Origin of the sequence: Flavobacterium sp. HJSW_4 (assembly GCF_042436695.1) — a bacterium.
Taxonomy (GTDB): domain Bacteria; phylum Bacteroidota; class Bacteroidia; order Flavobacteriales; family Flavobacteriaceae; genus Flavobacterium.
Genome location: NZ_JBHNPP010000001.1, coordinates 230,687 through 288,357 on the forward strand (window position 1 = coordinate 230,687; position 57,671 = coordinate 288,357).

Here is a 57,671-nt window from a genome sequence, read left to right on the forward strand (position 1 = left end):
GCAGGGAAAACTTGTAAATTCGAATAAAGGAGTTACAGACGGACCTTTTGTTGAAATTAAAGAATCTATTGGCGGATTGATCATCATTAAAGCCAAAGATTATGACGAAGCTGCCGAAATTGCACAAGGATGTCCAGTTTTAAATTTTGGCGGAAATGTCGAAATAAGAATGGCCGTTTAGATTTTGAACTAACTTAAATAAAAATGCCTTTGTATCTTTACTAAGGCATTTTTCTATTCAAACATGGAGCAAAAAGAACTTTTACCGAATTTATTCAGAACCGAATATCAAAAAATAGTTTCAGTTCTTTGCAGCTTATTCGGAATTCAGCATATCGAAATTGCAGAAGATATTGTAAGTGATACTTTTTTGACTGCTTCAGAAACTTGGGCAATTAAAGGAATTCCAGAAAACCCTACTGCTTGGCTCTACACTGCGGCCAAAAACAAAACAAAAAACTATTTAAAAAGAAACAACATTTTCGAAACCAAAATAGTTGCCGAAATAAAACACAACACACCATTAAACAATCCCGAAATCGACATTGATTTATCGGATCAAAATATTGCCGACAGTCAGCTTGCTATGATCTTTACGGTTTGCAATCCATGTAATTCTGAAGAAGCTCAAATTGCACTTGCTTTAAATTTATTGTGCGGTTTTGGAATTAATGAAATTTCAGATGCTTTTTTATCTAATAAAGAAGTGATCTATAAAAGAATAAATCGCGCTAAAGAAAAACTCAAGGAAGAGAATATCAAAATTCAAAATCCAAGCAATTCTGAAATAAAAGACAGAATACAAACCGTCCTTAAAACGATTTATCTGCTTTATTCTGAAGGCTACTACTCCATTTCGCAAAATACCACTTTACGAAAAGATTTTTGTACCGAAGCCATGCGTCTAACTTATTTATTAATTCAAAATGAAAGCACTAATCTTCCGCAGACCAATGCTTTGATGGCTTTAATGTGTTTTCATTCTTCAAGATTTGATGCGCGAACGGGTTTAAACGGCGAAATTATTTTATACGAAGATCAAGATCAATCACTTTGGAATCAAGAATTAATAGACAAAGGAACTTATTTTTTAAGTCAATCCTCAACCGGAAATACACTTTCAAAATACCATCTTGAAGCCGGGATTGCTTATTGGCACACAATCAAAAAAGAAACCGTTGAGAAATGGGACAACATTTTAGAACTTTACAACAATCTGATTATTCTAGAATATTCTCCAATTGTGGCTTTAAACAGAACTTATGCTTTGTCTAAAGTAAAAGGCAAACAAGAAGCGATCAAAGAAGCCGAAAAACTGAATTTAACCGACAACCATTTTTACTATTCTTTACTCGGAAATCTATATACCGAAATTGATTCGAAAAAAGCATTACAGCATTTTGAAACAGCGCTTGGTCTAGCCAAAAACACTTCTGATAAAAATGTAATCAGTAGAAATATAGAACAACTTCAATAAAAAAGGGAAATGAATAATCATTTCCCTTTTTTGGCTTTTAAACAATCTAAGATTATTGTTTTGCTACTTTTTTAAATCTCATCATTGGAACATCGCCTTGAATTAGATTTAGTTTTCCATCTTTATCGATGCTGTAGCTTGTAATTTTTTTCATTTGCTGTAAAAACTGCTGCTCTCCTCCTCCTTCGCAAAACATTAAAGTTGCAGGACCTGGCTCACCAAAAGTCAATTTGTTTCCGTTTAGAGTATATGGTGCGCTATAACCGTTGCATCCGTTATTTCCATAAACTCTTGTTTCTTTTTGGTCAAAAGTAATTTGTGGTTTTTTATTCGGATATAATCCTTCAAAAGCAATTCTTGGTCCAGAAATATATTCTAATTCCCAAGTCGTGCCAAATACATCGCCCGAACTTGTAGCTGATTTCGATGCCGTACATGAAGCAAATAATACGGTCAAAATTGAAAGGACTGCAAATGTGTATTTTTTCATAAAAGTTTATTTTAAAGATTTGTAATTTGTTTTTTGAAGATTAAAATAATTCTATCAAAGATTCTTTTCTCAATATTCGTGCCCAGTTAGAAGGTCAATCAAAATTTAAATGTTGCAATACGTCATAATTTTCTGTCTCTAAGTTACAGTATTTTCTTTAAATTTTTACAAATCAAGCTTTTAAATACAATTCTATGATTCCATTTTTTTTGTAATTTGCGTCAATCAAAAAACCGAAAATCATCAATAAAAAACCTAAGAAATGAAGCAATTCCTATTTTTGTTTGTATTTGCATTGGCAGCGCCGTTTGTCCATTCGCAAGAAAACCTTCCAACAGATTATCTCACAAAAGAATTCCATAAAGGGCGCCGCGAAGCTTTTAGAGCTTTAATGCCTGCAAATTCTGTGGCAGTTGTTTTTTCTTATCCCGAGAAAGTTTTCTCTAAAGACATTAATTACAATTATCACGCAAATCCTGATATGTACTATTTGACTGGATACAAAGAACCAGATGCTATTTTAGTGCTTTTTAAGGAACCCCAAGGAACAGAAAAATACAATGAAATTCTTTTTGTTAGAGAAAGAAATCCTTCTCGCGAAACATGGACTGGCAGACGTTTAGGAATTGAAGGAGCTAAATCTAAATTAGGCTTTACAACTGTTTACAACGGAAAAGATTTTAATGCATTTGCAATTGATTTCGCAAAATTTGATAAAGTCATTTATGACGAAATTCCAACTGATGTAGCGGAAAACAATAATCCAGACAATTTATATTCTCTTTTAAAATCTTTTAAATCTAAAGCTGGAATTACAAAAGCAAATGAAGCTTCAGTAGAATTATTTGACAAAATCACTAATTCTCTACGCGAAATAAAAACTCCAGAAGAACTTGTTTTAATGCGTAAAACGGTAAAACTTTCTTGCATTGCACACAACGAAGTGATGAAAGCGGTAGGTTCGGATATGAGTGAAAATGAAGCTGACGGAATTCACGCTTACGTTCACAGACACTACGGTGCGGAAGGCGAAGGATACCCTCCAATTGTGGGTGCTGGAGCAAACGGATGTATTTTACATTATAATGACAACAATGCCACAAAAATGGACAATCAATTATTGTTAATGGATGTTGGTTCTGAATATCATGGTTATTCTGCAGACGTTACAAGAACAGTTCCCGCAAACGGAAAATTTACTGAAGAACAGAAAGCAATTTATCAAATCGTGTACGATGCACAGGAAGAAGTTTTTAAAATCTGTAAAGAAGGAACTCCAATTCAAGATTTGAACAAAAAAGCAAAAGAAGTTATCACTGCCGGATTGCTTAAATTAGGAATTATCACAGATCCTAAAGATTCTCGAATTTATTATCCGCATGGCTGCTCGCACTTTCTTGGATTAGACGTTCATGACAAAGGAAACTTCATGGGAAATCTAAAAGAAAACATGATTCTTACTGTTGAACCTGGAATCTACATTCCGCCAAACAGTAAATGTGATAAAAAATGGTGGAACATCGGTGTTCGTATCGAAGATGATATTTTAATGCTAAAAGATTCTTATGAAAACCTTTCTGCTGATTCTCCTAGAAAATGGCAAGACATCGAAGCTTTAGCGAAGCAAAAAAGCACTTTTAATGAAATGAAATTCCCTAAAATATAGTTTTTTCTTTTGCCACAGATTAAAAAAATTAACACAGATTTTATTCGCCACAAATTACACGAATCTCCACGAATTATTTACATCTATTTAAATTTGTGGAAATTCGTGTAATTCGTGGCAAAAACAAAAAATCCTTTAAATCAGGGTAATCTGTGGCGATAAAAACATTTTCAAAAAGCCTCTATTAAAATTTAATAGAGGCTTTTAATTTTTCCCGAACTTTACATTCTTAAATAAATTAAAAATGAAAGCACTTACCTTTTCTTCTTTTGGAGAATCAGATGTTTTAGAATATATAGAAATCCCAAATCCTCAATTAAAAAGTGATGAGGTTTTAATCGAAATGAAAGCCATTGGATTAAATTTTGCCGATGTTTATCGCCGTAAAGGAAATTATCATTTAAAAGGAAATCCGCCTTTTATTGCAGGTTATGAAGGTGCAGGAATTGTGGTCGACGCCAACAATCATTCAGAATTTAAAGTTGGTGATCGTGTAGCTTTTGCCGATGCACCATTTGCAAATGCAGAATTGGTTGCTGTAAATGTAAATCACATTATTCCGTTGTCTGAAGGCATTTCTTTTGAAACCGCAGCTTCTGTTTTATTGCAAGGTTTAACGGCGCATTATCTGGCTACAGACAGTCATAAAACTGCAAAAGGAGAAACGGTTTTAATACATGCAGTTGCAGGCGGAGTTGGACAAATACTAACTCAAATCAGTAAACTTTTAGGCGCTACAGTTATCGGATTAACTTCATCATCAGAAAAAGCAAAAATCGGATTTGAACAAGGTACTGATCATGTTTTTCTTTATAATGACGATTGGAAATCACAAGTTTTTAAAGTTGCTTCTAAAGGTGTTGATGTTGTTTATGATAGTATAGGAAGCACTTTAAAAGACAGTTTTGAAGTCACTAAAGAATGCGGTCAAGTTGTTTTCTTCGGAATGGCGGGCGGTGACCCAGAACCTGTAGATCCAAGAATGCTGATGGACGGCTCTAAAACTTTAACTGGTGGAGATTTGTGGAGCTATTTAAATTCTAAAGAAGAAAGAATTAAAAGAGCGACTCAATTATTTGGTTGGATTACCGAAGGAAAAATCAAACTTTCAGAACCTACTTCTTTCAAATTATCAGAAGGAAAATTAGCGCATGATTTCTTAGAAAGCAGAAAAAGCACAGGAAAAATTATATTGATTCCGTAAAAGTTTCTGCCACGAATTCACAAATTATATTTTTAAAATCTACACGCAAAGTTTTTAAATAAATTCGTGAATTCGTGGCAAATATTACAGCTTAACGACTTCCAATTTTGTCAATTCAGACAATTCCAGAATTCTATTCACTTCATTTTTATTCGCTAGAAAAAACAAATAACTATCGCCATACGTTTCACACGTCATTAGTTCTAAATTCCTTTTTTCTAATTCTGATTGTATGTACGGAAACAAATCATGACTATACGTTTCTTCTGGATATTCGAAAGTAAAATCTTCTTCTCCAAGCATTTCTCCAATAAAATATTCAGCATCTTCGGGATCAAATTTCCAGTCGCTATGCCATGAATTTATACCTTCAAAAAAGTCGAAATTATAATCAAATTCGTCATCATTTTGCTCTCTCTTCTCAAAAAGTTCTTGCGATTGGCTTTCTAATAATTCTCCTTCAATTTCTCCTCGAGAAACTAATTGCAGATATTCTTTAAACATTTCTAAAGTCACTTCTTCAGTTCCAACTAGATTTTCTTGAGACGGAAGCTCAACAGTTTCAGGAATTTCAATATTTAAATATTGGCAGATTCCTTGCAAAACCAATTTAAAATCTCTAATTCCGATTGCTTCACTTTCATTCTTCGGATCGTTAATATCCAAAAGTTCACTTTCCAACAATCCTTTTGTATAATCGAAGAAATGTCTTCCTGAATACAATATTTTAAAATCGTTTATTTCTAAACTATTCGTACAGCAGAAAAAGATCACGAAGTTTTTTATGGAACGTTTAAAGAACTTTTTCTCTTCTGGAGTCGGCTCCGAATAAAACTGAATATGTATAAAATCGTATTCTAAACCTTCTTGAATCTGTTCTTCAGAAAGAGTGCCAATATTCATTTTTTTATAAAGTTCATTCAAAACTTCATAAGCATTATTGAAACTTGCTTTTTTAATTTCTTCAATTCCTTCTTCATGATCAAATGAACCTGGAACGAAAAATAAATTCACCATAACATCTTCCTGAATTCCTTTTACTTTAAATTCAAGACTTGATTGTTGATTATATAGATAGGAATAAATAGGATCAATAACATCAAAAGAAATGATCGATTTTGGATCGTTATTGCGTCCAAATATGTTGGAGAAAAAGCTCATTACAACTAATCGTTAGAATATTTAAAACTTTGATTCATTTTATCAAAAGGAATCACTTCATTTACAATCGATTCTAATTCGAAATCTGTCAATAATCCTCTAGCCGATTCTACAATTTTTGGAGAAACATGTATTTCATAATCAATAATCTCTCGTTTTAAAATTCCCTCAAGAATTGAATTTTGGCGATCGGTTAAGTATTTTTTATGCGATTTAAATACCGATTCAATATCGTCTCTGAATTCTTCATCGCTTAGTTCGTTGTAAGTATCTTGCTTTGACATATCGATCAATAAAACTTTGAAGATAAAATCTTGTAGATTTTTTGCCAGATAATTCACTTCATTCATGTCGTGCCAAACGTATACAATTGGCACATCTCCATTATTTTCTTCATTTAAGAAAAAACAATAATGATCGCCGCTGCCGCTTTTGGCAAACGGAATAAACTTAAATTCCGGATTAATATTACGATAATCTTCTGGGTCTTGAAGTTCTTCGATTTCTTCGGCAACAGATTTTAAATTCAGCGATTCAAAATCATACGAATGCAAAAGTAAAGGCGGATTATCTTTTAAAGTAGGATAGACATCCGTATACCAATTTGGACCATATTCTCCAACATCGAGCATGCCATCGGCATCTAACTGCTTGTATAAGAGAGGGTATTCAAATCCGTATTTTTTTTCGATTTCTTGTATTGTCATCTTTGGGGGAATATTCTATTAAAATCAGAATACTAAGATAACAATCTTTACTGGACCAAAAAACCCGAAGCCAATTATTTCAAGGATTCCGCGATCATTAAGGCACATTTTTCGCCATCAATTGCCGCAGAAATAATTCCGCCTGCATAACCCGCTCCTTCTCCACAAGGATATAAACCTTTGATCTGCAAATGTTCTAAAGTCATAGCATCTCTCGGAATTCTAACTGGCGAAGAAGTTCTACTTTCTGGCGCATGCAAAATGGCTTCATTCGTTAAATAACCGCGCATTGATTTTCCGAAATCCTGAAATCCTTGACGCATAATCTGAGTTAAAAAACCTGGAAAAACCTGTCCCAATTCAACCGAAGTTGTTCCAGGAACATAAGAAGTTTTAGGAATATCTGATGAAACTTTGCTTTTTGTAAAATCAATCATTCGCTGTGCAGGAACTTTTTGAGTTTCTCCAGCCAAATGCCAAGCTTTTTGTTCGATGCTTTTTTGAAATTCCATTCCAGCTAAAGCTCCGAATTTTGCAAAAGGTTTAAAATCTTCCAATTTTAATTCGACTACAATTCCAGAATTTGCTGTTGATTGATCACGTTTAGATGGTGACCAACCGTTTGTAACCACTTCGCCTGGACTTGTTGCACATGGCGCAATTACACCTCCTGGACACATACAGAACGAATACATTCCACGGCCGTTAACTTGTTTTACAATTGAATATGGTGCCGGCGGTAAATGTTCTCCACGGAAATCACAACTGTATTGAATACTGTCAATTAATTCCTGAGCATGTTCTGCACGAACTCCTAAAGCAAAAGGTTTTGCTTCTATTAAAATTTTCTTTTTGTCTAATAATTCAAAAATATCACGCGCCGAATGTCCTGTTGCCAAGATCAGTTTATTGGCATGAATTTTATCTCCATTCTGCGTTACGATTCCTTCAACTTCATTATTCTTTACTAAAATATCGTCTACGCGAGTTTCGAATAAAACTTGACCGCCAAATTCTCTGATTTTATTTCTAATATCTTCAATAATTTTTGGCAATTTATTAGTTCCAATATGTGGATGCGCTTCGACCAAAATATCTTCAGAAGCTCCAAAAGCTACTAGAAGTTCAAGAATTCTAGTTACATCGCCACGTTTTTTAGAACGCGTATATAGTTTTCCATCAGAATACGTTCCTGCTCCTCCTTCGCCAAAACAATAATTCGAATCTTCGTTTACAATATGTTCACGATTAATTGCCTTTAAGTCACGACGGCGACCACGAACATCTTTTCCTCGTTCTAGAACAATTGGTTTTAAACCTAATTCAATTAATTGCAAAGCAGCAAAAAGTCCGGCTGGACCTGCGCCAACTACAATCACTTCTTGTGCATTTGAAACATCCTTATATATAGGAAGCTCCAATTTCGTTTCCTGAAAAGGTTCGCCTTTCAAATAAATAACAACTTTCAAATTGATTTTAATTGCTTTCTGACGTGCGTCGATAGAGCGTTTTAAAATCGAAACATGCTGAATTTCTTGAACCGAAACTTTAATCTGCTTAGACAAATGGTCTTTTAGCAATGATTCGTTTGCAGCAATTTCTGGTGTAACTTGAAGTAAAAGTTCTTTAGGCATTTTTGTGTATTTATTCTATTAGCTTTTCTTTCTATGAAAAGAACATGCAAAAGTACTATTTTGAAATGATATTTTGCAATTACATCTTCTAAACACGTTTTGTCACATTGAGCGAAGTCCAAATGCGCGCTGGTTCTCGACTCCGCTCGAACTGACAGTCTAATAAAGACAAAGAAAAAACTTAGAACCTTAGTATCTCAGAATCTTAGAACCTTAAAAAAAGACTTTGTACCTTTGTCCCTCAGAACCTTTGCACCTTTAAAAAAAATGTCTAGAAAAATAAAATTGATTTGGGATTTCCGTGGACCAGCTTCAGCTAAAACGGCTGAACATCACGAAATCCATTTGAAAGAATATATCGCAATCGAAAAACTACCTTTAAATATTACAGGATTTAAAATCATAGACGAAATGTACGCCATAGCTTTTATGGTGGTAACCGACGAAAATATGATTCAAGTAAGAGATGCTTTGAAACCGCATCGTGGGGAATTGTATGAAGGGTAAATAGTCGCAGTTTTCGGTCACAGTTTACAGCCTCTTACTAACTGAGACTGTAAGCCGAGACTGTAAACTTTTAATATACTGAATAAGTTAAAATTACAGTTTTCGGTCACAGTTTACAGTCCCACAACTGAGACTGTAAACCGAGACTGTAAACTTTTTAGTTCGCTACTTCGCTAATAAACTTAATACGCATTAAACGCAATTCGTCTATATCATAGTCGCCGTCAAATTCTTTTAGCGCATCTTCTATTTTATCTGATTCAGATTCCATGAAGTAATCGTGAATTTCTTCCTGCTGATCGTCATCTAAAATATCATCTAGCCAATATTTGATATTCAGCTTAGTTCCAGAATATACGATTTGTTCCATTTCTTTGATTAAAGCATCCATCGAAAGTCCTTTCGCGGAAGCGATATCATTTAATGAAAGCTTTCTATCAATATTCTGAATAATGTATAATTTATTGGCAGAGTTTACTCCTGTAGATTTTACTACTAAATCGTCTGGGCGAATAATATCGTTGTCTTCAACATAACGACTGATTAAAGCAACAAATTCGCTTCCGTATTTTTTAGCTTTTCCTTCACCAACACCATGAATATTGTATAATTCTTGTATCGTTATCGGATATTTCAAAGCCATATCCTCAATCGAAGGATCTTGGAAAACTACGAATGGAGGCACTCCCAATTTTTTAGCCACTTTTTTACGAAGTTCACGAAGCATTCCTGTTAAAACTTCATCTGCAGTTCCTGATGATTTTCCACCTGTTACAATAGTTTCATCATCTGCTTCAGTGTATTCATGATCTTCAGACATCATGAATGAAACTGGACTTTTAATAAAATCTAAACCTTCTTGCGTGATTTTAATAACACCATAGGTTTCAATATCTTTAGACAAATATCCTGTAACTAGAACTTGTCTCAATAAAGCCATCCAGTATTTTTCGTCGTGGTCTGAACCAGCACCAAAATAAGGTTGTGTATCTGTTTTGTGCGCTTTAATTACGGCATTAATACGTCCTATTAAAGTAAACACAATTTCTTTTGATTTGTAAATATGTTTGGTGTCGCGAACAATTTCAAGAAGTTTAACCACTTGTTCTTTCGCCTCCACTTTATGTTTTGGATTGCGAACATTGTCGTCCATATCGGCACCTTCACCATTTTCGCTGTCAAATTCTTCTCCGAAATAATGAAGAAGGAATTTTCTACGCGACATCGAGGTTTCAGCGTAAGCCACAACTTCTTGTAAAAGTGCAAAACCAATTTCTTGTTCGGCAACTGGTTTTCCAGACATAAATTTCTCCAGCTTTTCTACATCCTTATAAGAGTAGTAAGCCAAGCAATGCCCTTCTCCGCCGTCACGTCCTGCACGACCCGTTTCTTGGTAATAACTTTCAAGTGATTTTGGAATATCGTGGTGAATTACAAAACGAACGTCTGGTTTATCAATTCCCATTCCGAATGCAATTGTTGCTACCACCACATCTACATCTTCCATCAAGAACATGTCTTGATGTTTCGCCCGGGTTTTAGCATCTAAACCTGCGTGGTAAGGAACGGCGCTGATTCCGTTTACTTGCAAAACTTCAGCAATAGATTCTACCTTTTTACGGCTTAAGCAGTAAATAATTCCAGACTTGCCTTTATGCTGTTTGATAAATCGAATAATATCCGACTCAATGTTTTTCGTTTTTGTACGAACTTCATAATACAAGTTCGGCCTGTTGAATGATGCCTTAAAAGTATTAGCATCAGACATATCAAGGTTTTTCAGGATATCTTCCTGAACCTTTGGGGTTGCGGTTGCGGTAAGACCAATAATTGGCACTTTACCTAGCTGCTTAATTATATTTCTCAGATTTCTGTACTCCGGCCTAAAATCATGTCCCCATTCTGAGATACAGTGTGCTTCATCAATAGCAACAAAAGAAATTGGGACACTTTGTAAAAAAGCCACATATTCTTCTTTTGTTAATGATTCGGGGGCGACATACAAAAGTTTGGTCAATCCAGAAGTAATATCTTTCTTAACCTGAGCAATTTCTGTTTTAGTTAGAGAGGAGTTTAATACATGTGCAATTCCATTTTCAGACGAAAGACTTCGAATTGCGTCAACCTGATTTTTCATCAAAGCAATTAAAGGGGAAACAACTATTGCTGTTCCTTCTTGAATTAAAGCCGGTAATTGATAACACAGAGATTTTCCACCACCGGTCGGCATTATTACGAATGTATTCTTTTCGTCTAGAATACTCGTAATGACTTGCTCCTGCAAGCCTTTAAATTGGCTAAAGCCGAAATACTTCTTTAATTCTTTATGTATTTCAATTTCATTTGAATTCATTCTCTATATTAACTGTATTTTGTATAAATTTGCAACACATAAAGATACAACTTTCTTTTATACATACAAATTTTAAATATTCTGTTTTGATCACAAAAGAAAATATATTGGCGATTGCCAAGAAAACAATACTCTCTGAAAGTGAAGCAATTACAAAACTAATTGATTTTTTGGACGAAAATTTTTACGAAGCAGTCCAACGCATATACGAAACCAAAGGTCGTTTGATCGTAACAGGAATTGGAAAAAGTGCCATCATTGCACAAAAAATGGTAGCTACTTTTAACTCTACTGGAACTCCTTCTATGTTTTTGCATGCCGCAGAAGCAATTCACGGTGATTTAGGAATGATTCAAAATGATGACATCATTATTTGCATTTCTAAAAGCGGAAATAGTCCAGAAATTAAAGTGCTTGTACCTTTATTAAAAAGATTCGGAAACACTTTAATTGGAATAACAGGAAACATCACTTCTTTCCTAGCAAAAGGTTCTGACTATGTTTTGAATACGACAGTTGATGTTGAAGCTTGTCCAATTAATCTCGCTCCAACAAACAGCACAACGGCACAACTTGTTATGGGAGATGCCCTTGCAGTTTGCTTAATGGAAATGCGTGATTTTAAACCAGAAGATTTTGCAGTTTATCATCCAGGCGGTGCATTAGGAAAAAAACTATTGCTTCGCGTGAAAGATATGATCGAAAACTCACTAAAACCTACCGTAACTCCTGAAACTTCTGTCAAAAAAGTGATTTTTGAAATCTCTGAAAAAAGACTAGGTGTTACAGCAGTTGTGGAAAATGATAAAATAATCGGAATTATTACCGATGGAGATATTAGACGAATGTTAAACGATAGAGATTCTATTGCAGACTTAACAGCCAGAGACATTATGACGAAAAACCCAAAAATGGTTTCGTCTGAGACAATGGCAGTTGATGCTTTAAATATTTTAGAAGATTACTCTATTACTCAGTTAATTGTTTCTGACGAAGGAACATACAAAGGCGTTTTACATTTACATGACATTTTAAAAGAAGGAATCGTATAATGGCAAAAAAAAATCTTGGCGAAATGTCATTTTTGGATCATCTAGAAGAACTAAGATGGTTATTGGTTAGAAGTACACTTGCAACATGCATCATGGCATTTGTTACTTATTTTATTAGTGATTATTTATTTGATCAAATTATTTTAGGTCCGATTAGACCAACGTTCTTTACCTATGTTTGGTTTTGCGACTTATCACATTCATTGGGATTTGCAGACAGCATTTGTATTACAGAACTGAATTTTATTATTCAGAATACCGAAATGGAAGGTCAGGTTAACATCTTTGTTTGGATGTGTATTTTGGCCGGATTTATTTTAAGTTTCCCTTATATTTTATGGGAAATCTGGAAATTCATCAGTCCAGCACTTTATGAGAAAGAAAGAAAAAATGCAAAATTATTCATTTTCGTTTCTTCTTTACTTTTCTTTTTAGGAGTATTGTTTGGGTATTTTGTGGTAATCCCGATGTCGGTAAACTTCGTTGCTACATTTTCTATCAGTGATGTAGTAAAAAACCAATTCACACTGGAATCTTACATGGGAATGGTTAAAACAAGTATTCTAGGAAGTGCACTCTTTTTTGAATTGCCAATAGCTATTTATTTCTTAACGAAATTAGGATTAGTAACTCCTGAATTCTTGAGAAAATACTGGAAATATGCTGTAGTAATTATTTTAATCATCGCTGCGATTGTAACTCCGCCAGACGTTGTAAGTCAGACTATTGTTGCAATTCCGATGTTAATTATCTACGAAGTCAGCATTCTTATTTCAAAGATTGTTTATAAAAATAAATTAAAAGAAAATGTCTGATATCATACAAGAATTTAACGACTACCGTTCTAAAATGAACGAAAAACTGCTTGCTGACAATAACAAAATTGTAAAGCGAATTTTCAATCTTGACACCAACGCTTACGCGGAAGGCGCTCTCGATGTAAAAACAAAAGAACTTTTAGGTCTAGTTGCATCAACTGTTTTAAGATGTGACGACTGCGTAAAATACCATTTAGAAACAAGCTATAAAGAAGGTGTTTCTAAAGAAGAAATGATGGAAGCAATGGGAATCGCAACTCTTGTTGGAGGAACAATTGTAATTCCTCATTTAAGAAGAGCTTACGAATTCTGGGAAGCTCTTGAAGAAGCGGGAAAATAATTAGAAAATATGTCAATTAGATAATTAGATAATTGCCTTAAAACAGTAAATATCTGATTTTGAAAATGCAATAATTTGTTAATTCATTTATCTGATTGATTATTTTACTTTTAATTTGCCTCTTCAAATAAATTTTAAAATTGAATTTGAGTTAGTATAATTATCTCATTTTCAAATTATCTAATTATCTAATTGAACAAATGAAGCTAAGAGCCGATAATTTAATCAAAACTTATAAAGGACGTAGTGTTGTAAAAGGGATTTCTGTTGAAGTAAATCAAGGAGAAATCGTGGGACTTTTGGGACCAAATGGAGCTGGAAAAACAACATCTTTTTACATGATTGTAGGATTGGTAAAACCAAATCAAGGGAACATTTTTCTTGACGATTTGAACATTACCGATTATCCGATGTACAAGCGTGCACAGCAAGGAATTGGTTATTTGGCACAAGAAGCTTCTGTATTTAGAAAGTTAAGTATTGAAGATAACATTCTGAGTGTACTGCAATTGACTAAACTTTCTAAAGAAGAGCAAATTGCTAAAATGGAAAGCTTAATTGAAGAGTTCAGTTTGGAGCACATTCGTACCAACCGAGGAGATTTACTTTCTGGAGGTGAGCGTCGTCGTACAGAGATTGCACGTGCATTGGCAACCGATCCAAAATTTATTTTATTGGATGAGCCTTTCGCGGGAGTTGACCCTGTTGCGGTTGAAGATATTCAGCGAATTGTAGCACAATTAAAAAATAAAAATATCGGAATCTTAATTACTGACCACAACGTTCAGGAGACATTAGCTATTACCGATAAAACATACTTAATGTTCGAAGGAGGAATTCTTAAAGCAGGTGTTCCAGAAGAATTGGTAGAAGACGAAATGGTTCGTCGCGTTTACCTTGGACAAAACTTCGAACTTCGTAAGAAGAAATTGGAATTTTAATTTTAAGTATTCAGTCGCAGTTTTCAGTCTCAGTGAATGCTGAAAAACTGCAACTGCGACTGTAAACTATTAAAAAATGAATTCAGAAAAACCAACTCAGGAAGATTACGACAATTGGCATAAAGATCCAAAGAACTGGTATTTTTTTAATTCGTTTTACTACAATCCGAAAGACAAAAGACTTCTTCCTCCAAAAAAAATCAAATGGATGGGCTATACTATAAATTTTGCCAACCCATATTCTGTAGCGCTTTTGTTGCCTTTTATAATAATTGTTATTTTAGTTCTGTCAAAATAGTTTCAGAAAACTGTAAACTGAGACTGCGACTGAAAACTTACTCAACCGTAATAAAATGCAATTGTTCTAAATCGCCATTGTAAATATTAACATCAACACGATGTTTAATTCCTGGCAGAGAAGCTTTTTCTGTAAACTGCCAAAATAGCCAATCATCTTCAATTTTTTCTCTGTAGAAATTATAATTGGCAATCCAGAAAAGATATTCGCTAAATTCTTCTTTCAAAAAATCTGAATAATATCTTTCTCCAGAATAAATTATTGGGCGAACTTGATAATGTTTTTCTACTTTATTCAACCAACGTTTCAAACCTTTTTTCAAGCTATCCAAAGGCTGATTTTTAGGTAATTTTTCGATATCTAAAACTGGCGGAAGATCTCCTTTTTGCAATTTTACTGTTTTGATAAAAAGATCAGCTTGTTCTATAGAATTTTCGTTGGGACGATAATAATGATAAGCACCGCGCATGAATTTATTCTCTTTTGCGCCTTCCCAGTTTCTTTTAAATTGCCTGTCTACACGATCGTTTCCTGCTGTTGCACGAATGAAAACAAACTGAACTGGATATTTTTCATCTAAGATTTCAACTTCTTCCCAATCTACTTTTCCTTGAAATTCAGATACGTCGATTCCAACAACTTTTCCTTTATGATTTTCGAGAACACGAATATTTCGAACATCAGAAAGATGTTTATCTACCTCATCTTCATCTAAAACTTTTTCTGTTTTAAAACCTAAATAATAAGCAAGCCCTTTGCGATAATGATAAATTATCCCAATAAATAAAAGTCCGAAGAAAATCAATAAAATTGAACGAAAAAGCCTGCTCAGAAATGATCTTCCAGCGGGCTTTCTTGAATATGTTTTACGATAAGTCGTTTTTCTTGCCATTAAACAGAATTACTTTTTCAGAAACAGATTATTGATAATAGACAACAATACATAAAAAGCAATAATCAATGGAATTGCCATGTATTGAAGCAAGACAACCATTAATACAGAAATAATTAAAAACACAATTTGAAGTGCATTTTCTTTAAAGCTGAATTTTTTAATTTTTAAAGAGAACAACGGAATTTCAGCATTCAAAATATAAGCACTGCATAATGTTATTACCAACAAAACCCATTGATTGGTTAAAATCTCTAAAACCATCAAAGAATCTGAAAACAAAATAACCAAAGGAAGGCTTAAAATAAATAACGAATTTGCTGGTGTTGGCAATCCGATAAAAGAATCTGTCTGACGAGTATCGATATTAAAATTAGCCAAACGATAGCAAGATCCTAAAGTAATGATAAATCCTAAAAATGCAATTGCAGGATTTGTCCCTAATTCGTGGCCACTGTTCAAAAACATGCTATACATCACATATCCTGGAGCAACTCCACTGGTTACCATATCTGCAAGAGAATCTAATTGCAATCCAAGCGGACTTGAAACTTTAAATAATCTGGCAAAAAAGCCATCGAAGAAATCAAAAAAGATTCCCAGACAAACCATATAAAAAGCCATTAGATAATTATTTTCGGAAACAAAGACAATTGCGACACAACCGCAAAAAAGATTAATTAATGTGATTAGATTTGGGATGTGTTTTTTAATATTCATAGCTTAAATTTTTGATAATGGCAGAGAACAAATTTAGTATAATAACTCGATGCAAAACGAGTTTTTTAGAGAGTTTTTTATTTCAAAGTCCGACTTTCGGAATATTTAACTAAAGGAACTTATTAGATGCATAAAATATTATATTTTTGATAAAAATTTAAAACAGGCCTCGATCTGCAAAAACATATACGTTGAAGAAATATTTAGTGTTTTTATTATTTTGGAGTTATACTTTTCAGTATGCGCAAACCGCTCGAAAATATTCGAATGAATTTATGAATATTGGGGTTGATGCCGCGGCTCTTGGAATGGCAAGCGCCGTAACTGCTTCTACAAATGATGTAACTGCAGGTTACTGGAACCCAGCAGGTTTAACGCATCTTGAAGATCATCAAATTGCTTTGATGCACGCCAGCTACTTTGCCAATATCGCACAATACGATTACATAGGCTACGCAAGCCCGATTGACGACAGAAGTGCTTGGGGAATTTCGATGATTCGTTTTGGAGTAGATGACATCATGGACACCACACAGTTAATCGATAATCAAGGAAATATAGATTATAACAGAATTAGCCTGTTCTCTACTGCAGATTATGGCTTTACTTTTTCTTACGCAAGAAAATTGCCTGTTGAAGGATTTCAATATGGTGTAAATGCAAAAGTAATTCGAAGAATAATCGGAAAATTTGCCAACTCTTGGGGATTTGGATTTGATGTGGGACTTCAGTTTGAAAGAAACGACTGGAAATTTGGCTTAATGCTTCGCGACATTACCACAACTTACAATGTTTGGAATATTGATGAAGAAGAATACGCTAAAATCGCCAATGCAATTCCGGGAGAAAATAATACATTGCCAGAAAGCACAGAAATAACATTGCCAAAAGCACAATTGGGAGTTTCAAAAAGATTTGACTTTCATAACGAATGCAGTCTTGTCACTTCAGCAAATTTAAACATGCGATTTGAACAAACCAACGATATCATTTCATCAAAAGCTATAAGTATAGACCCAGCTCTAGGGTTTGAATTTGGTTATACTGATTTGGTTTTCGTACGCGCTGGTGCAGGAAACTTTCAGAATGTAATGCAGTTGGACAATACCGAAAAAGTAAATTTTCAGCCTAATATCGGTTTAGGATTTAGATATAAAGGCATACAAATTGATTACGCTCTAACCGATTTAGGAAATCAAAGCACTGCTTTGTATTCTAATATTTTTTCGTTGAAAGTAGATTTAGGTATCTTTAGATAATTAGAAACCATAAAACATTTAAAATTTTAAATCATGAAAACTGTCATGTTCAAAAAAGCACTTTTTCTTTTATTATTCTTATCAAGTTTTATTGGTTTCAGTCAAAGTTTGGCTTTAACGAAAGATGCAAAAATAAGCATTCTAACTTGTGGACTAGGAAATGAGACGTATTCTTATTTTGGACATACTGGAATTCGAGTTTCAGATCCTGGAAACAATTTTGACGTTGTCTACAATTATGGAACTTTCGATTTTAGAACTCCAAATTTTGTTTTAAAGTTTGCTAAAGGAGATTTGCAATATTTTGCAACAGTTCATTCTTATCCAGAATTTTTTGAAGAATATACGTATGAGAAAAGAAGCATTTACGAACAGGAATTACTAATTTCTCAAGATTTAAAACAAAAACTTTTTGACCAATTAAATGCTGTTTTAGCTTCTGAAGAGCGTTATTATACTTATAAATTCATTGATAAAAACTGCACTTCGATGGTTGTTGATGTCGTGAATAAAACTTTAGGCGGAAATGTAATTGCTAAAACAGAAGACACGGACAAAACCTACCGTTCTATTCTGTTTCCTTATTTTGATGGTCATTTCTACGATCAATTGGGAACGAGCATTATTTTTGGAACGAAAGTCGATCAAATGGGAACAAGAATTTTTCTTCCTTTTGAATTGAAAAATAGTTTAGATAAAACTACTTTCCAAAACAAACCTTTAGCTGCAAAAAGCAAAACACTATTAGAATTCACAAAAGAAACACCAGCTTCTTTGTGGAATAACATCTATACTTATCTCTTTATTTTACTTTTTGTAATCTTTGCCAGAAACAAAACGGTTGACAAAATCTATTTTCTGATTTTATCTCTTATTGGAACATTCTTCGTCGTTATGGGATTTTATTCTTTTCACCAAGAACTGGCTATGAATTATAATGTGCTATTATTTAGCCCACTTTTATTGGTTTTAATTTTGTTTTCGATTTTTAAAAACAAATTATGGACTTATAGATTTTCGCTAATCAACTTTGTGCTTTTAGTAATTTACTTTTTGTTTTTGATCAATAAAGCGCATTTCTTTATCACTTTACCGTTGATTATTACAAGCGGAGTGGTTTTAGTGCGAACAGCAATTCGCAACAAAAAACCAATTCCGATTATAATTTAAAATATTATTGACCTCTGTAAAATAAAACCGTAGTAATGGTTTTGAAAGTGATACTTAAGTCTAGAAAAACACTTCTGTGCTTGATGTAGTATAAATCATATTGAAGTTTAATCAAACTTTCATCAATAGATTCTCCGTACGAATAATTTACTTGTGCCCAACCCGTAAGTCCAGGTTTAATTACATGGCGCGTTTCATAAAAAGGCATTACAGCGGCGATTTCTTCAACGAAAAAAGGACGTTCAGGTCTTGGTCCAATCACGCTCATATCTCCTTTTAAAACATTAATAAATTGAGGTAATTCGTCAATTCTTGATTTTCGCATAAACTTACCAAACGGAGTAACTCTTTTATCATTATGAGTAGCGAAAACAGCACCATTGGTTTCTGAATTCTCTGTCATGGTTCTAAATTTATAAATCTTGAAAACAACTCCGTTTTTCCCTACTCTTTCTTGAGTATAAAAAAGACTTCCTTTGTTAGCAAAAAGATTTCCTATTGAAATTATCGGAATAAAAATAGCGCAGAATAAAAGTCCAATAAACGAAAAGAAAAATTCCATCAATCTAATTAAAGACAAATACAATTTATTACTATTGCTTCTGCTAAATGGAAAGAATCTATAAAAATCTCTTCCGATGTAATGCACAGGAATACGCTGTGTTTTACTTTCGTAAACCTGAGTATATTCTCTAATAATATGTCCCTTTTCTAATAAATGAAGTAATTGCTGGTACAAATCGGCGGTAATACCATCTGTTTTTTGTGATGCAATAATGATTTCTGAAACACTATGAGTAGATACAAAATGTTCTAAATCATCCTTTTTTATTTCTTTCACATAATGAAAATCTAAATTTTCATCTGCGATCGAATCGGAGTTTACAAAACCAATAATTTTAAAATGCGGATCAACATTTTCTAATCCTAAAACTAAGTCTTCGACCTCACTTTGGTCACAAATTAAAACTACGTTTTGAGAAAATCGATGAGATGCTAAAAATAAACAATAAAAAAACCTCCAAAGCAACAAAGAAAACAGGACAGCAAAATAAAGAATAATGATGACTAGCCTTTGTTTAGGAAGTTCGGGGGACAAAATTGGCGTAAACAGATAGACTGTTATCGCTGCAGTTGAAGTTAAAATAACACTTCGTAAAATCTGAAATTGATTACTGGAAGTTTGTAAATTATACATTTCGAAAATCGTTCCGAAGGCATAAACATATCCGACTAGCAAAAATGTTTTAAGGTATTTTCCATCTTCTAAAACAAAATATTGATAGTCGAAAAGCAAGCTCAATAAAAATAGAGCGACAAATATAAATGCTGCGTCAAAAAAAGAAAGAAGAACTTTTCTTTCCGAAATTTCGAAATGCATTTTCTTTTTTGAAAACATTACTTGTAGGTTTTAATTTGGTTATAGGGCGAAGCAAATGTATCGCAAAAAAATATAACTAACCTATTAATTTTCTGTTTCTTCAGGAATTTTAATTTGAACAAACAAAAGCGATAATGCATAAACAAATGCCGGCGCAGCCGTTCTCATTGCGGCATGATTGATGGTTAAAAGCCAAAAAATTAGAAATGAAAAAAAATAGAAATGCTGTTTATTGTTTATATAAACTACAAATGGAGTGATTAATAATGTCAAAAAAGCTAGAATACCAAGTACACCATGTTCGGCAAGCAAACGTGTTATTTCATTGTGTGCGGCAACTTGAATCCCTATTTTATCAAGTCTTTTAGATTTACCCATTCCAGCGCCTACGCCTAAAAAAGGACTATCTGCAAAAATAGAAAAATCTGCATCCATGATCTCTTCTCTTCCTCCTAGACGATCTTTTTTATCTCTACCTCTAGCATCTTCATTAGCATATCTCTTATCAATCAAACCTTTTGTTTTTAATGAACTGTACATCCATATTCCGGCTCCTAATAAAGCTGTAAAAATAAAAACCATAGTTAGCTTCTTTTTACCTTTCATATTAGAGTAGTAATATACGATAGCTAAAAGAAAAACTATCATTATCACAGCTGTAATAATCCCTCCTCTCGAAAATGTTACAATGCCTCTAAAACTTATAAAAGCTAACAATCCCCCATTAATCATAATTTCTAATTTAGATTTTGAGAAAAAAACTAATTGAGTAAAAAAAACAAACATTCCCAGCCCTAATACAGTTGAAACCTGATTAGGTCCAAATCCTCCTGATGTTTCAAAATTAGATTGAGTACCTGTCACAACATCCTGAATACTTGGAGTATACAAAAACAAATAAACTGTTATTGCTATAATTGGATATCCCATCATCAACATTATCCTTTGAAGTTGTTCAAATAAAATAGGCCTTTTAAACATATATATTGCACATATACCTAAACAGACGGGACCAGATAAATTAATCATCAGGGCTTTTTTAACATCTATATTAAAATCTGCCTCACTTATAGTAACAAAGATTCCCGGAATTAGCAACATTAAAAACAAGAGGTAGATTAAACCATTTTTAGAAAAGTTATTATAAACCATTCCAAACAGCATGAAAAACACCACCGAAAATTTAACATATTCATTATTTAAATTTCCTCCTGTCATACGCAAGAAAACCTCAGCCCCAACTAAATATGAACTAACATAGAGGACTTCGTTGTTTCTATTTTTGTTTTGATAAACATAATAAATCCCAACTATTAGAATTAACAATGCATAAATTTTTGATAAAAAAGGAATTACAAAAACTACTAATGCAATAAAAGCATGTAGTAAAACTAACAATAGGTAAATACTTTTTGTATTCTTCATTTTTCTATCTTACTATATTCTAGGATTATTTTTTCAACAACTTGAGCTGCTTGATAATTACTTACAACAGATTTCTTTAAATTAACGGATAAGTTGGTTCGTAAAGTTTCACTTTCAGTTATTATTTTAAGTTGAGCTAAAAGTTCTTGTTTATTCAAAGGATTAAACAGCAGTCCAGTTTCTTTATTTTTAATAATTTCTGAACAAAAACCAACATTTGTACTAATTACACCAAGCTCAGCATCACCATATTCTATTAATGTGACAGGAAAACCCTCAAACGTAGAAGCCAATATTCCTACCGAAGCTTGTTTTAAAATAAACTTAACATCATTCCTTACACCATATAAATGCACATGATCATACAGATCATTAAATTTTATAAATTCTTTTAAATTTTGCGAATATAAATCAAAGTAATCTTTTCCGATTAAATGAAGGCTCCAATCTAAATCAAATAATTTTAGTTCAAAGAAAGCTTCTAAAACTATAAGATGATTTTTAGGATTTTTTAGATTAGCAAGAAAAACAATTCGTTTCCCTTGAGTTCCCTTTAAAACAGTTTCTTGTTCAACAGATTGATTTTCCTGAATAAAATTTGGAATAAAAACAACTTTTTTACAATTCATATATTTTTCGCTCCATTCTTTTAATTGTTTGTTTACAACAAAAATTGAAGTGAAAAATATAGATAAAAATATTAAAGCCCTATTTTCTTTTTTTGATTGACCTATTCTTGGACCAAAGTGATCATGCCAAACTATCTTAATTTGGGGATAAATAAATTTCACTAAAACAGCAATAAAAAAGGACGAGCTGTGTGCGTGAATTATTTCTACTTTATTTTTTTTTATGTAATGTTTTAATCGAAAAACCGCTTTCAAATCAAAGCTGCTTTTCTTATCCAAAAATAGATAACTCACATTTTCATTTACTTGATTTAAAAGCTTACCTTCTCCACGAGTTGCAACCAAACCAGAAAATTCAATTTTTTGAGATAGCTCATTAGCATAATTAACAGCCATTCTTTCCGCTCCACCTATTTCCAAAGAGTCTATTATCTGAACAATCCTCATTAATCTGTTGTTATATTTGGCAATAATATCTTTTTAATTTCTTCCTGAAATACATTTAAAGTATATTTTCTTGACCAATGTAGTGCTTTAGCGCTTTTATCTTCAAAATTTTTATTGTCTAATACTACATTTTCCAGTTGTTGAACATCTTTATTGATATCCATTTCCAATAATATCCCTCTTTCACCACCATCTATCATATAAGGAACGCAAGAAACTTTTGTTCCAACTGGCACGCATCCCCAGAACATACCTTCGGCAATTGCTTTTGGCCAGCCTTCACTAATCGATGGCAATATTACGAAATGACTTTTTATATAAGCTTCTTTTACGGTTTCTTTATTCTGATTTCCTCTTAAAAAAATATGATTCTCTAAATGGTTTGTTCGAATATACTTTTCAAGAATATTTCGCTCTACACCTTCTCCATACATTTCTAATGTAACATTGTAACCTTTTTTTATTAATTCTGCAATTAACTTTACAGCATACATTGGATTTTTTCCAATTACTAAACTTCCAACAAAAACAAATTTTAAAGCTAAATCAATTTTACTTTTTTCTACTAACACTTTCTCAGATTCGTGATAAGTGGCAGTAAAAAAAGGTTTTATATTTTTAGATTGATTTTCCCATTCTCCATATACCAAAACCTGCATATTCCTTGTCAAAAAACTATTGCTTAAAATACGTTTTTGTAATTTATATGTCCAAGGCTGATTGCTCTTTGGATCCCAGTTTCCTGCATATTTTGCAGTTTTGTTTTTATATGGAAAAAAAACTTGCACAATACAGCCGATTAAACCAATATTTCCAGGACATCTTAAATGAATATGATCTGCTTGACGCATTGCCACAAAAATCTGCCAAAATATTATTGGTAATTTAAAAAAAGAAATAACTCTACTTTTTACAGTTGTAAAACTAAAACTGTCAACCTTTTTAAAATTAACATTATCAAACTCATAAGCCAAATCAATAGGTGTTACATCTCGCTTTTCCAGAGGAGCTAAAACATCTAGCTGATTTACATATTTTAACCAAATATTCATTTCGTTGATATAAGGCCCATATCCAAAATAGCGATTTTCGTCTTTCGTATGAATAATACTTGTAACGATGAGAAATCTCTTCATAATCCTATTTAATTAAACTACTAAAAAAAGACCAATCTCTCTCTGTAGCAATGTTTGTTTCATAGTTTTTTTGAAAGTGTTCAAATCCATTTAAAGCTAATTCATCTCTTAACGCTGGCTGCTTTATCACTTTGATAATTTTTTCTGCTAAATCATTTTCATTACTTGTTTCAAAAAGAAAACCAGTTTTATTATCTTGAATAATCTCTTTAATACCTGTATTATTTGAACCGATCACCATTGTTTTCATACTCATTGCTTCAATTACAGTAAAACCAAATCCTTCTGAAAGACTTGGAATTACAGCCAAATAGGATTCTTTAAAAGTAGACAATACCTCCGCTTTAGGTTGATTTCCTTTAAAGACAACATATTGATCAATCTTTAGGTCATTTACTAATTCCTTCAATTTTTTTTCTTCTTCACCTCCTCCAAGAATTATAAGTTTAAAATCTTGAAATTGCGAACAAACTTGAGAAAATGCTTTTATAAGAACATCAACACCTTTTTGACTATACAAACGTCCTACATAAACAATTGTTTTGCAATTATCGTCCTGAACTTGACTTATTTCTGAATACAAATTTTTAACCGAATTTGGTAAAACCTTAATCTTACTAGCAGAAACGTGATAATTTTTCATAGCATCTTCCTTAGTTGCTAGCGAATTTGCAATGACATTTGTAGCTAGTCTATAAATAAATGATTTTCTATACAATAGACTCTTTTTTTGTTTAAAATGAGTTGATATTGTACTAATCCATGCAACTCTCACTTTTACTCTGCATAAAAAGCCAACTAGTAAAAAAATATTTACCGAACCAAAAACTGAGATTGTCATTATCGGTCGATACTTTTTAATATTTTCATATAAAAATAATCCGTCCGCTAATTTTGTTGGGCGCTTTGAAGGCCAATATTTTATAATGATATCATCCGGAATAGAAACTGTTTCATTCAGTTCGACATCAGAAAATACCACTATCTGATAATCTTTTTTAAACTTTTCAGCTAATGAAATATAATAATCTGATATCGAAGTATTTCCTAGAGAAAAAGAAATAAATATTGTTTTTTTCATACTTAAAGACGAGGCTTATGAAGTAACAAACTAAAGAAACCAGCCAATCGACCTAATGTTTCTGTCAAAGCTTCTTTTCTATTAGAGCTGGTAATAATATTTGTACCTCGAATAAAGGTTAATAAAATAGTTATAGAATTCCATTTTAAACGATCATTAAATTTGGGGTTTGGATTTTTCACTCTCCATACATACCATCCATTTCTCACGACCATTTTTCCATATGTATACTTATTTGGTCTGCCCGATCCATCATGATAATGAAATAATTTTGCAGCTGTATTTAAGTACAATTTTCCTTGTTTTGAAACCCGCAATGTAAAATCCGCATCTTCATACAAACCATAACCTTCGAAATAAGTTGAAAATGAGAATTGCGAAAAAACTGTTTTCCTAAAAGAAGATATACCTCCCATTAACTGCTCAGTCTCATAAATTTTTCCACTTGGTGGCAAGAAACCAACACTTCTTCCATGAGAAAAATTAGGAGAAAAACCTGGTGGGCAATCGCTATCTAGATCTAGTTTTTTTCTAAGCACGAAACGACTCCCATCTTTTCGCTTCCATCCGTCGTAATAAAACTCGTTAATATTAGTTTTATAATTTTCTGGAATTTTTTCCCATTTAATTTCATTACAAGTATAACCTCCAGCGCCTAAAGCTTCGGGAAATAAGATATAAGTTTGTAATAATTGCTCAAAGTAATCAGGTTCTAACACCGTATCGTCATCTAAAAAACATACAATTTCTGTATCATTTTCTACCTTAGAAATTCCAAAATTACGTTGTTTGGTTAATCCGCGATCTTGATCTGAAACTAAAAAATATTTTAAATTCTTAAAACTATTTTTATCCAAAGCGATTTTAGTTTCTTCATTTAATGATCCATCAATGATTAAAATTTCATCTGGATATTTACTTTGAATGTTTACTGAGTTCAATAATTTAACTAACGACTCAGGACGCATATATGTACAAATAATCAGTGAAAATTTCATTTTTTAGTATTTAATTTGTTTGCCCAAAATTGACTTTTTTTCCATTGCTTTTTGTAACTAGAATAATATCGAATTGGATTTTTAATCTTTTGAACTCTGTAATACTTAAAAAACAAAATAGTACAATAACCATCGATTTGCTCTTGAGTTAAATGTAAAACTTTATAAAGCATTACAGTAGGAGAAGGTTTTGGCTGTACTTTTTCATCTGCCCAAGCTTGAATATGTTTTGTTCTAAAACCACCAATTGGAGCCTTTAGATGAAGAATTTCTGGCTGTGGGGAATAGAGAATATCATGTCCTAAATTTCGTAACTGCGTTCCGAAATCACCGTCTTCTCCATAACCAAATTCAAAACTCATATTATAAGAGAGTGTTTTTATATTCTTCACCTTTACGATACTGCAGCCTGAACCAAAACTCCCCCATTGAATTTTCTGATTTATTTTTTTATGTGAAGGATAATCTGGCTGATAGCAGCCTAATGTAATCTGTTGAAAACCTTCTTTTTCAATCACATGAAATGTTTTTTCTAAGAAATCTGGTTCTATTCGAATGTCATCATCTGCCATAAACACCCATTCACTCTTTACTTCTTTTAAAGCCAAATTTCTTGCATTGCAAGCTCCAGTTTGATGCGTAAAAATATGTTTAATTTGGAATGACCAATTCTCATTCAAAATATAGTCAAGTTCTGTAATGCTATCTTGAACAGGATTCTGCTCTACAATAACGATATTTAACGGCAGAAATGTTTGTACAGAAAGATCTTTTAGAGTATCGTATAAATATTTTTTTCGCCCAATTGTTGGAATAATTACATCTATCGTTCCCTCTTCAATTACTATATTTTTAGATTTAGTTTCAATTTGATGAAATGTATCTTCGTTTAAATGTCTATTCTTTTGAAAAAAACACATTAAAAAAGGACAAATAGCCCATGTTCTTTTGTAAAGAAACAGATCTAAAAAAAGTAAAAATACCCAACGTGTTTTATAATGTTGTTTTACAAATTTGAACAGAAGGTATTTATCCTCCTTATGCTTTGGAAAAATCTCAGTACAATCTTTCAGCAGTTTCGGATCGGAATAGCATAAAAGCCCAAGAGACATTCCTAATTTTGCTATTGAATTTAAAAAATAATCAAAATTTTCATCCGTCTTGATCTGATTTTTTAAAAGCAATAAAATAGATGCATTAATTCCTCCTACATTGCTACTCATCATCCAAGTTGGATAACTTGCTTTTTTGTTTATTTTTAAAAAAGGCGATGAATCTACATATCCTATACTATCAGAGATAAAACTATTGGGCGCCAAATTATAGGAAGCCATTACCTTATCTTGATGAAAAATTTCATTAATTTTCTCGATATTAAGATATGGCTCTAATGAGATATGGCTCCAAATAATCAAGTCATTCGGAAATTTTTTTGCGATTTCTATTAAGCCCTCGGCAATGCTTTTCTTTTCAGAAAAAACATCCTTTGTTTTTGCTTCAACCTTAACTATTCTATTATTTTGATGATAAACAATTATCACGTTGTCTTTTTATTGGGGTTTATAATATTTTCGTAAAAATTAATATTTGCAACAGCAAGGCTATCGATGTCGAATTTTTCTTCAACGCGTTCTCTAGCTTTTTTTCCTAACTTAAAAACCAATGACTCATTTTTAAATAATTGAATAATTCTCTCAGCATACAAATCATGATTTGAAGGATGCACAAGATAACCACTTTCTTCATCTATAATAAGTTCTTGCGACCAGCCAATATTGCTGTTTACAATTGCCTTCTGCATAGCCATGGCCTCTATTGTAACCATTCCTAAAGTCTCTGCAAAAGTTGGAAACACACATACATTTGCCTTTTTTATATGCTCCTGAATCTCATTGTATGGAATTTTGCCAAGATAATGGACATTATTTAAATCATTTTTAGTGAATGAACTTTTCATTAATTCCCAAGTTGATTTAGAGTTGGTTTTTATATCGAAAGAATCACTTCCTATGAGTAGAAGTTTTGTTTCTGGAAAAACATTGCGCACTTTGTTGAAAATTTCTGGCAGTTCTAAAACACCTTTCTTTCTGATTAAAGTCCCAATGTAAAGAATTGTATTTGTTTCAAACTTTTCTGGTTCCTTATTTTCAAATTCTTTAAGACCTATACCATTATGAATTGTTTGAATCTCTTTTCCTTTTATTTTAAAAAGCCTTTTTGAAATTTCTCCAGCAAATGTGGTTGGGGCTATAAATGCCTGTGCCTTATTTATTGCTAATTGTTCAAACCAGAAATTTTTAAGCTTTTGCTTTCTATTTTCTAAATGGCAGAAATAAGTATCACTTCCGTGAAAACGAATCACTAAAGGAATTTTAAAATGCATAAATGCTGTAATTCCAGTCCAATCTGCAGCTTCAATTATTGCAATATTCTCTTGCTTTATTATTTGAGTACAATATTGCTCAATATGCTTTCGATAGAAATACCATCCAAAAAATTTATACTTTTTTCTTTGAATACGATGAATTTTAATTCCGTTATCATTTATAATTTCCTGTACAGGCTGATCATAAATAAAAATAGTAATATCATTTACTGACTTATGCAGTGAAGTCGCCAGATTTTTAATACTTGTTCCAATCCCAGCCGATTTTGCAATACTAGGATGTGAATATTCTGGAGTTAGAAAAGCTATATGCATTATTTATTAAAAAAGTCTTTTATAATTTTTGCTGTAAATTTTTTTGCTCCCATATCATTCATATGACCACAATTCGAGAAATACTTATCTTCAATCACCTTATTTTCATAATTATAAATTTCAGGATATAATTGATTTACCTTCTTAAAATAATCCTTTCCGACTGTATTTTCACATACCGGAGTCATAACGGCAATAAGCTTAATATTATTTAATTTGCATATCTTTTTTATTTCCTCATAATATCTATTCCTTTTTGGTTGAAAATCAAAAATTTCAGGCTTCATATTTCCATTCTTATGAGTCAATGCATTATACCCGCCATTATCAAGTGCTTTGTTTTTTTTATTTAATGCATAAAAAAACACTTCTCTAAAACCAATTTTTGTGTCAAATTTTAGATATCTGTAGAAAGGGATATAATAAATGCTATTAAAATCATTCTGGCTCTCGAAATGTTTTTTAATAGATTCTGAATCATACAAATATGGCAGAAATTTCAAAGACATTCCTTCCGATTTTTCTTCAGATTTTAAAGTCACATCGACATCAATTATTACATTTTTGATTTTATTTTTTTTCTCTAAAAGCAATTTCAAAATCAAATCAGATTCAAATAATTTTGATCCTTGCATTCCAAAATTAAATGCTTTTAGACCTTTATCAGTAAACATTTGTGTCACAAAATGATTATTTGCTCTTGACGAACCTAATATTACAACATCATATTCTGTTGGTGGAGAGTTATAGATAAAACCTATTTTATCTCTTTTATTAGATTGAAGAAAAAAATAAGAATAAATCTTATCCATTACTAGCATCAAAATAAAAGTCAAGATCAAGATCTTTAGAAGATAAAATAAAAATTTTTGTATATCCATATAATTCTTTTACAATAGAACTGAATTATTACTATTTCTGAAAAAAATCTTTAATAATTCTTCCAGTAAACAATCTCGCTCCCTCATCTGTCATATGCCCACATGAAGAAAAATATTTGTCTTCAATAACTGAATTCTCGTAATTATAAATTTCTGGATACGCTTTTTTTACTTTATCAAAATAATTCATTCCAACAACATTTTCACACATAGGGGTCATAACAGCAATGAAATTGATATTATTCTTTTTGCATATTTCTTTAATCTCTTCGTAGTATTTATTATGTGGCAAAGGATTTAAATTGACAATATTATTTTTCATATTGCCATTTTTATGCTTCCCCAAAGGATAATACCCTAAATTATCTAGAGCATTTGTTTTTTCTTTTGATGCTACTTTATAGATTTCACGAAAACCAATTTTAGAATCAAATTTCACATATCTGTAAAAAGGGATATAATATAACTCTTTAAAATTTTCTTCTGCCGAAAAGTGATCTTTTATAACCTTAGAGCAATGTATGTAGGGTAAAAACTTGGCCGCAACCCCTTCAGATTCTTGATCATTAGAAAGATTTAGATCCGCTTCTAGGATTACATTTTTGATTTCATATTTTCTTTCAATCATCAATTTCAACATTAATGAGGCTTCAAACAAATGTCCTCCGCTCATTCCGTAGTTGAATGTTTTTAATCCTTTGTCTTCAAACATTTTCGATACAAAATGATTATTAGCTCTTGAAGAACCTAGAATCACTACATCATATTTTTTTGCTGTGGAATTAAAAACGGTTTCAATTTTTCCACGGTTTCTCGACTGCATAAAAACATAAGTATAGAATCCGTCTAGAATAACCGCTACCAAAACTGTTAAAAAGAAAACTCCTAAGATGTATAATAAAAACTTCTTCATTAAAATTGGAAATAAATAAATTCTTTATAATCTGAATACGTTCCAAAAGCGATAATAGCCATGATAGCTAAAGCCATTTTTAGCATGCTTCTTTTTCCTGAAATTGGTTCAACTTTAGTTTTATTATTCCATTCAACTAAGACAAATAAACCGATCATCAATAGTAATTCATAATTATATCGTTCGTTATCTAAATACTGAGGGCTGAATTCTCCATTAGTAAATATTCTTTTTAGATATAAAACGGCATCCGTTATGGTACGTGCTCTAAAAAATACCCACGCAACACAAGTCAGTAAAAAAGTCGTTAGAATGCTAAGAAGCACTTTTACCGAATCTAAATTCCATTTTAAAGTAACAGAATCCATGTTGTTTCGATTGCTATTAGACAACAATAAAGGGAGGAAATAGACTGCATTTATGAATCCCCAAACAATGTATGTCCAATTGGCACCATGCCAAAATCCACTGACAATAAAAATGATGAATGTATTTCTAATTTTCATCCAAAGTCCGCCTTTGCTTCCTCCTAACGGAATGTACAAATAATCTCGAAACCAAGAAGAAAGCGAAATATGCCAGCGACGCCAAAACTCGGCTATGTCTCTTGAAAAATAAGGGTAATTGAAGTTCCTCAATAAATCTAAACCAAATAGTTTAGAAACCCCCAATGCAATATCCGAATATCCTGAGAAATCTCCATAAATCTGAAATGCAAAATAAACTGCTCCCACAATTAATGAGAGTGAGTTCATTGAAGGATAATGATCAAAAATAGCATTAGCATACACTGCGCAAGTATCTGCAATAACTACTTTTTTTACCAGTCCCCAAACAATTTGATATACTCCTTCTTTTGCTTTATCTAAATTAAATTCACGTTTAACTTTTAACTCTGGCAATAAATGCGTTGCTCTTTCTATTGGTCCAGCAACTAAAAGTGGAAAATAGCTTACAAAGAGTGAATAATCAATAAAGTTGTATTCGGCTTTTATTCTTTTATAATAAATATCAATTACATATGACAATCCGTGGAAAGTGTAAAATGAAATTCCGACAGGAAGGATTACATTCAATAAAAATGGACTTACTTTAAACCCAAACGAAGTAAACATTTCTGCAAATGAAGTTGCAAAGAAATTATAATATTTAAAGATTCCTAAAAATCCTAAATTCACTAAGACACTAAGCCAAAACCAGAATTTTCGCTTTTTTTCTGAGTCACTTTTTTCAATTTGAATTCCAGTGAAATAATCTAAAAATGTAGAAAAAACTAACAGAAATAGAAATCTCCAGTCCCAACATGAGTAAAAATAATAACTCGCAACAATTAACAAAGCATTTTGTGTGCTTTTAGTTTTATTGAAGACAAACCAATACAGAAAAAAAACTATTGGTAAGAATATGGCAAAAGCCAAAGAGTTAAAAAACATAAATTTAAAATCAGTTTAAAATAAAACAAAGCAAAAGTCTCTCAAGCATTTAGCTATGCCATTTGTTAATGAATTCCTGAATTGGAAGATAAAAATCTTGGATATTTTGCTCCACTTTTTCAGGTTCCCAATTCCACCATGCAATTTGCTGCAGTTTACTGATGGTTTCAGGATTATATTTCATTTTTATTATTGTGCCTGGAATTCCGCCCACTATAGCATAATCAGGAACATCTTTAGACACAACAGAGCCAGCCAAAATTGTAACTCCATTTCCTATTTTAACGTTTGGCAAAATAATAACATTCATTCCTATCCAAACGTCATTTCCAATTATCGTTTTACTTTCTGGAGTTACGATATTTTGTTTTAGTTTGTTTTTTGATTCTCCATCCAAAAACAAACTATTATTTCTCAAATGATTAAAATGCGGAAAAGTAGTAATCTCACTAACTTGATGGTGCCCAGAATCTAATATAAAATTAACATCGTTTGCTATCGAACAATATTTTCCTATTTCTAATGCTGAATTATTGTGCCATTGCCAGACAAATGCTCCATTGTGATAGGTTTTATACCCTATCGAAACATTTTTTGCAAGATGCAAATAGTGTTTATTCTGCCCCTTCAAGAATGTATAATATTCATTTCCGAGGATTTTCCATGCTATTTTTCGTAAAAAGTTTTTCATTTTACTATCTGCATTATTGCTTCCCATGTGCGTTGCGAGGCTAATTGCGGCGGATGTTGATTGATTATTTTAAACCACTCTTTTGCTTGAGCTTTGATTTCATTACTATCTTCCAATACTTTTTCAATAGAATCAGCAATAGAAATTGGACTATCCATAAAAAACACAGGATTTTTTTCAGGCATAGATCTAAAATGAACGTATTTGTAGCAAGTAAAGATATCCCAATTTTTATCTACTTGATTTTCTTGATTGTATCGAAAATATCCGCATGGCTTATCATGGCAAATAAAATCAAAAACCATTGAAGACCCCATGTTTACGACCATTTCAGAATGATAAACAGTATTGGTTAACAAGTTAACATCTTCTCTTGTTGGTAAAACAGTATTCCATCCTTCTCCTATTTTTTCCCAACTCGGATCAATTGAAACAATTAAATCTTTATTCTTAGCTAAAACCTCATCATATCTACCTGAAAAATCAACAGGACAACGTCTAAATATAATGCCTAATGAATGATTCTTCTCTTCATTTAATTTTCGTACTGCATTAGCAAAGTCAGATAAATATTCCGGATCATCCGGACAAGTAGTTGCGTCATCTCCAGAATAGCAGATGTATTTTTTATTTAAATCCATCTTATATCTACCAAAGAATTGCGCTTTATCTTCGATAATATCTTGATCAAAATGGGTTTCAAATTGTGGTGTTCCTACAACAAAAATCTGATTTTCATTTATATATGGATAATACTTTTGAAGTTCAGCCTTCATGTGTTCGCTCCAAACAAAATAATAATCCGTTTCAACCACCATTGTAGCTTTTGGAAGGTTATCCCAAGAAAAAATAAAAGTTCCTGTTGGTATTTTAAGTTCGTTGGCGGCTAATAAAGGGGCAATTGCCAAAACAGGACGCTGGTTGGTACAAAACACAAAATCAGGCTTTTCCTTTCGGAGCGTTTCTAAACAGCCTTTATAAAACTCCGTTTCCCTTTCTTTTATTTTTATCTTTTCTCTAACTTTTTCTAAACCTTTTTCAGAATTATTTATTGAGATAAAGAATTTTGCAAAACAATTTTTAACCGTACCTTTTATAGTTTTAAAAGAAAAAGGAAAACGATAGGAATCATAAACAGTATCTTTTTCTTTTTTTATACTAAGATTAAGCTCAATATGTTTTCGAGCATTTTTGTAACTATCTGTTAATGGATTTGGTTTGGCATTTTTAATTTTAATTTCATTAAAACCAATTTGTTTTAAATCGAATGGCGTATTATTCCAATACGTTATATCAAAATTTTTCTCCAATCCAATTTTATAAAAATTAGAAAAAGCAAAATTTCTAAGTCCAACTCCGTCTGGCAATAAAATAAAAATCTTTTTAGGTATCAACTGTCTCTAAATTGTTTTTGGTGATTGAGCTGCCAAATATCCGATTTCTGAAGACAATTAAGAAATAATTCTGCACTATTTCCTTGTCCAAAATCATTGTCTGATTTTTGCACTTTATGAGAGTCTATAATTGAAAGAGCTCCTTCGATTTCTTCTTCAGAATAATCCACATTTATTATATCTGCGTGTACTGCTCTATTTTGCTGTCTAGTACCAATATTAATAATCGGAATACCATAATAAGGCGCTTCGCGAATACCCGCACTACTGTTTCCAATAATGAATTTACTATTTTTTAAAAGAGTTAAAAAGTACTCAAAACGAAGTGAAGGAAAAATTTTAAATCGTTCATTATTTTTTAACTTCCCATAGCTATCCAAAATAAACTGGCTTCCTAAATCATTGTTAGGATAAATAACTACATAATTGTGGTTATCATTAAGCAAAGCAGAAACAAAATTTTCTGCATATTGTTTCATTGCGTTTATCTCTGTTGTAACAGGATGAAACATTACAATTGAAAAATCAACATATGGAATATTATAATATTCTTTTACCGTTGCCAAATCTGGCAGTTCTTCCGAAAACATGATATCAATATCTGGAGAACCGATTGTAAATACCGATTCTTTTATTTCCCCCATTTGAATCAATCTTTTTTCGGCTTCAGCATTAGATGTAAAATGTATATGACTCAGTTTACTTACACTATGTCTAATCAATTCATCAACAGTTCCCGAAACCTCGCCACCTTCAATATGTGCTACCAGAATATTGTTAAGAGATCCAACTATTGCGCCGGCCAGAGTCTCAACACGATCTCCATGTACGACTATCATATCTGGTTTTATAGTGTTGCAATAACTTGAAAATCCTTCTATAGTTTTTGCAAGAGTAAGATCCATTGTGGTTTCATGAGTATGATTCACGAAAGTATGAATGTTTTTAAAATTGCATCGTTCAATTTCAATTAAAGTGTAACCATATTCTTCTTGCAAATGCATACCGGTTACGAAAACAAAAACCTCAAATTCCTGATGTTTTTCAAGAATTGTGATTAATGATTTTATTTTCCCAAAATCAGCTCTGGTACCCGTTAAAAAAAGGATTTTTTTCATTGATATTATTGAATATCTTCCCAAGTTAATTGTTCATCATTCTCAATATCTCTTGTTGCCGTTTTACCAATTATATCATTAAAACTTTCAGCTAAAATTTTTCCTGTTCCAGGTCTTTTTACCCAGATATTTTCTTTAGTAAAAACTTCTCCTTTTTTGATTGAAGCAATAGAGCAAACTGTTGCAAAAGCAAAATCTATAGTTACTTGCTCTTCATCAGCAGGTTTTTTTGATCCTCCGCGCATTTGGGCAATTTCTGCACTTGAAATGATTAATTCGCGACAAGCGCTTTCATCCATACTGCAAACAATATCTGGACCTGTACGTTGCATGTGATCTGTAAAATGTCTTTCTAAAATACTAGCTCCTAAGGCAACAGCTCCTAAACATGCATTGTTATTTAAAGTATGATCGCTTAAACCAAAAACCTTATTTGGAAAAGCTTGATTCAATTCGACCATAGCACCAAAACGAACTAAATGAATTGGTGTTGGATATAAATTTGTAGTATGCAATAAAGCGACAGGAACATTATATTTATCAAATACCGCTACTGCTTTTCGAATGCTTTCAATTGTATTCATTCCCGTACTTAAAATAACAGGTTTTCCAAAAGAAGCGATATGCTCTAAAAGTGGATAATTATTGCATTCACCAGATCCTATTTTGTAAGCTGGAATATCAAACTTTTTTAATCTTTCAGCTGCTGCACGAGAAAATGGTGTCGAAATAAAAATCATGCCTTTGCTTTCTACATAATTTTTAAGTTCTAATTCATCTGCTTCGTTAAGCGAACAGCGTTCCATAATTTCATATATCGAAACATCTGCATTTCCAGGAATGACTTTTTTGGCAGCACCAGTCATTTCATCTTCAACAATATGCGTTTGATGTTTTACAACTTCTACACCAGCTCTCTTAGCGGCATCTACCATTTCTTTGGCAACTTGAAGAGATCCTTCGTGATTAATTCCGATTTCGGCAATCACTAATGGCGGGTAATCTGGGCCGATTTTACGACCTGCTATTTCGATATATGGATTCATTTTTTTTGGTTTTTATATAAATATTGAGCGTAATCAAAATCTTCTTGCGTATCAATATCAACGCTGGCAAAAGTATGATTTATCTCAAATGGTAAAGCATCTTTTGATATAATTATATCATTTAAAATTTTTTCAGATTTTGTAATATAAAGTAACCCATTTTCAAAGAAAAGAGGTTCAAGATCTTGGCTTCTTTGTCCTATTTCATAATTAAATGGCTCGAACTTGCCTTCATTTATTTTTCCAAATTTCTGATGATTTCGAGAAACTGTAAATAAGCTATCATGATTTTCTTTTACATAAAGATCAAATGCATCTTTGAGTAAGTTCTCTGGACGCAACGGATTTGTTGCCTGTAATAGAATTACATTTTCAACTTCTTTTTCAATTGATTCTAAAACATGCTTTAATGCTGTTACTGTCGGTTCCAAATCTCCAGACAAAGATTCTGGGCGATCAATCACTTTTGCACCATATTCTAATGCAATTTTCTTTATTTTATCATCGTTTGTTGAAACATAAATCTCATCAATTATTGCGCTATTTTGTTTTGCATATAAAATAGAATGAGCCAATAGAGGAATATTACCAAGTAATTTTGTATTTTTTTCTGGCAATCGTTTTGAACCTCCTCGCGCAGGAATTATTGCAATAGTTTTCATTAGCTAAAATTCTTTTTTGCGTTTTCAATAATTGTATTCATTCCTTCATTCCAGCTTTTTGTAGAGTATAAATTTTCAGGAATCGAAATATTATACGTTTCTTTTTCCTCCAAAAATGATTCTATAGCTTGTACCCAATCTTCAATAAAATTGGGGTTTTCAATCAGTTTTCCAAGTTTTCCGTACTGTAAAACTTCTGGAACTCCTCCATTTGCAGAAGCAATGCAATAACAACCAGAATGTAAAGCTTCAATTAAACTCAAGCCAAAACCTTCATGCCAAAGTGTTGGGAACAAATAACAATCTGCCATTTGATAATACTTCGGCAAATCATTATTGGGAATTCTTCCTAAAAAAGACACACCTTCTATTTTTATATCCCGATTTGCACCGATTACTAAAAGAATGGCGTCATTCTCGATCGCTTTAATTCTTTTCCAAACGTTTAAAATAAAATCTAATCCTTTTTTAGGACGATCCTGAGAACACCAGATAAATACTTTTTTGTTTGTAATGCCTAATTGGTTTCTTAAACTTTCTCTCTCTTCAAAACTTACTTTATGAAACTTAGAAGTATCAATTCCGTTATGTAAAACTGAAAATTTTGTTGGCAAAACAGTGTAGTAGTTTTTATGCGCTTTATAGGAATCGTGAGTCAACAAAACCATTTCATCTATACCCTCAAAAAACCATCTGCCATAAAAATTTTCATGAAAAGGTGGAAAACCGTGGTAAAAAAACTGAAGATAGCACTTCTTTTTTTTCTTATGTTTTTCCAAAAATTCCATTAATGGTTTTACAATTCCGAAATTATCTATGATTTGAATTATGAGTTTCTCTTCTTTTTCAAGAATCTTTTCAAGTTGATTAAAATAACTTACATACTTATTTTTTAAAACTCTTTTTTGAAATTTTAACCAATTTGTATTCTTAACGATTCCGTATTCTATTTGAGGATAAGTCGTTTCTGGTTTTCCGCAAATTATATAATCCACTTTATGATCATCACTTAAATAATTATGATATAGTGTCGTCCAACTTCCTATACCTGAATATGGTAAAGGGATTTGCGAGATTAGAATAACTTTAGACATTTAGTGTGATTTGAGTAAATTATAAATCTATTATTTTTTGATTCTGAAATTAATGCTTTTTAAATCACTACTTATTTCATAAGAATAAGGAAAAACATGATAAAAGGAAATAATATGAAGCAATAACATATCATTTATTTCTTTTAAAGAATAGTATTTAGGAACTGTTTTCCCTACTATTTTTTTTACTTTATATTTTAATGTGTTTTGAAAAGAGTCTTCTACAAATTGAACTGACAGGATCTTTTTTTCATTTCTAGGCAATTCTACAAATATAAAATGATCAATTACTTCTATCTTATTCGTCAGAATTATTGAAGAATCATAGTTTTCTAATTCATAATAGTCTTTTTCAGAAATAGGTATCCCCCAATTTTCGCTATTAACTTTAATCACTTCATTATTTCGATTGTTGACTAAATGCTGTTGATTTAATTTGACAACTCCTTTCAATTGAAGTTCTTTCGTTAAAGAATTTCTTTCACTTTTTCGATAACTTTCATGCCATTGATGTAAAAGCAAGATTTCCTGATCATAAAAAACACTTTTAATACCAGCTCTTATTAATCTACTATGAATATCATTGTCTTCTGCCCCCCAAAAATGCAAAAATTCATCAAAGGCTTGAATATCATTAATCTCTTTCATAGGAAAGAATGACAATCCTTGGGCTCCAGCCTCACTCGAAACCAAAATTTGATAATCTAAAAAATCTTTAGCAAGACTTGTTTCTTCTTTACTTAAAAAACCTACTTTAAAATAATAAGCTTTTTTCGGATTTTGCAATTTGAAAAGAATATCTATAAAATCATTTTTAAAAATAAGATCGATATCCGCAATAAAAACAAAAGGAGTCTCTGTTAACTTTAAACCTACATTTATTGCTTTAGAGCGAGACCATGGCTGTTTATTGTTGTAACTATAAAAATATTCTGCAAAACTATATGAGTCAACTAAACTGCGAACCTGATTTGAAAATTCAATTTTAGAGCCATAATCAATAAACAAAACTTTAAAATTTTGATTTACTTGATTTTTCAAAGAATCCAACGATTTTTTAATTCTTAGTAAATCTCTATCGCGATAAGGAAAAATTACCGTTATCATTTTTTGAAACTTTTTTTAATCATTCTTTTAAATCTTTTCTTCCAATTGAAAAATCTTTTCTTAAAAACAATCACATTTTTCATGTTTAGAGATGCGGCTTGGATTTGAAATTCTTTCAAAAAAGAATCAATCCTTATTGTTTGATCTTCATAAACTTGATATGCTCGAGCATACCAACTGTGAAAAGCAATTTTGTTTCCATTAGCATCAAGAATTATATTCCCAGTCTCATCATCTTTAACTGGATTTATAGTATCAAGGTATAGAATTTTAAAATTCTTGAGAAGAGCCCAAAAATAAAAGCAATAATATGGTTCCTTAAGGCTTCGTATATCGTAATTATATTTTAAAAAAGAATAATCCTTATTATTATAAATTTCAGGAATAAATTTTTGATGTTCTTTAACCAAATCAAAATTATACTCTTTCGCCAATTTTTTTAAATTTATTATGGAGAAAAAAGTATTAATCGCTTCAGGATTATGGAATCTATGTTTGATCAATCCTCCGTCCCTAACGCCACATATCTGATAATCATTTTTATCCATATGGTCAATTAAATCAAAAACAAGATTTGAATCGTAAAAAAACACATCTTCATCTGCCATTATAATCCATTCGTATTTTTTATTTTTAAGTTTTTGAAACATAAAATCAATACTATTTAGACCATACACTCCAGTAGTACCATCAATAACTATCTTATCGATATTTTCCGGAAAAATTGTTGCCGTCTTTTTATACAATTCAAAATTTGCGACGGTAGTAAGAATAGCAATCTTCTTTTTATCAATCATATTAAATAATTTTCAGCATCTTTCGATGGTAATCCTTTGAAGATTAAGAAGTATTTCATTATTTTTTTATTTAAAATAAACTTACCAAAAGCTTTATTTTTAACAATATAAAGCCATTTTGGACTAGACCCTATCGATTTTAGTTCAAAATCAATTTCTACGGCATCTTTTTTTAATTTCGACACTTCATCATACATCCATTCTTCTACGACATTCCCCATATGAAAAGCATAATTATCTTCCGTTGATAAACGCCAAAAACCATTCTGTACCACCGGAATATCTAAGATTTTACTTTCGCTGTCTCCTCCTAATTTATAATTAGAATATTTCATCCCCAAGCTGTCAAAAATCCCCCCCCTATATGTTCCTACAAAATGTCCAGCTCCAATAACAGCTTTATTGCTGTTACTCGACAATGTAAAATATTTTTCTAAATGAGCTCTATTGTAAAAATCAGGATTTCCAACACTAATGGCAAAGTTTTTTAAAGCTGACGGGGTTTTAACTTTTGAAAAAGCCAATTTTTTTGAAAAAAAATTATCCCAATAAATATTGGAAGTATGGGTTCTTAATGAGCGAGATGATGGCGTAGGGCAAACTACTCCAGCTTTAGGAAAATTTTCAAAAATAGAATACGTCGCTTTTTGCCAACCATTCAGAAATAATACATCTGAATCTGTAATTGTAATTAATGGAAAATTATGCCCAACTATACCTTTTAAAATCGCATTTAATTTTCCAATGTTTGTTGTTTCTAAAATTTCATGGATTTTTTTCTCCGAGTACAATTCCTGCAAATAATTCTTCACCTCATCGCAACTTCCATTATTGACAACAGTTATAAAAGTTCTTTTATGAACCGTATGAAATAATGACTCTAAACATAACTTAAGAATAGCCAGACTATTTTTAAAATAATCATTTTGGTTTGGAATATAAACTGGAATAATAATTTGATGAGAATATGTCAAACTAGCCGATTCCTGATCTTTGTTCGGATTAAAACCTAATCTCATTTTATTATAGTTTTATACATTTCAACAACCTTCAATTTGTTCTCAAAATAATCCAATCTTTCGTTTGCTATTTTTTGATTTTTCAATGATGCGTTTTCGAGCAAATTTAAATTTGAAATTGCTTTTAGAATATTTTCTTTAATTTCTTCGATAGATTCTGGATTTTGAATTAAAAAACCATTTTCGTTATTGATAATTATTTCTTCTGTAACTCCCCCTGGATTTGACTGTATTGGAAAAGCTCCCATAACAATTGCTTCTAACAGAGTATTTGGCATTCCATCTGAAATACTATTTCCAATGTAAATTAAAGATCTTCCCATTAGTTTGGTTAATTCTCCATGCGAAAGTTCATGCCTATCAAAAAAATTAAAGTTTAAATGATTGATTTTTATATAATCTTTAACTTTAGAATGTGAACCAAAAACTACTATTTGATATTCTTTTATTTTTTTTTCTATTGAATGAAGTGCCTTTACAATATTTAGACCTCTTCCTAAATCATGTTCATACCCTTTGACTAAAATAATTTTTCTTTCTAAAACTGGCAGCCTGAAAGATTCCAACTCTTTTATTTTATAACCAGTTCCGCCAGGAATCACACCTAAAATTTTTCCAGAAAAATTTAATTGAGTAGCTAAATTAAAATCTCGTATGCAATCTGTGTGTAGAAAATCAACTCTTTTTAAAACATTTTTAATTTTATAATTATGTCTCTTAAAGTTCTTATAGTAAAAAAGATCACTACCCCAGCAAGAATACAGCCATTTTACTTTTGGAAACTTTCGCATTGTTTTCAAAATAGGATATGAACAATTCTGCATTTCAAAACTGTGAACCACATCAGGGTTTATTTCTAAAATTATTTTTTCTAAAGCTTCATTTGCTGTCACTTCAAGATATGGAAGAATTTTTTCATATAAATCAGGATATTTTTTTCGTAGAAAACTCTCCCCTTTTATATGTCTCGTCTTCCTTTTTTTCCATCCTGTGAATTGTGTAACTGAGTTTAAAGTCTCAAGTTTTCCTCTTCCTAAAACATCAAACCAAAATAGCTCAAAGTTTGTGTCTTTAAGGTTTTCTATCCATCTAATTACGTGAAGAGAAGGCATCGAAACTAAGAGGATTTTCATTGTAATATTTTTTTTAAACTTTAGGTTAATTCTATAAGAATCAATTATAACTCAAAATAAAAACTATAAAATTATTCTATTTAGAAAACCTAAATTCAAAGATATAAGTAAATCAGCAATTTTATTTTTTCGATATAAAAAATTTGGCGCTCCCCATTTCGTATGATACTTTACATAATCATCAAGAACTTTTTTATCTTCTAATAGGTATTTATTACCTGCTGTTAGTACATAACTCGGCAGTTTGCTTGTATCTAAATCCACATTTTCTTGAAGTTTTTTATATCCTTCACTTAGATCTTCTCGATTTTTTTTAACTTTTTCTCTTTCTAAATGTTCAACTTTAGAAGAATTAACCAAAGCGTGTTTAATATTGTACTTTTTCAAGGTCATTGCATAATCATTGTCTGCATATCCAAAATTGAATGTCTCGTCTAAATAACCTATTCGCTTCAAAACATCTTTATAAATTACTAAACACCATCCTTGAATATGGGTTCTAATTTTATATCCCAATTCGAAGTCCTTCAAAAAATCAACATCATTTACATTTCCACTTGGAGAAAATGATTTTACATTTTTATTATTTTGACTTATTTTGTAGATTGCACTAAACCAGTTTTTATAAAAAATTAGATCATTGTTACACAATGCTACAAATTGTCCTTTGGCTTCTTTTATTCCTATATTCAAAAACTTATGAAAATTAAAATCTGAATCAGGAACAATAACTTTTACAAATTCAGGATATACAAATCCCGAATTAAAATAATTTTTATTTGATTCAACTAAAATAACTTCAACACCGATAGCTGTTTCAGATTCTATTAAAGAATTAATACAATTGGAAGTCATTTCGAACAGTCCATTTGTTGTTGTATATGCCAATATTATAACTGATAATTTCATAATTCTAATTCTGCTACTAACTAAAAAGATTATCCTTAAAAATTAGTTTCTTCTTAAGTTACTTTTTTATTATCCTTATTAGGAATGCTTTAACTAATTGAAAAAAACTTATTCCCTTAAGCACTTGTTTATTTTTTTCTGCATAATGCTCTATGAAATCATCTATGGAAGAAGCTGGCATAAAATGCAACTCATTCCATAAATCTGGTTTCATAGGATGTATGTCTTTATAGTTTCTGTAATTATTAATATCTAGATCTCGCCAAAGCTCAAAATATTTTTGTGTATCAAAATCATCTTTATGTCCCCAATTTTTAATCTTAAAAAATATTTCCTCCTCAGATCTTGCCCAAGATTGATGAATAGCTTTTGCATTTATAATATGGTTACTAATGCTGTAATTTGTTCTTGGACCATCATATTTTTTGCAGTTTGTAATAAAAGGGAATCGCTCATTATTTTCTATATAAAGATATCCCTCTGGAAGTTTTTTAAATAGTGTTATCCATATTCCTCTAAAAATGACTGGGGTAAATTTTGGAAATATTGTTAGATACCAATGCTGTTTTAAGAATTTTCTAATTTTTTTGAAATCATACATATATTCATCAACATCGAGTTGGATTAACCATCCATCACCCATTTTCTTCAGCAACATGTTTCTTTCCCTAGTGTCACATTGTATCGGAGATAATCCTGGGACATAAAAGTCATCAAAGTAAAACTCAATTTTATTTTTAACATCAAAACGCTTAATTTCTTCAAAAAATCCTTCTTCAATTTCAAACGAATTTCCGCTCCAGGTTAGATAATTTTTATCAATAGCTAAAAAAATTGTATCAACATAATCATACAATTGTTTAACTGAAGTTAAAAACATTTCGTAGTCATACGAGACAAGGTAACCAACTTTTATTTTCATTTTATATTGTTAATTTTAAAAAAAATCTAGATTTTACAAAAGTTTATAACCTTTTTTAAAAATACTATATATAGTAAATCCAATTATTGTCTTTATCATTTCTGATAACTCAAAAAGCTTCATTTCTGAGACCAAAAGTTCTTTAAAATAGTAAGATTTATGCTTGTTATTTTGAACAAGTGCCTCTCGAAGTATAAATTTGCAACGATTTTTCAAGTGCTTTTTTAAAACATTCGGATTTGCTTTTTTATTTTCTTTAATTAATGATAGATGCTTTTTAATTGCTTTAAATTCTGACTTTATTTCTTTAAAATTTAGCTTATTGATTTCATGAGATAAAGATTCATAATGCACTCTGTATTGAATATGTTCTACATCTAAATATATCGCTAAAGGATTCATATATAACATCCTCAGATTAAAATCCCAATCATCCAAATTTGTAATTGTTTCGTCAAATACATATGGTCGCGTATTTACAAAACTTTTTTTCCATGTAGGAGTAAATGTATAATATGTAATTTTTCCTGTCAAATAATCTTCAATTACATTTTCAGATAAGAAAATGTGTTTCTTTTCGAGTATATTTTTATTTGAATCAACATATTGCAAAGAAGATACAATTACATCAGGGCTTTTTGAAAAATATCTACTAATATCTTCAAGAGCTTTTTGCAATAAAATATCATCACTGTCGAACCATTTAACATAATCACCTTTACTTAATTCAAATCCATAATTTCTACATGAATTCGGGCCCTTCATTCTTTCTGAAGGCCTGCTGTGATATTGAAACCTATTATCTTTCTCAATATATTTAGATACAACCTCAGCTGTATTATCAGTAGAGCCATCGTCTACAATTATACATTCCCAATCTCCATAAGTCTGTGTTAATATACTATCAAGTGTTTCATTTATTAAATGAGCCCTATTGTATGTTGGAATTATTATTGAAATAACAGGATTAAGCATTAAGAGATTTTTTGAAATATTTTTCGAATTTGAAACTTCCTTTATTAATTAAAATAAAAAAACAAGCACTTAAAAAAAACTCGATACCTATTTTTTTATTTATTGAATAGAATTGAGGAGTAGCTTTTCTTACAATAAAAAAACAATTATAAAAGTCTTTTTGTTCTAATCCTCTAAAAAATGAATCTAGTAAACCAAAACAAAATGTGCCTGTTAACTGTAAGTCATTTAATTGAATACCTTTTTTTAAATTCTCAAGTGCAATTATAATTTTTGATTTCTCGAATGATTTTACATATTCAAGATTTTGGTGTGATTTTGTATTTACATGTTGTCGATATAAAAACAAAGGTTTGTTTAAAACTTCGTACTTATCCGAAGTAAGATTAAAGAATAGCCTCGAAAAAAAATCCTTTTCCTGCCCTCTTAAAATTTTATCATTAAACAATTCTTTATTTTCTAAAAAACTCTTTCTAATAAGAACACAATTTGTAATAATCTGAAATTTCCATAAGAGATAATCTTTAAACAAATAAGATTGTATTTCTAAATCAATATTTTTCAATATGTTCAAATTCTGATCAACATACGTTCCAGAGCAAATAACTAAATCAATCGCTTCAGAAAATAATTCAAGCTTTCTACTAATAAAAGTATCAATCATTATATCGTCGTCATCGAACCAGTTAATAAATTCACCTTTACTTAATCCAAATCCATAATTTCTAGAAGCATTTCCTCCTTGTAATCTATCTATAGGGCGATGATGCAATTGAAAACGACTATCTTTTTCGACATATGCATTAATTATTTCAACAGTATTATCAGTTGAGCCATCATCAACAATAATACATTCCCAATTTTGATAAGTTTGTGCTAATACACTATCCAGTGTTTCGCCTATTAAGTGTGCACGGTTAAAAGTGGGAATAATTATAGAAACGAGCTTTTTACTCCTATTTGATAAATTATTGCTCATTTCTTAACTAATGATAAATTAAGGAAAGCATAATCATTATGAATACTCTCTTGTTGAATTCTCTTTACTAGTTTATAATTTTTTAAAGTCTTCCATAAATAAGTAAAATTATATGTAAAATCTCGTTTGTTAAATGATAGAATCGATAATATGCTTTTACTTAGAATAGACTTGAGCATTCGATTTACTGTCCATGAATTGTTAGGATTTAAAAGCTTTAAATCATTAAAATTGACAAAAGTTTTCAAAGTAAGTTTTCTATCACTCACATCTCTATCATGTAAAGCAACTGATTTAGGTACAATACCAACTTTTAATTTTTTAAATTGGCATCTATTAGTATAATCATTATCTTCTGCATAGTGAAAAAAGTATGGGTTAAAGCCTCCTACATTATGCAATGTTTCTTTTGACAGCAACCAGATTGCCGCATTAACAAAATTAACATCATAAATATTTTTCAAATCATTCCTTAAAAAAAGGTCTGAGTAAAAATCTTTACAGTTATTAACATTAACATAGGTCTGAAACAACAAATCCATTGTGTTTCCTTTACCATTTAAATGTACAGGACTTAAGATGCCATATTCTGGATTTGCTTGCATTTGTTCAATCAGAAGCCCTATTGTATCTTCTTTTAAATAAGCATCTTGATTCAATAAAACAAAATACTCACCTCCTTTTTCTAAAGCGATATTTAGCCCAATATTATTTGCTGCCCCGAAACCTAAATTTTTATTTTGCTGCACTAAAAGAACATTTTTGAATTTTAGTTCAATAAATTCAACGGTACCATCTGTGCTGCAATTATCAATAACAATAACATTAGATGATACTGCACTATTTAAAATACTATTTAAACAGTCTTCAATCCATTGCATTCCATTAAAAGTTACAACAATGACAAAAATTTTATTATTCATATTTTTATTTTAGTATTCTTTTCAGAAACTTAAATGGCAACAAAACTGCATGTCCCACTTTATAGGTATTACTTGTTCTGATATCGGCTAATAATTCATCTTTAATAAAATCTCCCCCATCAAAAAAAGAAATATTCTGTTCTTCAAATACAAAATCAGACGCAATAGCGATTAAAAACATTGGATTTATTGTTCGCCTAGAAATCATAGTATAATTACCATAGAAATAGTTTGAATTTTCTACAACAGTATCATCCTGAATAATTGAGCTTCCATTGTTATAAGTTTGAGATAGTAATTGAAAGTTATTGAAATGATTAGAAATTAAACTAGTAAATTCATTTTTATATAATTCTTTAACATGGAATTCATTTGCGATATCTCGAAGCTCAGAATAATATAATTTATCAGGAGTAGATATTATTAATATACCTTCTGATTTTAAAACTCTTTTTATCTCTGACATCATTTTTTCATGTTCATCATGATGCTCAATTGTTTCAAAACTAACTATTACATCTACACTGTTATCTGCTAAAGGAATATTACTTGTACTTCCTTCTAAAAATTCTATATTATTCGCTTTATATTTTAATTTAGCACGAGCAATAGATTCCTTATCAATATCAACACCATACACAAAAGAAGCATGTTTACTAATTAAATTAGTACCATAACCTTCACCGCTAGCTATATCAAGTACAATTTTATCTTTTACAAAAGTCTCTGTAATTGCGTACCTATGCAAATGCTCAATTGCAACTCGGTTATATATAAAAGTTTCTAATCTTTCTCCTGTCCAGTTTTTCATAAATATTCTATTTCCAATTTAAAATTGGCCTCACAATTCCTGGAAAATTTCCATTATAATTCCCTCGAGCTGTATCGCCTCCAAATTCATCAATTACGTTAAATCCTACTATATCCATCTCATGAAATTCAACAACAAATGGATTATATCTCATGATTGCAAAACTACATGTATAAGTCCCTTCTGCTAATAGATTCCCTGGAATTATTATTTTTTTTGAGTAAATTCCTTTAGCTGGTGATTGCTCTAACGTCAAAGATTTTTTATCGTGAGAGCTCAGAATATGAATGTTTTCATTGTTAAATAAGTTAAACCCATGTGTAAAAATATGTCCTTCCTCTAAGATTTCGTATGTAAACTGTATTGTTATAGAGTTTGTTATTGAATGGTTTAATTCTAACTCATCATTTTCATTTAAGACTTTTGCATTTAATAAACGTAAAAAGTTAGTTTTTGGACTCGATTCTATATTCCACTCTTTATGAGCAAATTGCTTTTCATCATCGAAATATTTGTTAACAGCTTCTTCAACATGGCCCTCAAAAATTACTTTGCCATGTTCTAAAACTATTCCTCTCGTACATAAACTTTTCACTGCTGCCATATTATGACTTACAAACAAAACAGTTCTGCCTTCTCCTTTAGAAATATCCTGCATTTTTCCAATAGCCTTTTTCTGAAATTCAGCATCACCCACTGCTAAAACTTCGTCGACTACTAAAATTTCAGGTTCTAAAAAAGCTGCAACAGCAAATGCCAATCGAACTGTCATTCCAGAACTATATCTTTTTACTGGAGTATCAATATAACGTTCGCAACCAGAAAACTCTATAATTTCATCAAGCTTAGAAGTAATTTCCTTTTTGGTCATTCCTAAAATGGCACCGTTAAGAAAGATATTCTCTCTTCCTGTCATTTCTCCATTAAAACCAGTTCCAACTTCTAATAAGGAAGCTATACGCCCTCTAGATTTTATACTACCTGTTGTTGGTGCTGTAACTTTCGAAAGAATTTTCAAAAGTGTAGATTTTCCTGCTCCATTCTTTCCAATAATTCCTAAAACTTCTCCACGTTCAACTTCAAAGTTAATGTCCTGTAAAGCCCAAACGTAATCTGAAGTTCCTTTTGTAGAACGATCGTTGGTATCGCCAATTTTTAAATATGGATCTTCTTTTCCACGAATTTTATGCCACCAACGGTTTATATCATGACTTAAAGTTCCTGTTCCAACCTGTCCTAAGCGATATTGCTTAGAAATATTTTCGGCTTTTAATATAATATCTTTCATTTATACAGTGTCTATAAAGCTCTTCTCTGTTCTATTAAAAACCAATAATCCAATAAAAAAAACAGTTAATGTAACTACCATTGTATATACTAACCCTAAAATCGATATATTACCAACATTTAAAAGCATATGTCGAGAAGTTTCTATTATATAAGCTAATGGATTGTACTGCACAATCCAGCCTAATTTTGGCAATTTTTCTTTTATTAATTCCATCGGATACATTACAGCCGACACATACATTAATAATTGGACTCCGAAGCCAACCAGATTATTTAGATCACGATATTTTGTAACCATAGAAGAAATTACCATTCCTAGTCCTAGCCCTAAAATGCCCATGAATGCAATTAATATTGGGAAAAATATTATCGAACTATTTAAACTTAAATCTGCACCTTTCACATAAAAGAAAATATAAAAGAAAACAAATATGAAAAACTGAATTCCAAACTTAATCAAGTTTGAAATCACTATAGATAATGGAGTTATAATTCTTGGAAAGTATACTTTTCCAAATATACCAGCATTAGATTTAAAAGTATCTGAAGTTCCATTCAAACAAGCAGTAAAATAATTCCAAACCATAATTCCTGCCAAATTAAATAAGAATGGCGGTATAGAACCTGTCTTAATTCCAGCTACATTATTAAATATAATCGTAAAAGTTATAGAAGTAAATAGAGGTTGTATTAAATACCATAGAGGCCCTAAAACAGTTTGTTTATAAACTGTAATAATATCTCTTTTAACAAAGAGCATTAATAAATCTCTATATTGCCAAATTTCTTTAAAATTTAGCGAGAAAAATTTATTCTTGGGTGTTATTTCAAACAGCCAATCATTTGTGTTTTTAGAATCCATTAAAGAAGAACTTACAAACCTTGTTTTAAAATTTTAACAAGATTTTTAACATTTTAGATTAGGGTTAAAAATGTCAAAAGGCGTTTTAAAAAACACCTCTTGATTATATTTGATTTTATAATTTTTTATAATTCTATTTGTCTAAAACTTCAAAAGTAGAATTCATACTCTTAAATTCTGGAACAATTTTTTTCATCTTAGCAACAATATCATCATTCTCATAAAAATCGGCAATACCGATTAATTCATCAACTTCATTATGAAGATTCTCATATTCATCTTGAATTTCTTGTGCAATCATGATTTTATTATGGTACGTTGGAAGAGTCTTAGAAGTATCATTTAACAACTCTTCATAAAGCTTTTCTCCTGGTCTTAAACCAACGATTTTAATTTTGATTTCTTTATCAGGTATAAAACCAGCTAACTTAATCATTTTTCGTGCTAAGTCAATAATTCTAACTGGTTTACCCATATCGAATATATATATTTCACCTCCATTACCCATTGCTCCTGCCTCTAGTACAAGCTGACAAGCTTCTGGAATAGTCATAAAATAGCGTATAATATCTTGATGAGTAATCGTTACAGGCCCACCTTCAGCAATTTGCTTGGTAAATAATGGCACAACAGATCCATTCGAACCTAGAACATTCCCAAAACGAGTCGTAATAAACTTGGTTCCACCTTCTACATTTTCTCTTTGATTTTTTAAGAATAAAGATTGTACATATTTTTCTGCAATACGCTTACTAGCTCCCATCACATTACTTGGATTCACAGCCTTATCTGTAGAAACCATTACAAACTTCTTTACATGATACTTACAAGCTAAATCAGCAAGATTTTTAGTCCCCTTAATATTAGTCTGAATAGCTTGTGAAGGATTTTCTTCCATTAAAGGCACATGCTTATATGCTGCGGCGTGGTAAACAACATGAGGATTGTAATTTTTGAAAACTTTCTCAAGTGCTTTTTTACTTCTTACATCTGCAATTACTGCTACAATTTTTGTACTGAAATTCATGGCTTGAGTTTCTAAACACAAATTATGTAGCGGTGTTTCAGCATGATCTAAAACAATTACATTTTTTGGATTAAAATTAAGAACCTGTCTCACAATCTCACTTCCAATAGACCCAGCAGCACCAGTAATTAAAATTGTTTTATCTTTTAATTGTTTCGAAATTGATTTACTATCTAGAACTATAGGTTTTCTTTCTAATAAATCTTCAATTTGTATATTTTTTACTTTCTGAGAAATCTCTTTTTGGTTTTCCCAGTCTGAAATCAAGGGAACTGTATATACTCTATAGTTAAACTCTAAACATTGATCAACAATAATAAGTTGTTCATCTTTAGTTAAACTTTTATCTGCAATAATTACTCCTTCCGCTGCAACAGACCTCATTAGTGCAGGAAGTTTTTTTCTTAAAATTAAAATCGGGAGATCTAGCATACGCTTAGATGCATTCTGATTATTTTTATCTACAAATCCGACAATTTTAAAACGTGAAGGAGTTTCAAATTTTAAAGCGTTTGCTACTGAAATTGCGTTTGCATCAGTACCATAAATTACTGTCCTTACAAGTTTAGTTGTCGCTTTTTCTGAAAAATACATCTCAAAAGTCTGTTTTACGATAACACGATATAAAAACAGTCCGCAAAAAGACAAAACCAAATTAATAAAAAGAGCAGTATTTAAAAATGCTTTATGCCCAGTATACAGTTCAAATATTAAATTTATAAACAGAAAGAAAACCAAAACTGACATTTGAGAAAAAAGCAGTTTTATGGCATCAATATATGATGAGTGTCTAATAATTCCTGAATATGTCCTAAAGAGCCAAAAGAAAAATACATTTACAGTTATTAGACTTGCTACAAAATAAAAATCATGTGACGTTATGATATAGCCTATTGCTGTTCCATCAAAAAGTAAATACGTAAAAGAAAAGGAAAAAAACAAAACCATTACATCAATAGCAACAATTATCCACCTAGGTAGATAACTTAAATTATTGATATTTGCTCTTAGATTTCTTGCAGAGAAGGTGTTATATAACAAAGAGCTTATGTTATTTGGTTTTTGTGTATTCAATTTAGCATTTTTTAAGTCAGTAAAATTTGAACTTTATACAAAAATACAAATTAAAGGTTTTAAATAATTACTTTAGCGGTGCAAATTAAATTTTAACACCTTTTTTCTTTTGCTTCAAAAATTCCAATAAATAAGTCCCATAACCTGATTTTAGTAATGGTTCAGCCAATTCCTCAAGTCTTGCATCATCAATAAATCCTTGTCTCCAGGCAATTTCTTCAATACAGCCCACTTTTAAGCCTTGCCTTTCTTCTATAACCTGTACAAATTGTCCTGCCTGCATTAAACTATTAAAAGTTCCAGTGTCTAACCAAGCTGTCCCCCTGCTTAATATACCTACTTTTAAATTTCCTTTTTCAAGATAAACTTTATTAACGTCTGTAATTTCGTATTCACCACGAGCACTTGGTTTTATGTTTTTTGCTATCTCTACGACAGAATTATCATAGAAATATAAACCTGGAACAGCATAATTCGATTTTGGCTCTAGAGGTTTTTCTTCAATAGAAATAGCATTTTTATTTTCATCAAACTCCACAACTCCATATCTCTCAGGATCAGAAACATGGTAGGCAAAAACTACTCCTCCTTCTGGGTCAGCATTATCTTTCAAAAGTTGCTGCATATTAGTTCCAAAGAAGATATTGTCTCCAAGTACTAAAGCAACTTTATCTTTACCTATAAATTCCTCGCCAATTACGAAAGCTTGTGCCAAACCATTCGGATCTGGTTGTTCCGCATAACTAAATTTGCAACCAATTCCACTACCATCCCCTAAAAGCTTCTTAAAATGAGGTAGATCATGGGGCGTAGATATAATTAAAATTTCATTGATTCCTGCCATCATCAAAGTTGATAATGGATAATAAATCATTGGTTTATCATAAACAGGCATTAATTGCTTGCTGACTGCTAATGTTAACGGATGCAATCTTGTGCCAGAACCTCCAGCTAATATAATTCCTTTCATAAATTCCAGTTTTTGGTTTTAAATTTTAGGTTTCTGATTTTTCAAACTTCTAAAACTCTAATATTATATTTTAAACAAACATTTTTTTTAAACTTTCTTTATAATTTGGCACAGTTAAATTATAAATTGTTTTTATTTTTTCTTTATTCAGTAATGAAAAACTTGGTCGTTTTGCTGGAGTTGGGTAAGATGATGACGGAATCCCTTCTACTTTACAATTATAACCTCCTAGTTCTTTAATACTTAATGCAAATTCATACCAGCTAATTTCGCCTTCATTTGAATAATTATAAATTCCAGAAACCCATTTTGAAGATTCTATGACATTAATCATTGCTTGCGCTAAATCAGCTGCATACGTTGGCGAACCAATCTGATCGTTCACAACGTTAATTTCCTCTCTCTCTTGCATTAATCGTTGCATTGTCTTCACAAAATTGTTGCCAAACTTACTGTAAACCCAAGAAGTTCTAATTATAACCGCATCAGTATTTTCTTTCAAACATGCTATTTCACCTGCCAATTTGCTTTCGCCATAAACATTTACAGAATTTGTTTCGGCATCCTCATTTAAAGCAATTGAAGACTTGCCATCGAAAACATAATCTGTTGAAATATGAATTAATTTAGTATTATTTTCTGTAGAATATTTTGCAATTAATTCTACTGCCAAGTGATTTATTCTAAAAGCTAAGTCTTTTTCTAATTCTGCTTTATCAACAGCCGTGTAAGCCCCGCAATTAAATATAATATCTGGATTAATAGCTTTTAATTGAGATTGAAGTAATTCTAAATTATCTAATGTAATTTGAGTTCTATTTGCGAATACCCATTCATATTGAGGATACGATGGCGCTAAAACTGAAAGCTCAGATCCTAATTGTCCTGTTGCGCCAGTAACTAAAATTTTTTTCATTAAAACAAACTATTACAATTTTCAATAAAAGGCAAAATTTGATCTTTTTCTGAAACTATTGCTTCATCCAGATTCATACCCCAACCAATATTTAAAGATGGATCATCATATTTAATTCCTCCCTCAGACGCTTTATTATAAAATTGATCACATTTATATATTACCGAAGCTGTTTCGCTAATAACAGAAAATCCGTGTGCAAATCCTTGCGGAACTAATAATTGTTTTTTATTCTCTGCTGATAATAAAATGCTGAACGCTTTTCCATATGTAGGAGAATCTTTTCTTAAATCTACTGCGACATCAATAATTTCCCCTTCTAAAACGCGAACTAATTTTGTCTGCGCAAAAGGAGGATTTTGATAATGTAGCCCTCTTAAAGTTCCTTTTTTTGAAAATGATTGGTTATCTTGAACAAAATCAATATCAATGCCTAAATCTTCTAATTTAGTTTTACTATAAGATTCAAAAAAGTAACCTCTTTCATCTCCAAATACTGTTGGTTCAACAATTACCAGGTCTTTTATAAATGTTTCTTCAATTTTCATTTTTAATTTTATATACATTCAAAGAAATTAATAATAACTTCTTTTATTCTGTTCTTATCTTTATCAGTTAAGCTTGCCCCTGATGGTAGGCACAACCCTCTTTCAAATAACTCTTCAGCAACTTTATTCCCATAATATGGATATTTTTCAAAAATTGGCTGCAAGTGCATTGGCTTCCATAATGGACGGCTTTCTATATTAAATTCATTAAAAGCAAGCCTCAAACTTTCTTTTTGTTCTTCCGTTTCTAGTAGTATTGCATTAAGCCAATAATTAGAAAAGAAATCAACATTTAGATTATCAAAAAATTTTACGTTTTCAATATCTTTAAATATTTCTTTATAAAATGAATGATTTGCTTGTCTTAAACTAATATTCTTTTCTAAAATTTTCATTTGCCCAAGACCAATCCCTGCGCAAATATTACTCATTCTATAATTGTAACCTACTTCGCTATGCTGGTAATGTACCGCTGCATCTTTTGATTGAGTAGCATAAAAAATTGCTTTCTCTTTGATCTCTTTAGACTTAGCAATTAATGCACCACCGCTAGAAGTGGTGATAATTTTATTACCATTGAAAGACAAAATACCAAAGGCTCCAAAACTACCACATTTTTTTCCTTTATAACTACTTCCAAGTGCTTCAGCACTATCTTCAATAATTGATATCTCATATTTATCAGCAATTGAATGTATTTCGTCTACTTTATAAGGCATACCGTATAGATGAACCGCTATAATTGCTTTCGGTTTTTTTCCTTTTTCGATTCTATCTTTTATAGCTATTTCAAGATTTTCTGGACAAATATTCCAAGTATCTACTTCACTATCTACGAATATCGGATTTGCATTCTGATATAAAATTGGATTTGCTGAGGCAGAAAAAGTCATACTTTGACAAATAACCTCATCGCCAGCTTTAACATCCAACAAAATTAAAGCTAAATGTATAGCGGATGTTCCAGAATTTGATACTGCTACAAAATTTTCATTTTCAAAATAATTCTGAAGTTCATTTTCAAATTCATCAACATTGGGTCCCCCAGAAGTTATCCAATTTGATTTTAGAGCTCTCTGAATATATTCTTGCTCATAACCGCTTTCTTGAGACAATGATAAATAAATTCTTTCGTCTTTCATTATTTGAAAAGCCAATAATCTGATGGATAACGAACATCATCATCGCTTACATTTGCTAATGGCAATGTAGAAAAGGATATTAGTTTTGAATTTTCTTCAAGAGATTCTATTGCATTTGCATAGCCCGCAGGTATATGAACAATTTTGCTTTCAGATTCAGAAACGAAAACAGTCTCAATAATTAACTCTTTCGAAGGATTTTCCCAATTATCAATTTTTATAAAATGAATATTAAAAGATCCTGAAAGACAATAAAAATTTTTAGCATCTATTTTGTGTCCCTGCCAAGCTCTAACTGGATTTTCCTGAGAATTACTGATAATGTAAAACCTTTCAATATCTGCAAAACTAAAATCATTCACATAAGATATACTCCCTCTGTGATCTGAAAATTTTCCTCCATGAATTAATTTAGGCTCCATGATTCAATCGTAAATTATTCTTGTTTAACAAATAAAATTTTGAGGAATAAATCAATAATAAAGGCAAAATTACAATTAAGAATATAAGTGAATCTTGAACTTTCTGATAGAGAAGAATTACTAATAAAGAAATTCCTGTTTGCGCTAAGGCGTAAAAAAGAGATACTAATCTATGCTGTATTTTATATTCATTGCTTAATATTTGATACAAGTGCAATCTATGTGCTTCAAAAATATTTTGCTTTAGATAAAGTCTATGCATAATGGTGCAAACAGCATCAACACCATATACAGCTAAAAACAATAGCCAGATTAGCGATTCCGTTACAAGAATTAGTTTTACAACAAAATAAATTACCCAAAAAGCTATGGCAATACTTCCTACATCACCAGCAAAACATTTTGCTCTTTTTCTATAATTAAAAAATAGAAATACTAAACTCGCAAGCATTGCATATTTTATAAACATTCCATCAGTAAAAAGCTGGATTTTTGTATTGACATACAATAATGATTCCATTACGACTAAAGTATATAGTCCTGTAATACCATTAATTCCATCCATGAAATTATAAGCATTTATTAGTCCGATAGCCAAAGTATAAGAAACTATAACTCCCCAAACAGGCATTAAATGGAATAAATTTAGATCATAAAAAATCAAAGTGATTGAAAGAAAATGAATTCCAATTCTAATTTTATTTGATAAGCTTTGGATATCATCCCAAAAACTTACAAGGCTTACTAAAGTTATACCTGTAAAGAAAAAGTAATTATTATTTATGTGTCGTACAAAATAAAGTAAAGCTGAAAACCAGAAAATTATTCCACCTCCTCTTAATGTAATTTCTGTATGAGAACTCCTTTGATTTGGTTTGTCAATAATATTAAAATAATCGGCTACTTTGAAATATAGTAACATTATAATCATTAAGAGTATTCCTAAAATTGTGTATTCCATTATTTATTTGTAAAACTTTTTATAGTTTTTTCAAGTCCTTGCTGCGCTGTATTTGGTAACTTCTCAATTCCAATAGCTTTTTTTATCTTTAGATTTGAAACCCTATAATTCTCTGTTAATTTTTGAATGCTTTCTGAATTTAAAGGAATTTTAATAAAATCTCCTATCTTACCCATACAATTAATTAATTTCTTAGGAACAGCAATGGAATTATCTTTTTTATTTAATACTGAACATATAATTTTTACAACTTCATTTGTTGACAAAACTTCATCATCTGAAAAATTATAAATTCCCGAAGGTACATCTTTGTTGTCAAGAATTTGCTTAACTAAAAAATTAAGATTATCAATGCTCAAAAATGATCTTTCATTTTTAAAAGATTTTAAAGGATAAGGAATCCCCTTTTTTACAACATTAAAAAGTAAATTAAGATTTCCTTTATTTCCTGGGCCATGAATCATACAAGGCCTTATTATGAAAACTCTTTTATCTTCTGGAATTTCTTTTGATAAAATATATTCTTCCGCTTTTAATTTAGATTGTCCGTAGGGTGTTTTAGGATTTGGTTTTATGTCTTCATACAAAATATCAGAGACATTATCAGCAGCGGCCTTTACACTGCTGAAATATATAAAATCTTTAATTTCACTTTCTAAAAAAACATCAAATAAATTTTTAGTTAGATCTGTATTTACTTCAAAATACTCTGAAGAATTATTTATTTTTCTTGTGTCATGCGCTTTTCCAGCTAAATGTACTATTGCATTCCCATTCAAATTATTTTTCCAATTAGGGTTTCTTAATAGAATAGGTTCTATGACATAAGACTGATTTGATAAGTGTTTTTGTAAATTTTGGCCAACAAATCCTGAAACTCCAGTAATGTATATTATTTTCATCTAAATTGTTTAAGTGCTTCTTCATTTATTTTTTTTCTATCAGAATCGAAGAACCAGCCCCATTTATTAAAATAAGTAATAGCAGAAATTATGAATATCTTAAACAATCTAAAACTTTTATTTGCTCCCGATTCGTACTCATGTGTCACTGAAACTTTAGGAAAATAAATAGTTTTATATTCTTGATGCACTCTTCTGGATAAATCCCAATCTTCAAAATACATAAAAAATTTATCATCATACATACCTACCTTTTGTATAGC

The 57,671-nt window shown here is 31.0% G+C and carries 57 protein-coding genes (2 of these 57 running past the window's edge); 12 read left to right on the top strand and 45 right to left on the bottom strand.

Annotated features, from left to right (window positions below; all coding sequences use genetic code 11):
• Window positions 1-181, top strand: the 3' portion of a protein-coding gene (locus ACE01P_RS01110; protein WP_379693130.1) for a YciI family protein. The gene continues 158 nt to the left of window position 1, outside the view; 181 of the gene's 339 nt are visible here — the last part of the coding sequence; its start codon lies beyond the left edge, outside the window; its stop codon occupies window positions 179-181.
• Window positions 182-244: 63 nt separating this feature from the next.
• Entirely contained in the window at window positions 245-1,477 is a 1,233-nt protein-coding gene (locus ACE01P_RS01115) for an RNA polymerase sigma factor (RefSeq protein ID WP_379693133.1), read from the top strand.
• 52 nt (window positions 1,478-1,529) lie between these two features.
• On the opposite strand, the gene ACE01P_RS01120 is transcribed toward ACE01P_RS01115, so the two are convergent.
• Window positions 1,530-1,967, bottom strand: coding sequence for an META domain-containing protein (locus ACE01P_RS01120; protein WP_379693137.1), 438 nt, complete (start codon window positions 1,965-1,967; stop codon window positions 1,530-1,532).
• Between the two features lie 262 nt (window positions 1,968-2,229).
• Between ACE01P_RS01120 and ACE01P_RS01125 the strand changes: the two genes are divergently transcribed.
• On the top strand, window positions 2,230-3,633 hold the full coding sequence (locus ACE01P_RS01125; protein ID WP_379693139.1) for an aminopeptidase P N-terminal domain-containing protein: 1,404 nt from the start codon (window positions 2,230-2,232) through the stop codon (window positions 3,631-3,633).
• 244 nt (window positions 3,634-3,877) lie between these two features.
• Complete coding sequence (locus tag ACE01P_RS01130; RefSeq protein WP_379693141.1) at window positions 3,878-4,837, top strand: quinone oxidoreductase family protein; 960 nt, start codon at window positions 3,878-3,880, stop codon at window positions 4,835-4,837.
• Between the two features lie 84 nt (window positions 4,838-4,921).
• On the opposite strand, the gene ACE01P_RS01135 is transcribed toward ACE01P_RS01130, so the two are convergent.
• The 3 genes from ACE01P_RS01135 to ACE01P_RS01145 all read right to left on the bottom strand — a co-directional run bounded on the left by ACE01P_RS01135 (window position 4,922) and on the right by ACE01P_RS01145 (window position 8,339).
• Window positions 4,922-5,998: a hypothetical protein gene (locus ACE01P_RS01135; RefSeq protein WP_379693143.1), complete on the bottom strand. Its 1,077-nt coding sequence runs from the start codon at window positions 5,996-5,998 to the stop codon at window positions 4,922-4,924.
• A gap of 5 nt (window positions 5,999-6,003) precedes the next feature.
• The gene (locus ACE01P_RS01140; protein WP_379693145.1) at window positions 6,004-6,705 is read right to left on the bottom strand and encodes an SMI1/KNR4 family protein; all 702 of its coding nucleotides are present in this window, start codon (window positions 6,703-6,705) and stop codon (window positions 6,004-6,006) included.
• A gap of 74 nt (window positions 6,706-6,779) precedes the next feature.
• Window positions 6,780-8,339, bottom strand: a complete 1,560-nt coding sequence (locus tag ACE01P_RS01145; protein WP_379693149.1) for an NAD(P)/FAD-dependent oxidoreductase — start codon at window positions 8,337-8,339, stop codon at window positions 6,780-6,782.
• Window positions 8,340-8,606: 267 nt separating this feature from the next.
• Here ACE01P_RS01145 and ACE01P_RS01150 point away from each other — a divergent pair, with 267 nt between their 5' ends.
• The gene (locus ACE01P_RS01150; RefSeq protein ID WP_379693151.1) at window positions 8,607-8,846 is read left to right on the top strand and encodes a hypothetical protein; all 240 of its coding nucleotides are present in this window, start codon (window positions 8,607-8,609) and stop codon (window positions 8,844-8,846) included.
• Between the two features lie 157 nt (window positions 8,847-9,003).
• Here the strand turns inward: ACE01P_RS01150 and recQ are convergent, their stop codons facing one another.
• Window positions 9,004-11,199 (bottom strand): DNA helicase RecQ, encoded by a 2,196-nt coding sequence (gene recQ, locus ACE01P_RS01155; protein WP_379693153.1) that lies wholly within the window; start codon window positions 11,197-11,199, stop codon window positions 9,004-9,006.
• Between the two features lie 86 nt (window positions 11,200-11,285).
• Here recQ and ACE01P_RS01160 point away from each other — a divergent pair, with 86 nt between their 5' ends.
• The 5 genes from ACE01P_RS01160 (at window position 11,286) to ACE01P_RS01180 (ending at window position 14,648) form a co-directional block, all read left to right on the top strand.
• Entirely contained in the window at window positions 11,286-12,251 is a 966-nt protein-coding gene (locus ACE01P_RS01160) for an SIS domain-containing protein (protein WP_379693156.1), read from the top strand.
• Entirely contained in the window at window positions 12,251-13,066 is an 816-nt protein-coding gene (gene tatC / locus ACE01P_RS01165; protein ID WP_379693158.1) for a twin-arginine translocase subunit TatC, read from the top strand. Before ACE01P_RS01160 ends, tatC begins: the two co-directional genes overlap by 1 nt.
• Window positions 13,059-13,409, top strand: a complete 351-nt coding sequence (locus ACE01P_RS01170) for a carboxymuconolactone decarboxylase family protein (protein WP_144217757.1) — start codon at window positions 13,059-13,061, stop codon at window positions 13,407-13,409. Before tatC ends, ACE01P_RS01170 begins: the two co-directional genes overlap by 8 nt.
• Window positions 13,410-13,609: 200 nt before the next feature.
• Window positions 13,610-14,350, top strand: coding sequence for an LPS export ABC transporter ATP-binding protein (gene lptB / locus ACE01P_RS01175; protein WP_111379889.1), 741 nt, complete (start codon window positions 13,610-13,612; stop codon window positions 14,348-14,350).
• A 76-nt stretch (window positions 14,351-14,426) separates the two neighbouring features.
• Entirely contained in the window at window positions 14,427-14,648 is a 222-nt protein-coding gene (locus ACE01P_RS01180) for a DUF5808 domain-containing protein (protein WP_379693161.1), read from the top strand.
• A gap of 37 nt (window positions 14,649-14,685) precedes the next feature.
• Here ACE01P_RS01180 and ACE01P_RS01185 read toward each other — a convergent pair whose 3' ends face one another.
• Together ACE01P_RS01185 and ACE01P_RS01190 are read right to left on the bottom strand one after the other, a co-directional pair.
• Complete coding sequence (locus ACE01P_RS01185; RefSeq protein ID WP_379693164.1) at window positions 14,686-15,540, bottom strand: glycoside hydrolase family 25 protein; 855 nt, start codon at window positions 15,538-15,540, stop codon at window positions 14,686-14,688.
• A gap of 9 nt (window positions 15,541-15,549) precedes the next feature.
• Entirely contained in the window at window positions 15,550-16,260 is a 711-nt protein-coding gene (locus ACE01P_RS01190; RefSeq protein ID WP_379693166.1) for a CDP-alcohol phosphatidyltransferase family protein, read from the bottom strand.
• Window positions 16,261-16,535: 275 nt separating this feature from the next.
• Between ACE01P_RS01190 and ACE01P_RS01195 the strand changes: the two genes are divergently transcribed.
• Both ACE01P_RS01195 and ACE01P_RS01200 read left to right on the top strand, forming a co-directional pair.
• Window positions 16,536-17,519 (top strand): PorV/PorQ family protein, encoded by a 984-nt coding sequence (locus ACE01P_RS01195; RefSeq protein ID WP_379693425.1) that lies wholly within the window; start codon window positions 16,536-16,538, stop codon window positions 17,517-17,519.
• A 33-nt stretch (window positions 17,520-17,552) separates the two neighbouring features.
• On the top strand, window positions 17,553-18,689 hold the full coding sequence (locus tag ACE01P_RS01200) for a DUF4105 domain-containing protein (RefSeq protein WP_379693168.1): 1,137 nt from the start codon (window positions 17,553-17,555) through the stop codon (window positions 18,687-18,689).
• A gap of 4 nt (window positions 18,690-18,693) precedes the next feature.
• Here the strand turns inward: ACE01P_RS01200 and ACE01P_RS01205 are convergent, their stop codons facing one another.
• The 38 genes from ACE01P_RS01205 to ACE01P_RS01390 all read right to left on the bottom strand — a co-directional run.
• A complete protein-coding gene (locus ACE01P_RS01205) occupies window positions 18,694-20,088 on the bottom strand; it encodes a sugar transferase (protein WP_379693170.1) in 1,395 nt (464 codons plus the stop codon).
• Window positions 20,089-20,154: 66 nt separating this feature from the next.
• Complete coding sequence (locus ACE01P_RS01210) at window positions 20,155-21,495, bottom strand: O-antigen ligase family protein (protein WP_379693173.1); 1,341 nt, start codon at window positions 21,493-21,495, stop codon at window positions 20,155-20,157.
• The gene (locus ACE01P_RS01215; protein WP_379693175.1) at window positions 21,492-22,571 is read right to left on the bottom strand and encodes a glycosyltransferase; all 1,080 of its coding nucleotides are present in this window, start codon (window positions 22,569-22,571) and stop codon (window positions 21,492-21,494) included. Before ACE01P_RS01215 ends, ACE01P_RS01210 begins: the two co-directional genes overlap by 4 nt.
• Window positions 22,571-23,707: a glycosyltransferase gene (locus tag ACE01P_RS01220; RefSeq protein WP_379693177.1), complete on the bottom strand. Its 1,137-nt coding sequence runs from the start codon at window positions 23,705-23,707 to the stop codon at window positions 22,571-22,573. Before ACE01P_RS01220 ends, ACE01P_RS01215 begins: the two co-directional genes overlap by 1 nt.
• Window positions 23,708-23,711: 4 nt before the next feature.
• Window positions 23,712-24,788 (bottom strand): glycosyltransferase family 4 protein, encoded by a 1,077-nt coding sequence (locus ACE01P_RS01225; RefSeq protein WP_379693179.1) that lies wholly within the window; start codon window positions 24,786-24,788, stop codon window positions 23,712-23,714.
• Between the two features lie 2 nt (window positions 24,789-24,790).
• Window positions 24,791-25,786: a glycosyltransferase family 2 protein gene (locus ACE01P_RS01230; RefSeq protein ID WP_379693181.1), complete on the bottom strand. Its 996-nt coding sequence runs from the start codon at window positions 25,784-25,786 to the stop codon at window positions 24,791-24,793.
• A complete protein-coding gene (locus ACE01P_RS01235; RefSeq protein ID WP_379693184.1) occupies window positions 25,783-27,327 on the bottom strand; it encodes a glycosyltransferase family 2 protein in 1,545 nt (514 codons plus the stop codon). Before ACE01P_RS01235 ends, ACE01P_RS01230 begins: the two co-directional genes overlap by 4 nt.
• Window positions 27,324-28,487: a glycosyltransferase family 4 protein gene (locus tag ACE01P_RS01240; RefSeq protein WP_379693186.1), complete on the bottom strand. Its 1,164-nt coding sequence runs from the start codon at window positions 28,485-28,487 to the stop codon at window positions 27,324-27,326. The genes ACE01P_RS01235 and ACE01P_RS01240 overlap by 4 nt, the downstream gene beginning before the upstream one ends.
• Window positions 28,487-29,368, bottom strand: coding sequence for a hypothetical protein (locus ACE01P_RS01245; RefSeq protein ID WP_379693188.1), 882 nt, complete (start codon window positions 29,366-29,368; stop codon window positions 28,487-28,489). The genes ACE01P_RS01240 and ACE01P_RS01245 overlap by 1 nt, the downstream gene beginning before the upstream one ends.
• 31 nt (window positions 29,369-29,399) lie before the next feature.
• On the bottom strand, window positions 29,400-30,281 hold the full coding sequence (locus ACE01P_RS01250; protein ID WP_379693190.1) for a hypothetical protein: 882 nt from the start codon (window positions 30,279-30,281) through the stop codon (window positions 29,400-29,402).
• Window positions 30,281-31,714: an MBOAT family O-acyltransferase gene (locus ACE01P_RS01255; RefSeq protein WP_379693192.1), complete on the bottom strand. Its 1,434-nt coding sequence runs from the start codon at window positions 31,712-31,714 to the stop codon at window positions 30,281-30,283. Before ACE01P_RS01255 ends, ACE01P_RS01250 begins: the two co-directional genes overlap by 1 nt.
• A 49-nt stretch (window positions 31,715-31,763) precedes the next feature.
• Window positions 31,764-32,405 (bottom strand): CatB-related O-acetyltransferase, encoded by a 642-nt coding sequence (locus ACE01P_RS01260; RefSeq protein ID WP_379693195.1) that lies wholly within the window; start codon window positions 32,403-32,405, stop codon window positions 31,764-31,766.
• A complete protein-coding gene (locus ACE01P_RS01265; protein ID WP_379693197.1) occupies window positions 32,402-33,799 on the bottom strand; it encodes a UDP-glycosyltransferase in 1,398 nt (465 codons plus the stop codon). The genes ACE01P_RS01260 and ACE01P_RS01265 overlap by 4 nt, the downstream gene beginning before the upstream one ends.
• Window positions 33,796-34,917: a UDP-N-acetylglucosamine 2-epimerase gene (neuC, locus tag ACE01P_RS01270; RefSeq protein ID WP_379693199.1), complete on the bottom strand. Its 1,122-nt coding sequence runs from the start codon at window positions 34,915-34,917 to the stop codon at window positions 33,796-33,798. Before neuC ends, ACE01P_RS01265 begins: the two co-directional genes overlap by 4 nt.
• A gap of 5 nt (window positions 34,918-34,922) precedes the next feature.
• Window positions 34,923-35,963: an N-acetylneuraminate synthase gene (neuB, locus tag ACE01P_RS01275; RefSeq protein WP_379693201.1), complete on the bottom strand. Its 1,041-nt coding sequence runs from the start codon at window positions 35,961-35,963 to the stop codon at window positions 34,923-34,925.
• Window positions 35,960-36,625, bottom strand: a complete 666-nt coding sequence (locus ACE01P_RS01280; protein ID WP_379693203.1) for a cytidylyltransferase domain-containing protein — start codon at window positions 36,623-36,625, stop codon at window positions 35,960-35,962. The genes neuB and ACE01P_RS01280 overlap by 4 nt, the downstream gene beginning before the upstream one ends.
• A complete protein-coding gene (locus ACE01P_RS01285; protein WP_379693205.1) occupies window positions 36,625-37,719 on the bottom strand; it encodes a glycosyltransferase family 4 protein in 1,095 nt (364 codons plus the stop codon). The genes ACE01P_RS01280 and ACE01P_RS01285 overlap by 1 nt, the downstream gene beginning before the upstream one ends.
• Before the next feature lie 30 nt (window positions 37,720-37,749).
• Window positions 37,750-38,826, bottom strand: a complete 1,077-nt coding sequence (locus ACE01P_RS01290) for a glycosyltransferase family 2 protein (RefSeq protein ID WP_379693207.1) — start codon at window positions 38,824-38,826, stop codon at window positions 37,750-37,752.
• Window positions 38,823-39,623, bottom strand: a complete 801-nt coding sequence (locus tag ACE01P_RS01295; protein WP_379693209.1) for a hypothetical protein — start codon at window positions 39,621-39,623, stop codon at window positions 38,823-38,825. Before ACE01P_RS01295 ends, ACE01P_RS01290 begins: the two co-directional genes overlap by 4 nt.
• Window positions 39,620-40,642 (bottom strand): glycosyltransferase family A protein, encoded by a 1,023-nt coding sequence (locus ACE01P_RS01300; RefSeq protein ID WP_379693211.1) that lies wholly within the window; start codon window positions 40,640-40,642, stop codon window positions 39,620-39,622. The genes ACE01P_RS01295 and ACE01P_RS01300 overlap by 4 nt, the downstream gene beginning before the upstream one ends.
• A complete protein-coding gene (locus ACE01P_RS01305) occupies window positions 40,639-41,775 on the bottom strand; it encodes a glycosyltransferase (protein ID WP_379693213.1) in 1,137 nt (378 codons plus the stop codon). Before ACE01P_RS01305 ends, ACE01P_RS01300 begins: the two co-directional genes overlap by 4 nt.
• A 63-nt stretch (window positions 41,776-41,838) precedes the next feature.
• Window positions 41,839-42,684 carry a glycosyltransferase family 2 protein gene (locus ACE01P_RS01310; protein WP_379693215.1) on the bottom strand — a complete coding sequence of 282 codons (846 nt, stop codon included), beginning with the start codon at window positions 42,682-42,684 and terminating at the stop codon, window positions 41,839-41,841.
• 58 nt (window positions 42,685-42,742) lie between these two features.
• On the bottom strand, window positions 42,743-43,606 hold the full coding sequence (locus ACE01P_RS01315; protein ID WP_379693218.1) for a hypothetical protein: 864 nt from the start codon (window positions 43,604-43,606) through the stop codon (window positions 42,743-42,745).
• 33 nt (window positions 43,607-43,639) lie between these two features.
• A complete protein-coding gene (locus tag ACE01P_RS01320; RefSeq protein WP_379693220.1) occupies window positions 43,640-44,581 on the bottom strand; it encodes a glycosyltransferase family 2 protein in 942 nt (313 codons plus the stop codon).
• On the bottom strand, window positions 44,574-45,560 hold the full coding sequence (locus tag ACE01P_RS01325) for a glycosyltransferase family 2 protein (protein WP_379693222.1): 987 nt from the start codon (window positions 45,558-45,560) through the stop codon (window positions 44,574-44,576). Before ACE01P_RS01325 ends, ACE01P_RS01320 begins: the two co-directional genes overlap by 8 nt.
• Window positions 45,557-46,483, bottom strand: a complete 927-nt coding sequence (locus tag ACE01P_RS01330) for a glycosyltransferase family 2 protein (protein WP_379693224.1) — start codon at window positions 46,481-46,483, stop codon at window positions 45,557-45,559. Before ACE01P_RS01330 ends, ACE01P_RS01325 begins: the two co-directional genes overlap by 4 nt.
• A 4-nt stretch (window positions 46,484-46,487) precedes the next feature.
• Window positions 46,488-47,294, bottom strand: coding sequence for a class I SAM-dependent methyltransferase (locus ACE01P_RS01335; protein ID WP_379693226.1), 807 nt, complete (start codon window positions 47,292-47,294; stop codon window positions 46,488-46,490).
• Between the two features lie 7 nt (window positions 47,295-47,301).
• The gene (locus ACE01P_RS01340; protein ID WP_379693229.1) at window positions 47,302-48,582 is read right to left on the bottom strand and encodes a polysaccharide ABC transporter ATP-binding protein; all 1,281 of its coding nucleotides are present in this window, start codon (window positions 48,580-48,582) and stop codon (window positions 47,302-47,304) included.
• Complete coding sequence (locus ACE01P_RS01345) at window positions 48,583-49,446, bottom strand: ABC transporter permease (RefSeq protein WP_379693231.1); 864 nt, start codon at window positions 49,444-49,446, stop codon at window positions 48,583-48,585.
• A 133-nt stretch (window positions 49,447-49,579) separates the two neighbouring features.
• Window positions 49,580-51,547: a polysaccharide biosynthesis protein gene (locus tag ACE01P_RS01350; RefSeq protein ID WP_379693234.1), complete on the bottom strand. Its 1,968-nt coding sequence runs from the start codon at window positions 51,545-51,547 to the stop codon at window positions 49,580-49,582.
• A gap of 85 nt (window positions 51,548-51,632) precedes the next feature.
• Window positions 51,633-52,517 carry a glucose-1-phosphate thymidylyltransferase RfbA gene (gene rfbA / locus ACE01P_RS01355; protein ID WP_379693236.1) on the bottom strand — a complete coding sequence of 295 codons (885 nt, stop codon included), beginning with the start codon at window positions 52,515-52,517 and terminating at the stop codon, window positions 51,633-51,635.
• Window positions 52,518-52,587: 70 nt separating this feature from the next.
• Complete coding sequence (rfbD, locus tag ACE01P_RS01360) at window positions 52,588-53,433, bottom strand: dTDP-4-dehydrorhamnose reductase (RefSeq protein WP_379693239.1); 846 nt, start codon at window positions 53,431-53,433, stop codon at window positions 52,588-52,590.
• On the bottom strand, window positions 53,433-53,981 hold the full coding sequence (gene rfbC / locus ACE01P_RS01365) for a dTDP-4-dehydrorhamnose 3,5-epimerase (protein WP_379693242.1): 549 nt from the start codon (window positions 53,979-53,981) through the stop codon (window positions 53,433-53,435). The genes rfbD and rfbC overlap by 1 nt, the downstream gene beginning before the upstream one ends.
• An 8-nt stretch (window positions 53,982-53,989) precedes the next feature.
• Window positions 53,990-55,123: a DegT/DnrJ/EryC1/StrS family aminotransferase gene (locus ACE01P_RS01370; protein WP_379693245.1), complete on the bottom strand. Its 1,134-nt coding sequence runs from the start codon at window positions 55,121-55,123 to the stop codon at window positions 53,990-53,992.
• Window positions 55,123-55,545 (bottom strand): WxcM-like domain-containing protein, encoded by a 423-nt coding sequence (locus ACE01P_RS01375; RefSeq protein ID WP_379693247.1) that lies wholly within the window; start codon window positions 55,543-55,545, stop codon window positions 55,123-55,125. The genes ACE01P_RS01370 and ACE01P_RS01375 overlap by 1 nt, the downstream gene beginning before the upstream one ends.
• The gene (locus ACE01P_RS01380) at window positions 55,535-56,506 is read right to left on the bottom strand and encodes a glycosyltransferase family 4 protein (RefSeq protein ID WP_379693249.1); all 972 of its coding nucleotides are present in this window, start codon (window positions 56,504-56,506) and stop codon (window positions 55,535-55,537) included. Before ACE01P_RS01380 ends, ACE01P_RS01375 begins: the two co-directional genes overlap by 11 nt.
• Window positions 56,506-57,408: an NAD-dependent epimerase/dehydratase family protein gene (locus tag ACE01P_RS01385; RefSeq protein ID WP_379693252.1), complete on the bottom strand. Its 903-nt coding sequence runs from the start codon at window positions 57,406-57,408 to the stop codon at window positions 56,506-56,508. The genes ACE01P_RS01380 and ACE01P_RS01385 overlap by 1 nt, the downstream gene beginning before the upstream one ends.
• Window positions 57,405-57,671, bottom strand: partial view of a glycosyltransferase gene (locus ACE01P_RS01390; RefSeq protein ID WP_379693255.1) — the final stretch only. Its footprint extends 552 nt past the window's final position; the window shows 267 of its 819 coding nt (coding positions 553-819); the start codon falls outside the window, past its right edge — the gene reads right to left on this strand; the stop codon is at window positions 57,405-57,407. The genes ACE01P_RS01385 and ACE01P_RS01390 overlap by 4 nt, the downstream gene beginning before the upstream one ends.

Coding starts and splice junctions, on each gene's coding strand:
- ACE01P_RS01115 (WP_379693133.1), top strand. CDS start 245: ATGGAGCAAAAAGAACTTTTACCGAATTTATTCAGAACCGAATATCAA.
- ACE01P_RS01120 (WP_379693137.1), bottom strand. CDS start 1,967: ATGAAAAAATACACATTTGCAGTCCTTTCAATTTTGACCGTATTATTT.
- ACE01P_RS01125 (WP_379693139.1), top strand. CDS start 2,230: ATGAAGCAATTCCTATTTTTGTTTGTATTTGCATTGGCAGCGCCGTTT.
- ACE01P_RS01130 (WP_379693141.1), top strand. CDS start 3,878: ATGAAAGCACTTACCTTTTCTTCTTTTGGAGAATCAGATGTTTTAGAA.
- ACE01P_RS01135 (WP_379693143.1), bottom strand. CDS start 5,998: ATGAGCTTTTTCTCCAACATATTTGGACGCAATAACGATCCAAAATCG.
- ACE01P_RS01140 (WP_379693145.1), bottom strand. CDS start 6,705: ATGACAATACAAGAAATCGAAAAAAAATACGGATTTGAATACCCTCTC.
- ACE01P_RS01145 (WP_379693149.1), bottom strand. CDS start 8,339: ATGCCTAAAGAACTTTTACTTCAAGTTACACCAGAAATTGCTGCAAAC.
- ACE01P_RS01150 (WP_379693151.1), top strand. CDS start 8,607: ATGTCTAGAAAAATAAAATTGATTTGGGATTTCCGTGGACCAGCTTCA.
- recQ (WP_379693153.1), bottom strand. CDS start 11,199: ATGAATTCAAATGAAATTGAAATACATAAAGAATTAAAGAAGTATTTC.
- tatC (WP_379693158.1), top strand. CDS start 12,251: ATGGCAAAAAAAAATCTTGGCGAAATGTCATTTTTGGATCATCTAGAA.
- ACE01P_RS01170 (WP_144217757.1), top strand. CDS start 13,059: ATGTCTGATATCATACAAGAATTTAACGACTACCGTTCTAAAATGAAC.
- lptB (WP_111379889.1), top strand. CDS start 13,610: ATGAAGCTAAGAGCCGATAATTTAATCAAAACTTATAAAGGACGTAGT.
- ACE01P_RS01180 (WP_379693161.1), top strand. CDS start 14,427: ATGAATTCAGAAAAACCAACTCAGGAAGATTACGACAATTGGCATAAA.
- ACE01P_RS01185 (WP_379693164.1), bottom strand. CDS start 15,540: ATGGCAAGAAAAACGACTTATCGTAAAACATATTCAAGAAAGCCCGCT.
- ACE01P_RS01190 (WP_379693166.1), bottom strand. CDS start 16,260: ATGAATATTAAAAAACACATCCCAAATCTAATCACATTAATTAATCTT.
- ACE01P_RS01195 (WP_379693425.1), top strand. CDS start 16,536: ATGAATATTGGGGTTGATGCCGCGGCTCTTGGAATGGCAAGCGCCGTA.
- ACE01P_RS01200 (WP_379693168.1), top strand. CDS start 17,553: ATGAAAACTGTCATGTTCAAAAAAGCACTTTTTCTTTTATTATTCTTA.
- ACE01P_RS01205 (WP_379693170.1), bottom strand. CDS start 20,088: ATGTTTTCAAAAAAGAAAATGCATTTCGAAATTTCGGAAAGAAAAGTT.
- ACE01P_RS01210 (WP_379693173.1), bottom strand. CDS start 21,495: ATGAAGAATACAAAAAGTATTTACCTATTGTTAGTTTTACTACATGCT.
- ACE01P_RS01215 (WP_379693175.1), bottom strand. CDS start 22,571: ATGAGGATTGTTCAGATAATAGACTCTTTGGAAATAGGTGGAGCGGAA.
- ACE01P_RS01220 (WP_379693177.1), bottom strand. CDS start 23,707: ATGAAGAGATTTCTCATCGTTACAAGTATTATTCATACGAAAGACGAA.
- ACE01P_RS01225 (WP_379693179.1), bottom strand. CDS start 24,788: ATGAAAAAAACAATATTTATTTCTTTTTCTCTAGGAAATACTTCGATA.
- ACE01P_RS01230 (WP_379693181.1), bottom strand. CDS start 25,786: ATGAAATTTTCACTGATTATTTGTACATATATGCGTCCTGAGTCGTTA.
- ACE01P_RS01240 (WP_379693186.1), bottom strand. CDS start 28,487: ATGCATATAGCTTTTCTAACTCCAGAATATTCACATCCTAGTATTGCA.
- ACE01P_RS01245 (WP_379693188.1), bottom strand. CDS start 29,368: ATGGATATACAAAAATTTTTATTTTATCTTCTAAAGATCTTGATCTTG.
- ACE01P_RS01250 (WP_379693190.1), bottom strand. CDS start 30,281: ATGAAGAAGTTTTTATTATACATCTTAGGAGTTTTCTTTTTAACAGTT.
- ACE01P_RS01255 (WP_379693192.1), bottom strand. CDS start 31,714: ATGTTTTTTAACTCTTTGGCTTTTGCCATATTCTTACCAATAGTTTTT.
- ACE01P_RS01260 (WP_379693195.1), bottom strand. CDS start 32,405: ATGAAAAACTTTTTACGAAAAATAGCATGGAAAATCCTCGGAAATGAA.
- neuC (WP_379693199.1), bottom strand. CDS start 34,917: ATGAAAAAAATCCTTTTTTTAACGGGTACCAGAGCTGATTTTGGGAAA.
- neuB (WP_379693201.1), bottom strand. CDS start 35,963: ATGAATCCATATATCGAAATAGCAGGTCGTAAAATCGGCCCAGATTAC.
- ACE01P_RS01280 (WP_379693203.1), bottom strand. CDS start 36,625: ATGAAAACTATTGCAATAATTCCTGCGCGAGGAGGTTCAAAACGATTG.
- ACE01P_RS01285 (WP_379693205.1), bottom strand. CDS start 37,719: ATGTCTAAAGTTATTCTAATCTCGCAAATCCCTTTACCATATTCAGGT.
- ACE01P_RS01290 (WP_379693207.1), bottom strand. CDS start 38,826: ATGATAACGGTAATTTTTCCTTATCGCGATAGAGATTTACTAAGAATT.
- ACE01P_RS01295 (WP_379693209.1), bottom strand. CDS start 39,623: ATGATTGATAAAAAGAAGATTGCTATTCTTACTACCGTCGCAAATTTT.
- ACE01P_RS01300 (WP_379693211.1), bottom strand. CDS start 40,642: ATGAGATTAGGTTTTAATCCGAACAAAGATCAGGAATCGGCTAGTTTG.
- ACE01P_RS01305 (WP_379693213.1), bottom strand. CDS start 41,775: ATGAAAATCCTCTTAGTTTCGATGCCTTCTCTTCACGTAATTAGATGG.
- ACE01P_RS01310 (WP_379693215.1), bottom strand. CDS start 42,684: ATGAAATTATCAGTTATAATATTGGCATATACAACAACAAATGGACTG.
- ACE01P_RS01315 (WP_379693218.1), bottom strand. CDS start 43,606: ATGAAAATAAAAGTTGGTTACCTTGTCTCGTATGACTACGAAATGTTT.
- ACE01P_RS01320 (WP_379693220.1), bottom strand. CDS start 44,581: ATGCTTAATCCTGTTATTTCAATAATAATTCCAACATACAATAGGGCT.
- ACE01P_RS01325 (WP_379693222.1), bottom strand. CDS start 45,560: ATGAGCAATAATTTATCAAATAGGAGTAAAAAGCTCGTTTCTATAATT.
- ACE01P_RS01330 (WP_379693224.1), bottom strand. CDS start 46,483: ATGAATAATAAAATTTTTGTCATTGTTGTAACTTTTAATGGAATGCAA.
- ACE01P_RS01335 (WP_379693226.1), bottom strand. CDS start 47,294: ATGAAAAACTGGACAGGAGAAAGATTAGAAACTTTTATATATAACCGA.
- ACE01P_RS01340 (WP_379693229.1), bottom strand. CDS start 48,582: ATGAAAGATATTATATTAAAAGCCGAAAATATTTCTAAGCAATATCGC.
- ACE01P_RS01345 (WP_379693231.1), bottom strand. CDS start 49,446: ATGGATTCTAAAAACACAAATGATTGGCTGTTTGAAATAACACCCAAG.
- rfbA (WP_379693236.1), bottom strand. CDS start 52,517: ATGAAAGGAATTATATTAGCTGGAGGTTCTGGCACAAGATTGCATCCG.
- rfbD (WP_379693239.1), bottom strand. CDS start 53,433: ATGAAAAAAATTTTAGTTACTGGCGCAACAGGACAATTAGGATCTGAG.
- rfbC (WP_379693242.1), bottom strand. CDS start 53,981: ATGAAAATTGAAGAAACATTTATAAAAGACCTGGTAATTGTTGAACCA.
- ACE01P_RS01370 (WP_379693245.1), bottom strand. CDS start 55,123: ATGAAAGACGAAAGAATTTATTTATCATTGTCTCAAGAAAGCGGTTAT.
- ACE01P_RS01375 (WP_379693247.1), bottom strand. CDS start 55,545: ATGGAGCCTAAATTAATTCATGGAGGAAAATTTTCAGATCACAGAGGG.
- ACE01P_RS01380 (WP_379693249.1), bottom strand. CDS start 56,506: ATGGAATACACAATTTTAGGAATACTCTTAATGATTATAATGTTACTA.
- ACE01P_RS01385 (WP_379693252.1), bottom strand. CDS start 57,408: ATGAAAATAATATACATTACTGGAGTTTCAGGATTTGTTGGCCAAAAT.